Raw genomic sequence first — 57,671 nt, 5'->3', positions numbered from 1 at the left:
TTCTGTATATTATGAATTTATGTATTTCGTCTTTTTTTATCCACAATGCGTCATTTTTATCTTCCTTTAGAAACTAATTTTGCTAACACTATTATTTAGATAAAATATAAATAACAAAAGTATAATGCATAATTATACTTAAATTTGATTTTTTTTTATTTAGTACCTCTTTCCTTTTTTTTAGGAGAAATGAGTAAAATAACCTATTTAAGAAGAGCTTAGATTATAACAAAAAAATAATTACATCTATAAATGATAAAAAACACCTTTAGAAAAACAATACAAAGAATACATTTATGGTTAGGGTTAACCACTGGGGTTATTGTCTTTATCGTATGTATTACAGGTTCGATTTATACGTTTCAAAAAGAGCTAAAAACTTTGATACATTCTCATTATAGTGTAGACATACCTACGGAATCGATCAAGTTACCCTTAGAAAACATAGTAAACTCTTATAAAAAGCATTCAAATCATGTTATACGAAGGTTATACGATTTTAAGAAGCCTTCTCGATCTATTATATTATTGACTGTAAAAGATAAAGAATATTATTATTCTTATATGAATCCATACACAGGAGAGTTACTAAAAGAAACACCTCTATCAAAAGATTTTTTTACTGTTATCTTATACTTACACAGGAACTTATTATTGGGAAAAATAGGTACTCAAATTATAGGTTATTCTATTATCATATTTATTATATCCTTGATTAGTGGTTTGATTCTTTGGTTTCCTAAGAACAAGAAAATTTTTAAAAATGCAAAAGGCAGAAAATCACAGTTTAGTATCAAAACTAATGCTCCTAAAAAAAAATTAACATACGATCTACACAAGGTCTTAGGGTTTTATGGAGCTTCAATTCTTATAGTTTTGGCTATAACTGGTATCACATGGACATTTAACTGGGTAGATAATATGCTGTACATGGCGGTCACTTTTGAAAAAAAACAAGTAGAAAAAAAGATAACAATTTTAGAAACTCCTTTTAAAGAACAAGCACTAGATGTATTAAAAAAAGAAATAATTCATCAAAGAGTAAATAAAGATTTATTTATTTATTATTTCCCAAATACAAACAAAGCACCACTACGAGTATTGAATTCTTCAGATGTAGATGAGTATGGAGATTCAGATATATATTATGCAAATCCTGATAACGGTGCAATTATAGGATCAAAACTTGATGAAGAAAAAAATGCAGGTCAAAAGCTTAAAAGTCTTTATTATGATATCCATACAGGTAGTTTACTGGGATTAGGAGGTAAAACATTGGTATTTCTTGCTGGTCTTATAGGAGCTTCTTTACCAATAACAGGTTTTTTTCTTTATCTTAATCGAAGAAAAAAGAGTCGCTATATAAAATAAATAATATAGTATTAAGGTCTTTCTCTTGCTTCTTTTAAGAAAAGATCTTTCTATACCTAGCAATTTGGTAGGGTAAAAACATAAAAACGGATAGCAAATTATTAAAACCAATGATCCAAAAAAACTGTTATCACCTAAAACACTAAACCTTTGATTTTCAAATAATTTAATAATCACTCTACTAATATCATTAAGTATTATTTATTAGTAAGTACCCAAAGCTGTACTTCTTCAGAAGAACGCCAATATTGATCTCGCTTTGTTTTTTCAGAAGCTGTCTTCACTTTCTTTTTTAAACATTTTTCTAATTGAAATCGACCTCCTTCGGATAGTTCCTTTTCTATGGGATGTTCTTTTGTTATATTTATTATCTGTGCTAAATTCGAAAATAAGAGTACTAGTTTTCCTTCTGGTAAAAGTCGTTGTTTTGCTTCTGCAAAAAAAACAGAAAACAGATTTTTATCATAATAAATAGCTTTATCCATACTATCCAGATCATAAGATTCTGGCAACCAAGGTGGATTAAAAACAATTAGCTCAGTTTGTTTTCTAAACTTCCCAAAAAGATCTCCAAAATCTAATTCTATTTTTCTGGACAACTTCGTATCTTTCATAAAATCTGTTAATCCAACAACCGCATTAGGATTGGTATCTGTGCCACAAATCTTTTGAAAACCATGTTTTATCATTTGAAAAGAAAGTACACCACTCCCAAAACCAATATCTATTGCAGATTTTTTAGGTCCCTGGTATCGTTTTAACCAATTATCAAAAAGTTCTAAATGTTCAAAACGTGTAGGGAAATAAGTGCCATAATAAGGATGTACTTTATTTCGTAATACAGGAATAGAAATCCCATTTTGATACCATTGCCAAGCACTATTTAATCCTTGTATTTGAGGAAATGTTAGTAAGAAATTATTATTATATGGATAAAATTTTTCTAACCAACCAATAAAAGGAGCTTTTTTTACTATCAATTTATGATCTACGATTGCTATTAAAATAAGATTGGTCAACTTACGGTATTCTGACCGATACTCACGTTGCTCTTTAAAAGACCTACAAGTCATTTTTTTGTTAAGGTGTATCTTTAATGCCTTAAGTAATAATAATCCATTGCTATAAAACTCTGTTATTAATACTAATTTACCAGCTTCTAATGCTTTTATCGTAAGCATAACATCTGTAGTATGGTTAAACAATTCTAATTGTTTTTCAGGAACGATAGGTACTGGTTTGTTTACTTCTATATCTGTAATCATTGCTTTACTTTCTATAAAATAAATTTGTCGAGATCTATTCTATATTAGCTCATTTACTTTATGTGGATAGTTGATATCACGATTTTGAAACCTAAGAATGGAATCTTTTACAATAACACCTCTATCAATATTTATAGCATTCTTAATAGTCATATTTTCATTCCAGCTTTCACGACCAGATATCACAGATGGCAGATGCACAATTAATGCGGCAGAAATGGATCTGGAAGCACTTTCCCAAAAATAACTTGGCGTATGATCCACTGCATAATAATCAATTTTATCAATTGCTATTATTGGGTTTTTAAAAGTGGTAGGTTTAGCAAAATAAAATCCCATCCCTTCATCACAACTAACATCTATTATTAGTGTACCAGGTTTAAGCATAGATTTTTCATCTTCTTTTATATAATCAATGGGATCATCTGTATCTTGATATGTACCATTAATTATTATTTCAGATTCATGTATCAGATCTAATAATGGTCGTTCTGAGCCATCATGCTCTACAACAATCAATCTAGCTTCGTTCTCATTCCCTTTTCTAAGTCTTGTGTAATGTACATCCAACACCTCTTCTCTAACCTCATGGTCTGGTCTTTGAATACAGATCGTTATATCTCTAAAACCATGTGCTTTTAAAGCATAAATGGCACCTCTACTTACGGCACCAAAACTAAAAATAATTACTTTTCGTTGATTCCCATAATGGCCATCTATACCTTTTAATTGAAGTGCATGTATAACTGCACTATATCCAGCCATTTCATTGTTTTTATAAAAAGTATGTCTTCCCATTTGTCCATTAGGGTTCCATACATACATATCTTCAAAAGCAATCAAAGTTAATTTTTTATCTATAGCTGTTTGTGTTATTTGCATTTGTTGGGCACAATGAGGATACCCCCAAATAATACCTTGATCTTTAAGCTCTTCTAAATCAGATAAAATAGGTTTGGCTATAATAACAGAACCAATATCAGATAATATTTCACTTCTTGTTGCTACTCCGCCTGTTAAATCGCTGATTTCTTCATCCTCGATATGAAAAGGCGCTCCATAACCTTTTTCAAAAATAAGTTGTTTGCGAATATGTTCTGGAAGTCTTTTTAAATGTTCCGGATGAATAGGCACACGCCTTTCGTCTTCTTTTTTTGAAGTTCCAATAACACCCATTTTTAATAAAGCCATGTATTTTAAAATTGAAAACGAATTGCAGAGTAATCAAATTAGCAAGACGTAAGATTAAATTTACTCTTAGATAGTTAATTTCTAGCAATCAGGCATTAAGTGGCCACTAGAGTTTTATTAATCAAAATGAGGGTTTAAAAAAACCTCAGCAATTCGCTGAAGTAGTGCGAAGAGATGATTAATATCAACAGATAAATAATACTTTGTTAAAGATACTCTATTAAAAATACATTCTTGGTATAATAGTGACTTAATATCTACTATAAGATAAAGGATCAAAAAAATATAACATACGTACTAAAAAACATGTTGTATTTAGCAAAAAACATGCTCTTTGTAGAAAAAAATTGAAAAGCTTACTTTTTTTAAGTAATTCTGATGCACTCTATCAAAATTAATGTAATGAAAAAAATATTTTCGATTCTTGTATTTGTTTTTTTAATCGCTTCTTGTAAAAAAGAAGTAAAAAAAGTAATGGTTTCTTCTCCTTATAAAATCCCTCTTTATGCTTGGGCACAATTACCACAAGATGCCACTGATGAAGAACTAAAAAAGGAATATCAAGATTTAAAAAATAAAGGAGTAGATGGTTTAATGTATTCTGCGGGACATGATCCTCTTACCTATAAAAGGGTAGGAAAAATTGTAAAGCAAGTAGGAATGGAATTTCATGCATGGATTCCTACTATGGTACAAAACAATAACCCCGCATTAAAACCAGAATGGTATGCTATAAATAGAAAAGGTGAATCTGCTTTTGATAAACCTGCCTATGTATCTCATTATCAATTTTTATGTCCTAATAGAGAAGAGGTATATGATTTTTTAGAGAATTTATATAGTAGTATTGCTGATATAGAAGAAATAGACGGAATTCATTTAGATTATATTCGTTTTCCTGATGTAATATTAGCCGAAGGGCTGTGGGAAAAATATGAACTAGTAATGGATAAAGAATATCCTCAGTTTGATTATTGTTATTGCGATACCTGTACTAACGACTTCAAATCAAAATCTGGTATTGACATTAAAGAAATTGAAGATCCATCGCAAGTAGAAGAATGGAAACAATTCCGTTATGATTTAATAACAAATATAGTAAACAAATTAGCAGATGTAGTACATCGTAAAAATAAAGTAATTAATGCTGCTGTTTTTCCTGGACCAAACTCTGTAGCAAAAAAATTGGTCAGACAAGAGTGGAACAAATGGAATTTGGATGCATTTTATCCTATGAATTATAATGATTTTTACTTAGAGGACACTAAATGGATTGGAGAACTTACTAAAGAAGAGGTATCCTCTGTATCTGATAAAAAACCTGTATATAGTGGGTTATTTATTTGCCCAAAACCCGATACTAAAGCTAAAGAAGCAGATCCAGAAAATCATGGATTATTACCCGAAGAGTTAGAAAACGCTATTAAGGAATCTATGAAAAATGGTGCAACAGGAGTTTGCCTATTTACACCAAATAGAATGACAGATGCACACTGGAAAGTTTTACAAAACGTGATTCATACTGATTTTACTAAAAATTAAGTTTTATATATGAGAATAGCATCTATAGATATCTTTAGAGCCTTAACAATGGTTTTAATGATTTGGGTAAACGATTTTTGGACACTTAAAAACATCCCTAAATGGCTTACTCATGCTAAAGCTAGCGAGGATTATATGGGATTTTCAGATATTATATTTCCTCTATTTCTATTTATTGTTGGGCTTAGCATCCCTTATGCTATCAAAAACAGGGTTTTAAAAAATGAAAAAAAAGAACTAATTGCAAAACATATAATCATACGTGCTTTTTCTCTTTTACTCATAGGTTTCTTTATGGTTAATTATGAGTCTATTCATGAAGAAAGTATGCCAATAAGCAAATACACATGGTGTTTATTTATGGCTTTTGCTGTGGGATTAATTTGGATGAATTGGAAAAAAAGCCCTGTTTCTAAAAGATGGCATATCTATTTTCAAGTTTTTGGTTTTGCAATACTTCTCTTTTTGGCTGTCATATACAAAGGTGGTTCTTTAGGGGAAAGTTGGATGAAATCCCATTGGTGGGGAATTCTGGGTTTAATTGGTTGGGCATATGGTGTTAATGCACTAGTATATCTATACAGCAAAAGGAGTTTGCCTATAATGATTGTACTATGGTTTATTTTCAATATTTTATGTGTTGTTAATTCAATAAATGGAATTACTTCTGAAAATGAATTTATACGTGCCTTCTCTCCTATTTATACAGGTACCATTCCTGCTTTTACGACTGCGGGTATTATCGTTATATTACTATTTCAAAAACTATCTGGTAGTGTAATAAAATGGCGATATATATCCCTAATTACACTAGGTATAGTACAAATCATTTATGGATTAGCAACCAGACCGTATTGGGGAATTTCAAAAATACAGGGAACCCCATCATGGCTTGCTATATGTACAGGTATAGGTATCCTTTTATTTGTTTTACTATATTATATTGCAGATGTAAAAAAGCAAGTAAATTGGGCAAAAATAATTGCTCCGGCAGGCACTGCAACACTAACTTGTTATATGATCCCTTATTTTATATATCCTATACGTAATATGATCGATATTAGATTACCTGATTATTTAAACACTTCTATAATCGGGTTACTTGTATCTTTTGCATTTGCGTTACTAGTAGTTATTTTTACTGGTTGGTTACAGCAAAAAAGATTTTCTTTAAAATTGTAGATAGTGTAGCTGTTATTCCAATACCAAATAACCAAAATGCTCTGGAGCATGAAATTTTGGTTTTGCCGTATTAGGACTGTTCCAACAGGCAAAAGTTGCATTTTCTGCATTAGCACTCCAATCTTCATTTGTATGATCTATATTAGAAATAATCCTAAACATATTTAACCTAAAAACAGTTTCTGATTTTTTATTTGGATATTGTAACAAGGCAATTGGTAGTTTTAAATATCCTTTCCAAGTCTCATTTTTAATATCTTTTTCTACACTATGTTGTACACCTGATGTCGATATATCTATAAGCTCTAATGCATAAGAGTTATCACTTTTATATTTATTGGTTACCTTACCTAAAAACAAGGCGTTATTAGGGTTTAACTGAATTTCTAAATAGTTTTCCTTTGCTTCCTTTCCATTACTTATAAAAAGCTCAAATACTTCCTGATGAAATAAGTATGAGTTATCTTGGGTATAATAGTTTTGATCTATCCTTGGATTATTTCTACATTCAAATTTTATTTCTAAAAAATCCTTATCGTATTTCATCTCTACCAAAGTTTCTTCTTTTATCGGCTTTCCTCCTACCGAGTGATAAAAATGCAAACTTTGTAGTGCTGCAAAATTCTCTTTATTGATTTTAAAAACAGGAACCTCAATACTTTTATATTTGGATTCTATTTGCTTTTTATCGCTATTATCTTTTTCTATACAGGATAACGATATGAAAATTACTAGGATTAATAATATTGATTTTTTCATTATACTTTTTTATAAGAAACGTATATAGAGAATATTTTAATAAATATACATTGTAGCTTTTTCAATTTAAAAGAATTTAATAACCAAAAAACCTCACAGGCTTTTTTTAAGACCTGTGAGGTTTTTCTTCTTTTATTTAATCCCTATTGCTTCATAGCTTGATCTAGATCTTTACTTACTATCCACTCTCCTACTAATTCTTCTAAAATAGTAAGTGGGACTGCTCCATTAGTTAATACTACATCATGAAACTCTCTAATATCAAATTTATCACCAAGTTTTTTCTTTGCATTTTCCCGTAGTTCCAAAATTTTATTCATCCCTATCTTATATGCAGTTGCCTGACCTGGCATTACAATATGGCGTTCTACCATTTTTATTGCATCACTTTCTGCATTTGGTGTATTATCTTTATAGTACTTTATACCTTCTTCTCTTGTCCATTTTTTATGATGAATCCCAGTATCTACTACTAATCGACAAGCTCTCCATAACTCCATAGCTAGTCTTCCAAAGTCAGAATATGGGTCACTATACATACCTATTTCTTTTGGTAATAGTTCTGTATACAATCCCCATCCTTCTGAATACGCGGTATATCCTCCAAATTTTCTAAATTTAGGAACATCTTCCAATTCCTGTGCAATAGATATTTGCATATGGTGCCCTGGTATACCTTCGTGATATGCCAATGCTTCCATCTGGTACTTTGGCATTGCTTTCATATCGTATAGGTTTGCATAATATGTTCCTGGTCTGGATCCATCTGGTGTTCCATTTTGATAAAAGGCTTTTCCAGCACTTTTTTCTCTAAAAGACTCTACTGCTTTTACAATGATATCTGCTTTGGGTTTTGTGATAAAAAGTTCATCTAACTTGGATTTCATAGTATCAATAAGCTCAACTGCTTGTGTAAGGTATGCTTTTTTTCCTTCCTCAGTATTTGTGAAATAAAACTTTTCATCTTCTTTCATATAGCTAAAAAAGTCTTGTAATGTACCTTTATATTTAACTTGTTTCATAATGTCACGCATCTCTTTATGGATACGTTCTACCTCTTTTAACCCAAGTTTATGTATTTGCTCTGCGGTCATATCTGTAGTAGTGATGCGCTGTAATGCTATATTATAAAAAGCATCTCCTTTAGGAAATTTCCATGCACCATCCTCTGTAGTTGCTCTTTTTTGCTGATCTTCTAACAATGTAATAAGGTTTTTAAAAGCTGGCATCACATTTTCTATCATAGCTTTTTCTGATTTGGAGATTAAATCTTTTTGCTCTTCATCTGTCAACTCTATTTTTTCTATCTTACTTTTAAAATCCGCAAATAAGGTACTTTCTTTATTAGACTTATCGAATGGATGTCCTATAATAATATTACGACTATCACTTAAAACCTTTTCAAAAACAAACTTAGGAGGAAGAATACCATTTTTTTCTCTCATTTTTATATTTTCTATAGCTTGGGCAAACAGTGCGTTCATTCCGTTTAATCTAGAAATATAAGCCTCTGCATCGCTCTTATTTTCAATTCTATGCATATTGATCATAAAAGCAGGTATTTCTGCTTGCATTCCATGCATTTGATTTACCGGGTAATTATAAAATCTATAGTCAAAATGTTTTATTTCATCTTCTAGCTTTTGTTTCATTAGTTTATAACTAAGAGATGCTGCTTTATTTAGTTTAGAGACATCAATCGAATCTATCAAATATGCTAATCTTTCTTTTGTCCGTTTTAGATCTTCAGCTTCTCTTTTAGGAGAGATATCATCCCACTTACCATAATCTTCTGTTTTTATTCCTAAATAGGTTTGCCACTTAGGAGACCTAGCTACTTCTTTTTCAAATTGAGATTCAAACCAATCATTTAATTTTTTAGAATGCTCCTCTATTTCTTGCGAAGCATGGCTTAATTGATTATCAGGTTGTTTTTTTTGTTCTTTGCAACTAATTACCGTAAAGAAAAATAACAAAGGTAGTATGCTTGTTTTTATTTTATTCATAATACTAGTTTTGGGTTATTTAGTTATTTAAAATGGAAACTTCTATTACTGAATCATAATATACTTTGTGTGTTTGCTTTTTAAAATCGGATGCATCTGCCTTAAAAATATTAGGCACATATTTCTGTGGGTTTAAATCTATAAAAGGAAACCATGTGCTTTGTACCTGAACCTGTATTTTATGTCCTTTTTTAAAAGTATGATGTATATCCTGTAATTTTATATTTACATCTGTTTTTTGGTTTGCAATAAAAGGTTCTGGTTTACTAAAATTATTTCTAAAACGCCCTCTCATTACTTCGCTACGCACCATCATATGGTAATTTGCCATTTTTAAATACGCTTGCGTTTCTTCTGTGTCTTTGGCGTCATTTGGATATACATCTATTAATTTCACTATCCAATCTGCATCTGTACCTGTAGTTGCTACTTTCAATTTTGCTAAAACCTCACCGGATAAGGTCATATCTTCAGTAAGTATTGGTGTTTCAAAAACTAACACATCTGGACGACGTGCTGCAAATCTTTGGTCATCTGTCATATATTTTCGAGGTGTAAATACCATTTTAATATCTTCAGAATATGGTACTGGTTTTTTGGGATCGCTTATAAATTCTGAAAAGCCTTCCTTATTTTTATCCGACAATACTTCATTATCTGAAAGGTAAAACGTTTTTTTCTTTACATTTTTTGGAGGCCAGATTTCATAAGAATTCCATTCTTTTTTTCCGGTATCAAAAATTTGAATTTCTGGCAAGCCTGTTTTTCCATTTGCTTCCCCTTTTAAAAAGTGATTAAAAAATGGGGTCTCTATATTTTTTTGATAATTTAAAGAAATATCATCTCCAAAATATACATTACCTATTGCCTGTCGTTTTTTCGTTCTTGCCCAATCTCCATGACTCCATGGACCGAATACCATTATATTATAATTTTCACTTTTATTTTCGATATTTTCGTAGGTTTCAAAAGGGCCATATAAATCTTCTGCATCAAACAGACCTCCTACTACCATAACAGCTGGTTTAACGTCTTTTAAGTGTTGAATGATTCCTCTTTTTTTCCAGAAATCATCATAATTTGGATGCTCTTTTAATTGTGTCCAAAATACATTATCTTCTTTATAATATGTATCCAAATTAGTTAATGGACCTGCATCCAAAAAAAACTGATATTGATCCTCTGTTGGTAATTCTGCAAATTTGTACCAAGGCTCTGAGGTTGGCTTCGTTTTTTCGAGACCAAATAAAGGTGTTACTCTCCAATAACTCAATAAATATGCTCCATTATGATGAAAATCATCAAAAAAGAAATCTCCTATACACGCTTGTGGAGACACTGCTTTTAAAGCAGGATGCGAATCTAACAGGGAATAAGTTGCATAAAAACCAGGGTAAGAAATACCCCAAATCCCAACTTTACCATTGTTATTGGCTACATTTTTAACTAACCAATCTATAGTATCATAAGTATCACTAGCTTCATCAAACTGTTTATCTGTTTTATTAGGAATATAAGCACGCATATTATCATACACCCCTTCACTCATCCAGCGCCCACGAACATCCTGATAAACAATAATGTTACCTTCTTTCATCAGAAACTCATTTGGTCCTATTTTAGAAGGAAACTGATTCTCACCGTAAGGTCTTGAACTATACGGAGTTCTTTGCATCAAAATAGGATGTTTTTTCGAAGTATCTTTTGGGGTATAAATTGTGGTGTGCAGTTTAACACCGTCTCTCATAACGATATCTACCTCTTGTTTTGTGTATTGCTCTTTTATATCAAAAGAGGCTAATTCTTGAGAGAATGTAGTAATAGTGTATAGAAGGACTATACTGTTTAAAATAATTAATCTGACCGATCGCATTGGTATAAATTTAGTTTATCGATGAAGATAAAAAAATGGCGTTGCGACCAGTACAGCTTTAAGGAGATTTTAACACCTTATCATCCATATGCGTATATTAAGGAATAACACAAACCTGCATAATCCCATTATATAAAGTCTATTATTTTTTTATGTTAGGTCTTCCTGTAACTTTTTCGAATGCTATAACTTTTGCTATGCTATAATCTCCAAAAAACATTTTTTTTAGTTTGAATTTTGCTTTTATATAGTAATTTTTCTCTACCATTTTAAAAGGGCTTTCAGGCCATAGCCTATCGAAATCCGCTTTATTTACATATAGCCATTTAATAGTACCAGAAGAATCATCGAGCCATACTCTTTTATTTTTATTTAATGATTCAAAACTATATCTTAAATAATCTTTCTGCTCTATATCTACTATTTTATATTGTATAGAAGAATCAATTATTATAACTGTATTTGAAGACAAAACTCGATACTTAAAAAATAAAACTAAAAAAAACAGAAACAACATACCACATATACTTATAAAAATATTCATTAGTGGTTTTTAATTTAAAGGTTTTATTTCTTATAGTTTTTTAGGCCTGTTTTTAACCACTTTAAATATTCGTCAGTATCTGGTGTATATGCTGTAGTATGGTTCAATAAATTAATATCTGTATCTAAAAGCACATAATAAGGTTGCGAATTGTTTTTGAAATTAAGAGTTTGAAAAGTTGCCCACTTATCCCCTATCGTTCTAATATCTTTTACTCTTCCTTCGGATTTCAAATATTTAAATTGATCTTTTTCTGATAATTCTTTTCGATCATCCACATACAAAGATATTAAGATATACTCGTTTTTAAGTATATCCATAATTTCTGGATGACTCCACACCTGCTCTTCCATTTTACGACAGTTTACACATGCCCATCCTGTAAAATCTAATATAATGGGTTTATTCTGTATTTTGGCTGCTTTAAGTCCTTCTTCAAAATCGGTATATGCATTAAGCCCTAATGGCCCATGTGCTTCTTTTTCATAAATACTATAAAATAAAGGAGGAGGAAAACCACTTAACAATTTTAAATTTGCATACGTGGTATTGGTTAGCCCAGGGATTAAGTAAATTACAAATGCTAAAATTAATACTCCTAATGTTTTTCTACCAATACTTAGTTTTTGTATAGGGCTATCATGTGGAAAACGTATTTTTCCAAAAAGATATAAAACCATTACTACACCTATTACAATCCAAATTCCTATAAATATTTCTCGTTTTAAAATACCCCAGTGTTCTACAAGGTCTGCATTGGATAAAAACTTAAACGCCAATGCTAATTCTACAAAACCTAATACTACTTTTACAGTATTTAACCAACCTCCGCTTTTTGGTAAAGAATTCAACCAATTAGGAAACAGAGCAAATAACCCAAATGGTAAAGCCAAAGCCAAACCAAATCCTCCCATACCAAAGCTTAACTGCATTGCTCCACCATCACTACTTAACGACCCTCCTAACAAAGATCCTAGGATTGGCCCTGTGCATGAAAAGGAAACTAATGCCAATGTTAATGCCATAAAAAAGATACCTATAACACCTCCTATACTATTTGCTTTACTATCCAGTTTATTACTCCAAGATGCTGGCAATGTTATTTCGAAATATCCAAAAAAGGATATAGCAAACACTATAAAAATAACAAAGAACACAATATTAAGAGTGACATTTGTAGAAATGTTGTTTAATATTTCTGGATCTAAAGAGTCTAACAAATGAAATGGTAAGCTTAATAAAATATAGATTATAAATATAAAAAACGCATATAAAATGGCGTTAAACAATCCTTTTTTACGATCCTTATTTCCTTTGGTAAAAAAGGAAACCGTAAGTGGTATCATAGGAAAAACACATGGGGTTAATAATGCTATTAATCCTCCTAAAAAGCCTAAAATAAATATGGTGAAATAACTTTTCTCTTCCGTATCTTCTGAAGGGTAAACATCCCATCCTTTTACGTTTATATCTAATCCTTTTGATTTTTCTTGATCCTTTGCTGTAATACTTGAAAGATCTCCTTTATTTTCAACTGCTGCACCATCAAGATTTATATTAAATTGTACTATTTCTGGTGCAAGACATCTTTCGTCATCACATACCGAAAAGAACACCTCTGCGTTTATTTGTTTTATATTTTTATCTACAAGCTTTATTTTTTGAAAAAAGACAGCTTTATCTTCAAAATACTTAACATCCATTTCGAAGATGTTATCATATTTTTCAATTCCATTTGGCTCATTAGTTTCTCCTACAAGGGTATATGTTTGCGGTGTATTATCAAAAGTGAATTCTGTAGGTGTAGGTGCTATTTCATCGCCTTCTGCCTCATTTTGTGAATATAAATGCCAGCCTTTATCTAATGTAGCCTTAAAATGTAATACATAAGTATCTTCTGTTTCTTTTTCTACACTTGCTTTCCATTTAATAGGATCTAATGTTTGCGAAAAAAGTATTGTAGAAAATAGTAAAGTGATTAGTAATATTAGATTTCGCATTAGATCAAGGTTATTTTAAGTATTTGTTTTGTTTGAGGGCTTATTTTATATCTATTATCTGCTCTGTAATTTATAATCCATATAATTTCTTTTCCAGAGCATAATAACCATACTCTCTCTTTAGCTAAAAGAGATAATTTTTCGTCTTTAAAATATTTACTAAGTTTTTTCTTTCCTTTCATCCCTAAAGGGTAAAAATAATCTCCTTCTTTCCATTTTCTTACAATTAAAGGGTACTTTAACTTTTCTTTATCAACATAAACCGTATTCAGGTTTGTATCTGAAATTCCTACTACTACTTTAAATTTAAGTGCTCCAGAAGGAATCATTATCATACTTTCTTCTTCAGGTATACTATATTCCCGATATGATATCTCTTCAGGTATATCAGTTAATAATAAATAACCTCTGTCTTTAACTAATCTATGGGATTCTGAAAACACTTGCTTGCCAGATTGAGCTGTTATTATCTGCTCAATATCCCCCCAAGCTTTAAATCCATAATCTTTTAATAAAAAATATAAATTGGTTCGTGGATTTCCAAACTCACCCAATTTACATATTGATATCTTAATGTACCCTTTATCGGAAGTTTCAAATAATTCTTTTTTAAGATAAGATATTTGCCCTTGAATAAACTCGTTACTTTGTTTAAGATACTCTATAGTGGTATTAAAATTGGATAAAAACCTCGGGTTTACCAATTTTAAATTGGGAACTACTTCGTGCCTAAGATTATTCCGAAGATATTTTATACTACTATTACTACTGTCTTCTCTCCAATCCAATACATTATCCTTGGCAAATTTTAGAATTTCAGTTCTGGAAAAAGGAAGAAGAGGACGAATAAAAATTTCATTAATTTCTGGTATTCCTGTTAAACCTTCTATTCCTGTACCTCTAGATAAATTAATCAAAAAAGTCTCTAAGTTATCATCTGCATGATGTGCTGTTAAAATATAATCAAAACCATGTTCTGTTGCTAGTTTTTTAAACCAATCATATCGCAAATCTCTAGCTGCCATCTGTATAGACAACTTATGTTCTTTTGCATATTTTTTGGTATCAAAATCTATTCTAAAAAAAGGGATATGGAGTTTTTCTGCTAGCTTTATTATAAATTTCTCGTCTCCATCACTTTCTTTTCCTCGTAATTTAAAATTACAGTGTGCTACACTAAAATCAATTTCTAACGTATCTAAAAGTTTTACTAAGACAATACTATCTAATCCTCCACTACAAGCAATTAATAATTTGCTTCCTGAAAGAAAAGGAAAATTGGTTATAATATGATTTCTAAATTCTTGTAACAACAAATTTAATATTATCTATTTTTTAGCTTTTTCAAATATACGATTTTGAATGGCTATCACAATCCTAAATAAAACCACAGTTAAAAACTGATTATCAGGTTTTTAACATTAAATTTAATTTGTTTTCCTTATTTTTAGAAAACAACTCTTAAATCAAGTACCTATGAATACCACTAATGAATTACAAAAATATAAAAGGACTGATGATAAAAAGGAATTTAGTAAAAAGTTATTATCCATCGTACCCCACTTACATCCATATGTAAAACACAGACTTTATATAGCAGAAAGCACAGGTATTTTACCTCAAAACATGTATTGTTCTAATGGTATTATTGATGATGCAATCGTTAAATTACACCAAGATAATCTAGATACAGAAATAGATACTTTATCTCTAGAGCTTCAACTTTTTAAAATAGCAGATGAGCTTATGGATGAACTACATCAACGCGAAGGGTGGCATCAAAAAAATATTAGTACTAGTTATTTTTTAAAAAAAGAACTAAAGGAACTTGAAGAAAATTATACCGTAGAAGGTGATAATGAACTTATAATGAAAGAAGAGTTAGATGATATTTGTTATCGTCAAAATTCCGAAGACAAGCTAAATTTTATTTATGATGACCAAGATTCTGCTATCCTTAGAGTTATAGATTCTAAATCTTCTTCTGCCTATAAAAAACAGAAATTATTAGGTAAATTTTATAGTTGGTTACCTATGGAAACCTCTAAAGTTATTGACCTTTTCGTTTTTGGCAAATTAAATTTTGAAGAAATAGCAATTATCAAAGACATGACTGCCAAAGAGGTTAAAGAAATTATTATTGATGTAAGAAAGAGTTTTAGAAGAAATCTTATTTAATTAAATAAGTCATTTAGTTTTTGAGTTTGAAGGTTTGAGACAAGACAAGTCATATACTCAAAAACTAGTCCCCTCTAATGCCTCGCGCATAGCCTTTGCCTTCAGTAAACATTCTTCATATTCTTTATCTGGATCTGATTTAGCAGTTATTGCTCCTCCAACAGTATAAGAAACATATTGTTTTTCTTTATTATATAATATACTTCTAATAACCACATTAAAATCAAAATTTCCTTCTGGCGAAAAATATCCTACTGCGCCACTATACAATCCTCTTTTAGATTCTTCCAGATTTTCTATAATTTGCATAGCAGATATTTTAGGAGCTCCTGTCATACTTCCCATTGGGAAAGTGGTTTTAATAACATCTACAGGAGAGGTATTACTACCGATTTCAGAAACCACTGTCGAGATCATTTGATGCACTTGATCAAAAGAGTATACTTTACACAGCTCTTCAACTTTAACCGATCCTTTTGTTGCTGTTTTGGATAAATCATTTCGTACCAGATCTACAATCATAATATTTTCTGATCGTTCTTTAAGGTCTTTTTCTAAATCGGATATCATTTTTTTATCCTCCTTAATATCCAAAGATCTCTTTGCTGTACCTTTTATAGGCTGAGAGATTATTTTTTTGCCTTCCTTTCTTAAATATCGTTCTGGCGATGCAGATAATAAATAACAATGATTCATCTTAAAAAAGGTAGCAAAAGGAGGTTTCGAAATAGAATTTAAATGATAATAGGTCTGTAAAGGATGTATACAACTATTTTTTGCATAAAACTCTTGGCAAAAATTAGCTTCGTATATATCTCCCCGATGAATATGAGCAAGCATTTGATTTACTTTTTCTTTATATACATCTTTTGTTATCCTAAGGCTTATTTTTATTTTTTCGCATGGTTGTCCCATGTCTTTATCAAAAACACCTGTTTCTATACTGATAGCAGTTATATATTCAAAATCTTCTTCTATTTCATCATCCACCATTCTTAAATACTGAATCTCTAGAGTATTACCTTTAAGCAGAAAAAGTTTTTTAGGCTGAAAAAAACACAAATCAGGAAAACCAAGATCATCTTGGTTTTTGGAAACCAGATTTTCTACATCATTTTTAAGATCATAAGAAAGGTAACCAAAAATCCAATCCTGAGTTTGTTCCTGATACTCCTTTAATTTATCAAAACCATTATAATAATCTGTTTTAATACCAGTAAAAGCATCTACCGCAAGTACTGCATCATAACTAGAATATTGTTGTTTATAATCGTTAGAATCCAACCATATAACCTCTTCAAACTGTTGCGCCCATTGCAATAATTTAGCTTTAAATTCTAAAGGGTTTTCTAAAACGTATTCTTTACTACTTCGCACTTGCTCATTCAATTTGATGTGCAAAAGTACTTAGAACTTCGTTTAATCCCAATAAAAGAGTCTCATCTATTACCGTATTAGATTCTACCGAAAAATTTTCGTAAAAAGAAGGGAAACTAAAACTATCTGTAATCTCTGCTCCAAATCTTGGTAATACTTCCTTGGCAAACTCTAAAGCACTTACTGCCCCTCTTTTTCCAGGAGAAGTACTCATTAATAAAATTTTCTTGTTTTCTAAAAAATTACGATCTATTCTGGACAACCAATCTATTACGTTTTTAAAAAAGGCACTCCAACCACCATTATGCTCATTTACAGAAATAATCAAAGCATCTACTTCAGAAATCTCTTGTCTTAGTCCCATAATCATTCCTGGAAAACCATTATTCTTTTCTTCATCTTCACTATACATCGGCATTGGGTAATTAATAAGGCTTATAACCCTGGTTTCATGTCCTTTTATTTGTGAAACTACAAAACCCACCAATTTATGATTGATAGAAGTACTGCTATTAGAACCTGCAAAGGCAAGAATTTTCTTCATTAGTATTGTATTTAGAAATCAAAAGTAACCAAAATGCATACAGTCCCAAAATAAGGCTACCTTTGTAACATCAAAAAAAATATATTCAAATTGACTTTTCGAGATTTAAATTTAAGCACCCAACTTATTAATGCCCTTGATGATTTAGGGTTTGATACCCCAACACCAATACAAGAGCAGGCATTTGCACCAGTAATGTCTGGTAAAGATGTAGTTGGTATTGCACAAACTGGTACTGGTAAAACGTATGCCTATATGCTTCCTATTTTAAGGATGTTAAAATATTCTGTACAAGACAATCCAAGAGTATTAGTACTGGTTCCTACTCGTGAACTTGTTGTACAGGTAGTAGATGAAATCGAAAAATTATCTACCTATCTTAACATGCGTATTACAGGAGTTTATGGTGGTACCAATATAAACACCCAAAAACAAGCAGTTGCAAAAGGATTAGATATTATTGTTGCTACCCCAGGTCGTTTATACGATCTTGCAGTAAGTAGAGTTTTACAACTTAAATCTATACAAAAATTGGTAATAGATGAAGTAGATGTAATGCTAGATCTAGGATTTAGACATCAATTAATGAATATTTTTGATATCCTTCCGCAGCAGCGACAAAATATTATGTTTTCTGCGACTATGACAGAAGAGGTAGACAAAATGATTTCTGAAATATTTGTTACCCCACAAAGAATATCTGTTGCCAAAAGTGGAACACCTTTAGAGAACATTAAACAATATGGTTATAAAGTACCTAACTTTTATACAAAAGTAAATCTGTTAGAGCATTTACTTGCCGATACCGAGACTTTTCATAAAACCTTAATTTTTGTTGGATATAAAAAGATTGCAGATCGTTTGTTTGAGCAATTAGAAAAAAATTACAAAGAAGAAATTTGTATTATACACTCTAATAAAACTCAAAACTACAGATTGCGAAGTATCGAGCAATTTAGAAAAGGAGAAAATAGAATTTTGATAGCTACCGATGTAATGGCTAGAGGATTGGATATAGAAAATGTAAGTCAGGTAATTAATCTGGATACCCCAGAATATCCTGAAAATTATATGCACCGTATCGGTAGAACCGGGCGTGCAGAAAAAGAAGGTGTTTCGTTTGTGCTTACCACAGAAAAAGAACAAGAACATCTAGATGCTATCGAAAGTTTAATGGAAATGGAAATCGAGCAATTGGATATTCCTAGTAGTGTCGAAATCTCGGAGCAACTTACTCCAGAAGAACAGCCAAAAATTCTGGAAATCAACAATCCTCATAAACGCCCTAATGATGAGGTTGGAGCTTCGTTTCATGAAAAAAAAGAAAAAAACAAAAAAGTAAATTTGGGTGGCTCCTACCAACGAGAAATTAAAAAGAAATACAAAAAACCAAAAACCAAAGGAGACAAAACCTATAACTTAAAAAATAAAAATAAGAAGCGATAATAGAATTGCCTTTTTGCTTTTATCAAAATAGTATAAATACCTTTTATCATTAAATTACTAAAAAACATATAATTCTTTCTTATGGATTTAAATCTTGCTGTATTAATCGATGGAGATAATATCCCATCTACTTATATAAAAGAAATGATGGAAGAAATTGCAAAATATGGCAATCCAACTATTAAAAGAATTTATGGAGACTGGACAAAACCAGATCTCGCAAAGTGGAAAAAGATCCTTTTAGAAAACGCTATTACCCCTATCCAACAATATGGATATACAAGAGGTAAAAACGCTACCGATTCTGCAATGATTATAGATGCCATGGATATTTTATATTCTGAAAAAGTAAATGGTTTTTGTTTGGTATCCAGCGATAGTGATTTTACCCGTTTAGCGACAAGGCTTAGAGAGGCTGGAATGAAAGTTTTTGGAATTGGAGAAAAAAAGACTCCAAACCCTTTTATTGTAGCTTGCGATAAATTTATTTATCTCGAAATCCTTAAATACGAAGCAGAAGAAAATGAATCCGAATCTACAGACAGTAAACCCCTTCCTAAAAATAATGTAGATAAAATTACCCCAAAAGACATTAAATTAATTTCGCATACCATATCTGATGTAGCAGATGACGATGGCTGGGCTTTTTTGGGAGATGTTGGTAGTTTGTTACAAAAAAAACAACCTAATTTTGATTCCAGAAACTATGGTTTCCAAAAGCTAACCCCTTTAATACAATCTATTAAACATTTTGAAATAGAGCAACGAGAAGCTGCAAAAGGACGGTCTAAACTAATCTATGTTAGAAATAAAAAACAAAGTAGAACCTCTTCAAAAAAATAAATTACAAAACCACCTCCTGAAACCTTGATTTTATAACTGTTTTCTGAATTTTGCGTTGTCAGCAATATTTGTGTTTGGTCTTTTTTGTGATCAAATCGTAAAACAATAACTTTAAAAAACACTACTGCACTCGAAAAATATTTGGATAACTCAAACATTCATCGTAATATTGCTATAAACAAATAAAACAACAAATGGGATTAGCCAAAACCGAAATGTTTACCGACCAACAAAATGAAATTGCTCTTTTTGCAAAAGTTTTTGGTCATCCTGCCAGAGTTTCTATTTTACAATACTTATTTAAAATAAACTCTTGTATTTGTGGAGATTTAGTAAATCAAATTGGACTTGCCCAACCAACAATATCACAGCATTTAAAAGAACTAAAACATTTAGGACTAATCAAAGGAAACGTAGAAGGAACAAGTGTTTGCTATTGTATTCACACAGAAAATTGGATAAAAATGAAAGAGACAATGTTACAGTTTCTAAATCAAGATATTTCTAAAATAGAAGATTGTTGCTAAAAAATTTTAAATCAATTAATCGTATAATCGCAATAAACAAATAAATAAAATGAAGCTAACAGAAGTTAAAAACAAGCTAAACGAATTGGAAAAAATCTCCTTTCAGCTACCAAACGGAGAATTAGTCCCAAATCACTTTCATGTTACAGAAATTGGAAAAATCACAAAAAAATTTATTGATTGTGGTGGAACTATACGAAATGAAGAAGTTGTAAACTTTCAGCTTTGGAACGCAAATGACTATGATCACAGATTACATCCAGAAAAATTATTAAACATAATTGAACTTTCAGAAAAAGTTTTGGAAATAGGTGATTTAGAAATTGAAGTAGAATACCAAGCAGAAACTATTGGTAAATTTGGACTTGATTTTGACGGGACAAACTTTCTTTTAACTACAAAACAAACCGATTGTTTAGCAAAAGATCAATGCGGTATTCCTGCAGAAAAAAGTAAAATAAAATTATCTGAATTGAATAATGAACCTTGTTGCTCTCCAGATGGTAATTGTTGCTAAACACTCTAAAGTTAAAGAAAATGATAACAACACAATCAATGCTTTTTCAAAAAATAGAAAATTCAATCCAGAATCTAAAACCTAAAACTATTTCAGATGAACGTAAAGCAGTTTTACAACCACTAATTAAATATATTCAATCAAAAGTTTCCAATCACCAAGAAATTCGTATTAACTTTATATGTACTCATAATTCAAGAAGAAGTCATTTATCACAAGTTTGGGCACAAACTTTAGCCTATTATTTCAATGTCAAAAATATATTCTGTTATTCAGGTGGCACAGAAAATACTGCACTTTTTCCAATGGTTGTTGAAACCTTACAAAATTCAGGCTTTGAAATAAAAGCACTTTCAGAAGGTAATAATCCTATTTACAGTATTAAATATTCAGAGAACGAGCATCCAATCATTGGTTTTTCTAAAAAAATAGAGGATAAATTTAATCCAAAATCTGAATTTGCAGCGATTATGACTTGCTCACAAGCTGATGGGGGTTGTCCTTTTATTGCAGGTGCAGAAGAACGTATACCTATAACTTTTGAAGACCCTAAAGTATTTGATAACACAACACAACAGGTTAAAAAATACAATGAAAGAAGTTTACAAATTGCAACTGAACTATTTTACGTTTTCTCTCAAATCAATTCATAAAAATGGCTACAAAAAAATTAAGTTTTCTCGACAGAAATTTGACTTTATGGATTTTTATTGCAATGGCTATCGGGGTTGGACTTGGATATTTTATCCCTACATTTCCTAACATCATAAATTCATTTAGTAGTGGAACAACTAATATTCCGATTGCAATTGGTTTGATTTTAATGATGTATCCACCTTTAGCAAAAGTCAATTATTCTCTCTTACCAAAAGTGTTCCGGAATACAAAAATACTTTCTATTTCACTAATCCTTAATTGGATAATTGGTCCTGTTTTAATGTTTGTTTTGGCAATCACTTTCTTACGTGATTATCCCGAATATATGGTCGGGTTAATCTTGATTGGTTTGGCTCGTTGTATTGCTATGGTACTAGTTTGGAACGACCTTGCTGAAGGAAGTAACGAATATGGTGCTGGTTTGGTTGCATTAAATAGTATTTTTCAAGTTTTTGCATACAGCTTTTATGCTTGGATTTTTATAACTGTTCTTCCACCCTATTTCGGCTTTGAAGGTGCAATCGTTGATATATCAATCAGAACGATTGCTGAAAGTGTAGTTATTTATTTAGGTATTCCCTTTATAATGGGAATTTTAAGCCGACTGATTTTAGTTAAATTAAAAGGCGAAGAATGGTACACAAAAAAATTCATTCCAACTATTTCACCAATAACATTAATTGCACTCTTATTTACCATTGTAATTATGTTTTCGTTAAAAGGCGAGTTGATTGTAGAAATTCCAATGGACGTTTTAATCATCGCTGTTCCATTACTTATCTATTTTAGTTTAATGTTTATCATTGGTTTTTTCTTTACCAAAGCAATGGGAGCAGAATACGATAAGACCGCAGCAGTTGCATTTACAGCAGCAGGAAATAATTTTGAATTAGCAATTGCAGTTGCTATTGCTGTTTTCGGACTGAATTCAGGTCAAGCATTTACAGGTGTCATTGGACCTTTGGTAGAGGTTCCCGCCTTAATTTTATTGGTTCGAGTTTCTTTTTGGCTTCGGAAAAAGTATTACAAAAAAGTCAATTAAAGTTATGCCCATTCATAATTTACACCAACCAACCATGCAAATAATTAGAATGTAAAAAACACTATCCACTCACAGTCAAGTAGCAGCAAAGGGTCTTACTCCCTAAACCTATCCTAGTATTATATAATCTAAAAGAATCGTATGTAAACTCATACGATTCTTCAAATTCGTATAACCAATTAATAATCGTGGAGAATTAAACTCCACAATGTAGATTAAAGGGTTTAAAAAATATAATCCTTTAAAACAAGTTACTTAACAGCTACTTCAAAATGACAGTAATTATATGCTAAACTTCTTGAAAAAATTAACATAGATTAACACTAAATATATGATCATAGTCACTAAATGATAAATAAAGGTTCTTGTATATTTGCAGGGGTGTAAATATTTTATGTTAAGAAAATGACTCAGGCTAACTTAAAATTATTTATAAAAAGATATAATATTCCCCAAGACAAATACTCATAACTTTATCTTATATAAAATTAAATTCAGAACAATGAAAATTTTATTTAAATTTATATTATTAATTTTTACAACTAGTGCATTAGCTCAAGAATTAGATACTTTACATACTACTATAGGAGAAACCTTTGATTTTGGAATTGAAGTACAAAATAATTGGAAAAAACGAGACCAATTATTGGCTGATTTAGAAAGTGGAAAAAAGAACTGGGATAATTTAACAAAAGAAGAGGGTAAACTCTTTGAAAAATATGATGAAACATATGGAAGTATGTGGGATATTGAAGGTGGTGGTTGTAGTTGGTATTGTGGTGCTGGAGGCTACACCGTAAAGACTTCATCTCAACTTTCACCAAATGGAGTATTAAACTATAAATCTGAAAATTTAACCGATTTTAGTTATCAAACTGCTTGGGTAGAGGGAAAAAGTGGAGATGGAATTGGTGAATCTATAGAGTTTAGTTTTCCCCCAGTTCATCCAAGAGTTTCTACAATAATAATTGCAAACGGGTATATTAAAAGTAAAAAACATTGGAAAGACAACTCGCGGGTTCATAAATTAAAAATGTATATCAACAACAAACCTTATGCTATTATTGAGTTAAAGGACGTCTATGCCAAACAGTTAATAACACTCAAAAAAAACCTAGGATACTCTGAAAGAGATGACCTTGACATTCTTAAAGAAAAAGAAAATTGGAACGTAAAATTAGAAATAATATCAGTTTATAAAGGAAATAAGTATGATGATACAGCAATCACAGAAATATACTTTGATGGTTTAGATGTTCATTGTTTAGCAAAAGGCACCCTTGTTACAATGGGAGACAATAGTCTAAAAGAAATAGAATTATTAAATATTGGAGATGAAATTTTATCCTTTAATACAGAAACTAAAAAAAATGAAATTTCCGTAATTACAGAATTAGCAAACCCAATCCATAAAGACCTGATAAAAATTGATTTTTCTAATAACACAAGTATCACTTGTACCAAAGACCACCCTTTTTTATCTATAAAATCTCAATGGACTTCCAATGACCCAAAAAAAACAGAAAGAGACTACGAAATCTCTAATGTAACTCTACTAAAACTAGGGAGTAAAATCAAAACTCTACATGAGATAATTGAAGTTGTAAAAATTACCGAAATTAAATCTGAGCAAAAAACATATACTATAGTAAATTTGAATAAGAACAAAACATTTATTGCTAACGGAATAATAACAGGAATCGAAAAATTACGTATCCAAAAAAGATGTACAAAGCACAGTTTGTGATATCTTTTTTAACTTTGAAATAGTTCGAATAGAAATTCAATTTATAATACTATTTCCAAAAATCAATAACCTGGGGGCAAACTCCGAGGTATGCTTCCGAAAAATATATTTTGTTTTCGAGGCAAGCCTAAGATAATTAAACTCCACAATGTGGATTAAAATGGTATAATTTCTAAATCTTAAATATTAAGGTTTGTTATTATTTTTAAACAAAAAAGATCATCTTGAAAAATCTTTATCAAAACAATCATTATTTCTTTGTCTTCCTTTTATTAGTAACCAGTTTTTTTTCTTGCAAAAAAGAGAAAGACAATCCTGATATTATGGTTTCTAAAGAGCTTACCATTAAAAAACTTAGTGATCATAGTTATATACATATTTCTAAACTTGTATTAGAAAACGGAGCTCAATATGACTGCAACGGTTTTATATACGTAAATAATAAAGAAGCATATATATTTGATACTCCTGCAAATGATAATGCCACTACAGATTTAATACAATGGCTTCAAAAAAATAAGAAAACAACTATAAAAGGAGTAATTTTTAATCACTTTCATGCAGATTGTAACGAGGGAATGGATGTTTTTAAAAAAGAAGGAATACCAACAATTGCCAGCAAAAAAACTGCTGAATTAATGGCACTACATAAATACCCTGAACCCAATTTATTATTTAAAGAACAACTTACACTCACTTTAGGAAATAAAACCATTATAAATACTTTTATGGGTGAAGCCCATACCGTAGATAATATCGTTTCTTATTTCCCTGATGAAGAACTTATTTTTGGTGGATGTATGATTAAAAGTATCGATGCAAAAAAAGGAAATCTGGCAGACGCCAATATAAAAGAGTGGTCTGCCACAGTATCCAAAATAAAAAACGCATATCCTAAAATAAAAACAGTTATTCCCGGGCATGGAGAACATGGAAATACCAAACTATTAGATTACACTATTTCTTTATTTAAAGCAGAAAAGTAAACATGAGAGAATTTCAAAATAACTCTACCCAAAAAGATAAAAAAAAATCCAAAGTTAGCATTGGTCAGGCGTTCAAAACCATTATTTGGCCAAGAAAAAACCTTGTTTTGATTGGGTTATTATTAATTGTACTTAGCAGATTAGCTAGTCTAGTACTACCTATGGCTACTAAATACTTAATGGATGATGTTATTGCTAAAAAAGATTTTAAAATGTTACAGTTATTATTAATTAGTGTAGCTGCTGCTATTTTAATACAATCTATAACCTCCTATCTTTTAACGCGAATACTTAGTGTACAAGCACAATTTTTAATTTCAGAATTACGGGCACAGGTACAAAAAAAAGTACTCTCTTTACCTATTAGTTTTTTTGACAACACAAAATCAGGAGCTTTGGTATCTCGTATCATGAATGATGTAGAAGGGGTACGAAATTTAATCGGTACAGGATTAGTACAATTAGTAGGTGGCACTATTACCGCTATTATCTCATTAATTTTATTAATTCGTATTAGCCCGTCAATGACCTTATTTGTATTGGTACCTGTTTCTATATTTGGTGTGATAGCATTAAAAGCTTTTAAATTTATTCGACCTATTTTTAGAAAAAGAGGAGTTATTAATTCCGAGGTAACAGGTAGACTAACCGAAACACTTGCTGGAGTTAGAGTAATAAAAGGCTTTAATGCAGAAGAACAAGAAAACAAAATATTTGAAGAAGGAGTAGATCGTTTATTTCAAAATGTAAAAAAGAGCTTAACCACAACCGCATTAATGACTAGTTCTGCTACTTTTTTATTAGGTATTGCTTCTACAGGCATTATGGGGATTGGTGGTTACAAAATTATTATAGGCGAACTAACTATTGGTGATTTTCTTTCTTTTACGTTATTACTTGGATTTATGATCGCCCCTATCGTGCAAATGAGTAATATCGGAAGCCAATTAACCGAAGCATTGGCAGGTCTAGATCGTACAGAAGAGTTAATGAATATGACTCCTGAAGAAGAAATACAGGATCGAACTATAGAGCTTAAGGATATAAAAGGAAATATTATTTTTGACAATGTTTCGTTTGCCTATCAAGAAGAAAAAAACGTTATACATAACATCAGTTTTAATGCTCCATCAGGTACTGTAACTGCGTTGGTGGGTAGTTCTGGATCTGGAAAATCTACAATTGCAGGCTTGTCTGCTACTTTTTTGAATCCAAAATCAGGACTTATTACTGTAGATGGCAACGATATCTCTAAAGTAAAACTGCATAGCTATCGTCGTAACCTTGGAGTTGTTTTACAAGACGAATTTTTATTTGAAGGTACTATACTACAAAATATAATGTTCCCAAAACCAAATGCAACAGAAGAACAAGTACAAAAAGCGGTTAATGCAGCTTATGTAAACGAGTTTACAGATCGTTTTGAAGATGGATTAAATACTTTAATAGGAGAACGAGGAGTAAAACTATCTGGAGGGCAAAGACAACGAATTGCTATTGCAAGAGCTATTTTGGCAGATCCAAAAATTATCATATTAGATGAAGCAACCTCTAATCTGGATACAGAAAGTGAAGCTTTAATACAAAAAAGTTTAAATCAATTAATGAAAGGCAGAACTACTTTTGTTATTGCACATAGATTAAGTACGATCAAAAAAGCCGATCAAATTTTAGTTATAGAATCGGGCAAAATAGCCGAAAGAGGCACTCATGAAGAATTAATCTCTTCAGAAGGCAGGTACTTTGATTTGTATACCTATCAAGCAAGGATTTAGAATGAATCTTGTAAACAAACTAGTAATCCCCATATTGCGATGGGTCGCATAAAAACTAGATAAAAGAAAAATTCCCGATTAAAATATTTTAATCGGGAATTTTTCTTTTATCTAAATTTTCTTTTAGACATGTAATGCTCTATTATCTGTAGCAGCTAAAGCAGCCTCTTTTACAGCTTCTGTAAAGGTTGGATGTGCATGTGACATTCGAGAAATATCCTCGGCAGATGCTCTAAACTCCATTGCAGTAACTGCTTCGGCAATAAGATCGGCACAACGTGCTCCAATCATATGTACCCCTAATACCTCATCTGTAGTTTCGTCTGCTAGGATTTTTACAAACCCATCTAAATCTCCACTAGCCCTAGATCTACCCAATGCTCTAAATGGAAATTGCCCTGATTTATACTTTACCCCTGCTTCTATTAACTCTTCTTCTGTTTTACCTACAGCAGCAACTTCTGGCCAAGTATATACTACTCCTGGGATTAAGTTATAATCAATATGTGGTTTTTGTCCCGCTAAAGTTTCTGCAACAAAAGTTCCTTCTTCTTCGGCTTTATGTGCTAACATAGCACCTTTTATTACATCTCCAATAGCATAAATGTTGGATGCACTTGTTTGTAAGTGATCATTAACCTCAACTTGTCCTCTATCGTTAAGTTTTACTCCTGCTGCTTCTGCATTTAATCCATCGGTATATGGTCTACGACCAACAGATACTAAACAATAGTCTCCTTTAAACTCTACCGGATTTCCTTTTTTATCATCCGCAGTAATAGTAACCTCTTTTGCAGTCGCTTTTACTCCTGTAACTTTATGAGAAGTATAAAACTTTACTCCTTGCTTTTTCATTACTTTCTGTAACTCTTTAGATAGCGCTTTATCCATTCCTGGGATAATTCTATCCATATATTCTACTACAGAAACTTGTGCTCCTAAACGGCGGTATACTTGTCCAAGTTCCAAACCTATAACTCCTCCTCCAATAATCACAAGATGTTTAGGCACTTCTTTAAGAGTTAGCATCTCTGTAGAAGTAATTACTCGTTTTTTATCTATTTTAATAAACGGCAGAGTTGATGGTTTAGAACCTGTAGCAATAATAGTGTTTTTTGCTTCGATAGTTTCTACAGCTCCATCAGTCTTTGTTATATTAATATGCGTAGCATCTTTAAAAGCTCCAATGCCTTCAAAAACATCTATCTTATTTTTTTTCATCAAAAAACTAACGCCATCACAAGTCTGGTCTACTACAGCTTGTTTACGAGCAATCATTTTTTCAAGGTTAATCTTTACCTCTCCTGGTATTTCGATTCCATGATCTGCAAAGTGTTTTACAGCATGCTCATAATGATGAGAAGAGTCTAACAATGCTTTACTTGGGATACACCCAACATTAAGACAAGTCCCACCTAGAGTGGTATATTTTTCGATTATTGCGGTTTTCATTCCTAGTTGTGCGCATCGAATAGCGGCCACATATCCACCAGGTCCAGAGCCAATAATGGCTACATCATATGTACTCATAATAGATTATTATGTTGTGCGTATTAATTATGTAAAGCAAATGTACAAATGTTTTACTTCTTACAGAAGCGCGAATCTTGCCAAATTTATAATAAAAAACAATATTCAGAAAAACCAAAAGTTATACTTAGATAAATAGAGAGAATAAAATAGACGAAAGATTGAAACCATAAAGTTGTAAAAACAAAAATCTTTACTAATTTGCAATTTAAATACTTTATCTATTTTATTACTAAACTATTAAGACCTTTACCAACAAATATGCGTTATTTATCTTCTTTTTTATTACTTGCACTATTAATCTTATGGAGCTCTTGTCGTAATGATTTCGAATCTGCTCCCAGCATAGGAAACCTACATTTTTCTAAAGACACTCTATTTTTGGATACTGTTTTTACTAATATAGGCTCTAGTACATATCGATTTAAAGTTTATAACCGAACTGGTGAAGATTTAACTATACCTACAATTACTTTAGAACGTGGAGAAACTTCTAATTATAGACTTAACGTAGATGGAATTTCTGGAAAATCTTTTAATAACATACAAATATTAGCTAAGGATAGCATATTTGTTTTTGTAGAAACCACTACTAATATAACTGATCAAACTACAGATACCGAGTTTTTATACACAGATCGAATACTATTTGATACTGCAGGAAATCAACAAGATGTAGATTTGGTTACCTTAGTTAAAGACGCTACATTTTTGTTCCCTTCCAGAAATACAATGACAGGAGAGATTGAAACCTTACCTCTGGGAACGGACAATGAAGTTAAGATTGAGGGGTTTTCTCTACAAGACAATCAACTTAAGTTTACTAACGAAAAACCTTATGTTATTTATGGATATGCAGCAGTACCAAGCGGCAAAACATTAACAATAGACGCTGGTGCAAGAATATATTTTCATGCAAATTCAGGTATCATAGTTGCTAATGGAGGCACATTACATAGTAATGGAAAACCTAGTACAGATACTGAATTGTTAGAAAATGAAGTTATTTTTAAAGGAGATCGTTTAGAATCTGGTTTTAGTGATATCCCAGGACAATGGGGCACTATTTGGCTTACTGCAGGAAGCACTAACCACTCTATAAATCATACAACTATAAAAAATGCTACTGTAGGAATACTTATGGACTCTAATGATGGTGGTACTGATCCAACATTAATTATTAAAAACACGCAAATATATAATAGCTCTAATGTAGGACTTCTTGCGCGTACAGGAAATATATTAGGAGATAATTTGGTAATTAATAATGCTGGGCAAGTATCTCTTAACTGTTCTTTGGGCGGAACCTATAATTTTAATCATTGTACCTTTACCAATTATTCTAGCATAGGAACTGGATTTAGAGAGCTCCCTACAGTACTTATAGATAATAATTTAAAAGTTAATGAAACAGATATTGTTATAGCTGATTTGCTTGCTGCCAATTTTACAAATTGTATTATTTATGGTAATCAGGATCTGGAAATACTTTTTAGCAAAGTAGATGGCACTGCTTTTAATTACAATTTCAAAAATTGTCTACTTAAGTTTAAGGATACTGGAGATCAATTTAGCAGTAACCCTTTATATGATTTTACAAATACTGCTTTATTTGAAAATAATATATTTAATGAAGATCCTGCTTTTAAAAAACCTTTTAAAAACATGCTTAATATTAACAGAAATTCTGCTGCAAACGGAAAAGCTTCTACTCCAACAATGGGATCTGATATCTTAGGTGTTCCCAGAAATGCTACATCTCCTGATATTGGAGCCTATGAAAGTACTGATTTTGATGTATCTCTAGAATCTAATTAAAGTAAATCCATAGTAAAAACATAAATAACCTTTATTCCATAAAAGGGGTAAATACCTATAGAAAACAAATAGTATAAATAGTATATTTGAGTAACTAACCAATATTAATTTACGCAAATGAATACTAAATTTACCTATCCCGTAAGCTATCTATTAGCAATTTTCTCTCTTTTTCTTATTGTTATTTCATGTAATACCAATAAAAAAGAAAAGACGGATCCTCAACCTCCTGTTGCTTATGAAAACACAAAAGAAAATAAGGACGATTGTAATTGTAGTTCTAGCTGGTTTCCACACGCACAAACACCTCCTCCAGAAGAAGGTAAAGGAAGCCCTTTTGATACTACCAGTACTACCAATTGTATTTTTCAACAATGGGCATGGCAAAAGTTTTTATGGCTAACCAAACCTGAAGGTAAAAAAACAGTTTTTGAGAATAAGCTTATACAAGTTAGCAGCTTAATGATCCCTGTACAACCACAATTAGGGCAATCTTTGGTTCTTGGAGATATACATCAAGCTGGTTCTAGTGGGATTTTAAAAACCAACTCTCAGTTTAATTCCAGTATCCAAAAATCAGATACGGTGTACTACTCTATCCATATAGATGATACCTTAAAAATAGCAGCAGATTATTTTAAAAATGCAATTCTCGAAGAAATTATACCTCGCAATAATTCTGAAACATTTCCTGTAGGATCCTTAGAATTAAAAGTATCTTGGGTAAAGACAAGCGCAATCCCAGCAGATAAGCTTTCTGAATACTACCAAACTAAAGCGGCTATTTATGAAAATAACAAATACACTGTTCAGGATGTTGCTCTGTTAGGAATGCATGTGGTAGGAGTAGTTATAAATCATCCAGAATTTATATGGGCAACTTTTGAGCATAATGATATGGCTCCAAACTATGATTGGAAAACCAATACCGTATCCTCTACTGATGAAAAATTAATATTTGGTAAAGGGAATACGTCTTCTATAAATGGAATAATATGGAGTGGTAATCAACCTAAAGAGCTAAATAAAGCTTTTACTCTTTTTGAACTAGGAGTACCCAGAACACAAGGTAATGACTTTATGGAAACCAGTCAGAAAGAACCTGAAAATTATGATAATATAACAAAAATTAATTCCTGTGTGCACTCAAAGCTTGAGGACGTTTGGAAAAACTATTTTTATAACGGAGGGCTTTGGATTAACACCGATGGATTATCGCCTAAAAAACAAGCAGACACTATACGAAATCTAGCCGACACAATCTCTCATGCTACAAAAGGATCTATTGCCAGAGGGTCTTTAAATCTTGCTAATCTTACTATGGAAACGTATACGCAAACTTTTCAAAGTGATGTACACAAGATCAACGCAGGTAACTTAGTAAATTGTTTTGTATGTCACAATTCTGAAAATTTTAATGAGGATAATGCTAAGTCTCCTTTATATCTTAGTCATATATTTAATGGATACTTAGAACATAGTACAGGAAAAACTTTAGAAGAAGTAAATACATTAAAAACAAAAGAATTTAATGAATTATTTATACAAAAAGAGTAGAATATACTAAACCACAACCACAGAAGAAGAAGCTCACGCGAGGTATGTTTCAATATATTTTGTTTTCGAAGCTAGTTTCGGAGAATTAAACTCCACAATGTGGATTAAATTCTACAATATAAATTAAAAAATAAAGAGAAACCTGTTCCTGTTTTTATGTAGTAAAACAAGAACAGGCTTTTCTTTTAAAGAGGTTATACTATATTTACTTTTTTATGTTTTGAATTGTATAATACTATCTAAATAATGACTCCTTATCTTTTTAAATCTAAACGTTTGGGTTTTCGTAATTGGAAATCCAATGATCTAGAAATATTAACCCAAATTAATAGCGATGAGGATGTAATGGAATTTTTTTCTTTTAAGCCAACTAAAGAAGACTCTAAGGCATTTATTATTAGAATGCAAAACATGTATATAGAAAAAGGATTCTGTTACTTTGCAGTGGATTTATTAGGTACAGGCGAACTTATCGGGTTTATAGGTTTAGCAGAACAAACTTATTTAGATGATATGGGAGTTTTTATCGATATTGGTTGGCGGCTTAAAAAAAGTATTTGGAATAAAGGATACGCAACTGAAGGCGCTATAGCGTGTTTAAATTTTGGCTTTAACAATATTGGGCTAAAAAAGATATACTCTACTGCTCCTCAAATAAATAAAAAATCAGAATTGATTATGAAAAAAATAGGAATGCAACAAACAAAAACTTTTGAACACCCTAGGTTACTCGATAATGAACGGCTGAAAAAATGCGTTCTTTATAAGATTTTAACACCTAGAGATTAATATACTTTAATCGACCTCATCGCCAGTATTTAACCAATCATCTATTTACCCTATTAACTTGTATAATTTACCGTTCAAAAAACTATCTTCTTCTAAAATATAAAAACAACAGACTACTTATCATCTGGCTAGTTTATATTACATTTGAAAAGAAACAACATTAATTTTTTAGTGAAAATGAAAATAACCAAAAAAATAAGAGTGATACTGATTCTTTCCTTAATTTTCTTAAATATAGGTTGTGATCAGATTTCAAAAAATGTAGTAAGAAAAACCATTGAGCCGTATGAACGTATTGAAGTCTTTAAGGACAGTTTTGTATTAACTAAAGTAGAAAACACAGGTGCAGCTTACAGCTTAGGATCTGATTTAGGGCCGATTTTAAAGATACTCCTATTGCAAATACTTCCTATAATTGTACTTTTATTTTTGTTAAGACAAATACTAATAAAAACCGATTACTCAAAAGAAACTAATATTGGTTTTGCATTTATTATTGGTGGTGGCATAGGGAATCTCTTTGATAGAATTATGTATGGCTCTGTAACCGATTTTATGATTTTAGATTTAGTAGTCATAAAAACAGAAATATTTAATTTAGCAGATGTTTCCATAATGATAGGAGCTATTTTGGTATTGTATAGTAGTTTTTTTGGTAAAAAAGAAGCTTTGGAAACAATAAAATAACTAAGCTACATTATCATAATCAACAAATAATGTTTTCAAGTTGCATTAATCGATTTTTTAAGTATTTTTCTTTATTTTCAATAATGCATTTAGGGTTAAATTCTACTTTTTAGTAGCCATTTTATAATAAATAGCAACTAATTTTCTAGCGGTTGCAACTACTGCCTTTTTTATTTAAGGGATCAAAAATTATCTGATAGAAACACAATTAATAACCTCAGAGCAAGCTCACGCGAGGTATGCTTCTGTAAATATATTTTGTTTTCGAGGCGAGCCTCGGAGAATTAAACTCCACAATGTGGATTAAAAATTAGCGAAATAATTAATTCTTTTTATTGTGTTAATAAAACTTGTTGTTTGTTCAGGAGCTACTACCTATAAACATAATATTATTGGGTATTCATCAAACAATAGCGATGATTCTAAAAACCGGAATCTTTCTTAAAAAATAAAACCGTATGATTTTAAAATCATACGGTTTTATTTTTGTTTTTATAGAATGAATACTATTATTGTATCCCCAACATACCTAGTTTTATTTCTTCACTAGCTGGTTGGTCTCCTAGCCAAATCTTAAATAATGCATATTTAAAATCACGTCCTTCTATATCTCCTAGTTCTTTCTTGTTTTTAAAAGCTTTTATTCCTTTATCTTTTATATAAACTAAATCAAAAATATCATTTTTAACAATAGGCTCTGAAAAAAAACCCACAAACTTGTTTATTCTTTCATCTAAAGCTTTTGTATTACCAAATGTTGCATTAACAAAACCATCTTGTACCGCTTTAATCATTTTTTTTTGCGTTACAAAACCAGACACAACGTTTAGTTTTATTGCCATGGTTTCATTAGCATCCAAAATTTCTTTTGGATCATTGCTTTTATTTGCCATATACAGACCTCCTGCATACATATCAATCCAAAGTACTTTTCTCATTCCGGCACCATTCAATTTTAAATCAGTACCAGCAAAATTTTCTTCATAAGGTAAAATAGCTTTACCAACTCTAATTTGTGCAGTAGCATTAGATAGAGAAATAATAGCTACTAACATTAAAGTAATTTTTTTCATTATATCATAAAGTTGTTTGGGGTGGTTAATACTTAATTTTCTTATTTACATCTTTTTAAGACGGGGCAAATATATAAAAAAATACTATGCACGCACAACAAATATTGGTTTTTACATATTTGTTTTAACAAAAATACGATTTTATTTCATTGACTTCTAGTTTCCTAGCATTTCATTTTTTAGTCCTTTATCTACAGGGTCATTGCCTAGCCATATATTAAATAAAGCTTTTTTGAAATCTAAACCTTCAACAAATCCTTTTTCTACTCCATTTTTATATAACACATTTCCTTTTCCTTTTTCATATACCATATCGAATATCTGTCCTGATTCTATTTCTTCAGAAACAAATCCTATAAATTTTTCTATACGGTCTTGCAATGGTGCTGTTTTATTATTTGTAGATTTCACAAATCCGTTTCTAAGAGCAGCTTCCATTTTTTTTCTAGACATCATTCCTGATAAGACATGTACTCTTACTGCCATTGTTTCGTCTAAGCCTGCTACCGAAGCTTTATTACTTTTTTGTTTAAGGTACAACGCCCCTGCATAAATATCAAAAAATAATTTTTCTCTAAGCCCTGCTCCATTAATAGTTAGGTTTTCTCCATTAAATTTTATGGTATTAGGCAAAATTGCATCCCCTACTTTTGTTTGAGCTTGTGCAGATAACATTGTAATTAGGACAATAAGTAATATACTGATTTTCTTCATGTTTTTAAATTGTTTTAGGGTTCATAAATTAAGTTCTAAAATTTTTCCTCAATTGATTTAAGGATGCGTTAAGTTCAAAACCAAGCAATACTAAATTAGCATTAAGCCATATATATATCATTAATATCAACATTGCCCCTATAGATCCATATAATTGATTATAGTTTGAAAAATTATCTATATAAATCCCAAATAGGTATGTTGTTATTATAATTAATAAGGTCGTCATAAACGCACCTGGCGAAAAAAATGTATTTTGTTTTCCTTCTGAAGTTCCAAAATAAAATAAAGTGGCAATAATTACAAATATCATAAAAACAAATAATGCATATTTACCAAACGTTAACCAAAAAACAGTATCGTCTACAACACCAATTTTATTTAAATCATCAACCAGATATGAAAAATATAGAGTACCTATAACTGTAATTAACAATAAAGATGCCACTATTATAGATACCCCTAATGCTACTAGATACTGTCTTACAAAATGTCTATTAAGTGTAACATGGTAAGAGTATTCAAAGCCAGAAAAAACAGCATTAACCCCATTAGTCATAAAAAGAATAGATAGCACAAAAACAGTAGACAGCAGACCTCCTCTTGGGTTAGATGCTATATCCTTAAATATTTCTGAAAAAAAATTGGAAGATTGTGCTGGTAATGCTCCATTTATAAACTCGAAAAAATTCTCTTCAAACCCATCTATTGGTACGTAGGGAATTAAATTTAAAAGAAATAACAAAAAGGGAAATAAAGAAAGGAAAAAGCTCCAAGATATGGCACTTGCTCTGGCAGAAAAAGTTCCTTTTATTATACCTATTACATAAATTTCAACGAGGTCATATATCGATAGTCCTTCAAATCCTGGAAGAATAAGTTTCTTACCTATTAGTAACAAAACATTGATTCCTGGGATTTTATTTAACTTATCTTCTATTGGTTTCGACATACATTATACTGCTTTCAAGCTCAAATCTAAATTATAAACAGAATGTGTTAAGGCTCCACTACTAATATAATCTACGCCACACTCTGCATATTTGCGTACCGTTTCTTCATTAATACCTCCGCTAGACTCGGTAAGGCATGTGTTTCCTATTAATTTTACAGCCTTTTTGGTATCTTCATAATTAAAATTATCAATTAATATACGATAAACCCCAGAGGTTTTAAGTATTTCTTTAATTTCATTAAGATCACGAGCTTCCACAATAATTTTTAGATCTAAATTATGATCGGATAAATATTGTTTTGTTTTCTCAATAGCTTTTGTAATTCCGCCAGCAAAATCAATGTGGTTATCTTTTAGCATTACCATATCATACAATGCAAATCTATGGTTTTCTCCTCCTCCTATTTTTACTGCCCATTTTTCTAGTGCGCGTATTCCTGGGGTAGTTTTACGAGTGTCTAGTATTTTGGTTTTTGTTCCTTCTAAAAGCGTAACAAAATGTTTTGTTTTGGTAGCAATCGCACTCATACGCTGCATGGCATTAAGTACCAATCGCTCTGCTTTAAGAATAGATTGAGAACTTCCTGAAACATAAAAAGCAATATCACCATGTGTAACAGAGGTTCCATCTTTTAATAGTATTTCAACTTCTAAATTGGGATCTACATATGTAAATACTTGTATTGCAAAATCTACTCCTGCAAGAATTCCTGTATCCTTAACCAAAAGTTTTGCTTTTCCGGTTGCTGATTCTGGAATACAAGCTAATGAGCTATGATCGCCATCTCCAACATCTTCGCGTATTGCATTGGCTATTATCAAATCAATTTCTTTATCGAATTGGGTTTTACTAATCATATCGAATGGTTATTTTTGCTAATGTAAAAAAAGAAGTCGGAAGTACGAAGTACAATCCATAAGGTATTTTATTTACTTTATATTCTTTTTAAAAATCATATAATTGGTCTTTAACTATACTGAATAATGAATATTAAACTGATTGCTATAGGAAAAACAGATGATAAGCAACTTAATAGTCTTATTGATAATTACATAAATAGATTAAAGTTTTATATTAAATTTAATTTTGAAATAATTCCTGATCTTAAGAATGTTAAAAACCTTAGTGAATCGCAACAAAAAGAAAAAGAAGGTAAGTTAATTTTAAATCAGGTCGATACCTCTGATATTTTGTTGCTATTGGATGAAAAAGGAAAACAATATGATTCTGTTGCTTTTTCTGAAGTATTACAAAAACATATGAATAGCGGAGCTAAACAATTGATTTTTGTTATAGGTGGCCCTTATGGTTTTAGTCCAGAAGTTTATGATCGGGCAAATGGCAAATTATCGTTATCTAAAATGACATTTTCGCACCAGATGATTCGTTTATTTTTTGTAGAACAACTATATCGTGGATTTACCATTTTAAAAAACGAACCCTATCATCATCGATAAAAAATCAAGATACCGAATCTTTGTCTTTTTTATCTGTAGTAGCAATACTGTCTTGATCTATAAGTTCTTTTATATTTTTTATTACAGTACCCATTCTAATTCTTTCTTCTGCTGTTTTTCTGTCGGTCCACGACCAAACTAAAGAGCCTGCCCATTGGTGTTGTACCAGACTTACCCCAAGGTTTTCTGCAATTATTGGTAGTAAAGTATGATCCATATCTTTACTTTTTTCATCAAAAATTAAGTCCTCTGGATAATATTCTCCTATAATTGCTTTTTTATCTATTTTAGATGAATCATAGCTATTATGAAATGGAGAGCCTTTATGGCGAGCCCAATCATAATAGTGTATATTATAAAAATCTAGATATCCATCTTTATCTCCTCCTTGTTCTATAAGGTTTGCATCGGTATAAAAATTCTTAAACCCATTTGATGGGTCCTCTACATTTGTTAAAAACCCCAAAGCTCCATTCGTTATTTTAACATAAGGTTGCACTCTTCGAATCGCTCCTGCAATTTTATTAATAAATCGCTGTATATCGGTCATCTCTACCCTTTCTTTAAATCCGCCCCAATGTTTTGCATAGGTATTTGTCATTCCTTCTGGTTCATTAAAAATCTCCCATGCAAAAAGAGCTGAGTGTTCTCCTATAAAAGAAACCAAAGGTACTAGTGCATTATAAATATAAGCCTCGGTAAACTCCTGCTGCGTAAGTAGTTTTTTATTTGTTTCGGTATCCACTCCCCATTGATCTTTTAGCATATCAAAAGACCATAAGCAAATTTGTACTTTAAGATTTTTACTTTGTGCCAGATCTAATATAGCCTTAACGTCTTCATGAAAAAATAATGGATTTGGTTTTGTTTTTTGGTCACTATCAAAAATCGGATTGGTAGAACCATTGGTATGATACCACCACCGTATAACATTTGCTCCTTGGCTATTTGCAAAATCCATTGCTTCGCTAAATTTATCCAGATCTGGGCGATATTCTTTATTTGCAGAAAAAGGATCTACGCCAATGTCTTTTCCGTAATATATCCAAGCTATATTTAACCCGTTAACAAATAAATAATCTTGTATGAATTGCGATTTGCACATATAAATCAATAACCTCGAAGAATTAAACTCCACAATGTGGATTAAATATTTAAAATTCTAAATATAGCTCTTATAATCCTACATAAAGAGATAAGAATGGATTATATAAATACATTAAGCTTATTGTTCTATTTTTGATTTATATTTTTTCTTCTTTTGAGGTAATCATTTTTAACTCTTCACCTACTTTTTTTATTTTTTTTATAAGTTTTTGTGATGCAAGTTCTTTATCTACATTAATTCGTAATCTATTTTCTTTAAGTTGTACTGTATAGACTTCATCATTATCGACCTCTTGTTTCCATAAATATGTATCACTACTTATTATTATATTTTCTTTTCCAAACTGATCGATTAAGTATAATTTCACTTTTTCTTTCATCGATTCCATAAACCTAACCTTTACTCTATAATTTCTTTCGGTATCTATCACTACAAAAGATCGGGAGTAGCTTTTATCTTCATCATCGTCTGTAATAGTTACAGTTACCGATGATGAATTGGTGGTTATTGTTTGGGCTTTTGTAGTTAATAAACCTAGAATAAGGTATACTAAAATGCTAATTAAGGTTTTCATAATTGTTCGTTTTTTGATTAATGATTGATTGATGATTGATATGCGTTTATTGTATAGTAAAAGTGAGCCCTACTCCTCTCACACTTTCTATAGTTATATTGGTGTCTTGTTTAAAATATTTACGTAATCGACTTATAAATACATCCATACTCCTACCTGAGAAAAAATCATCACTACCCCACACTTCTGTAAGTAGATCTTCTCTTTTAATCATTCTATTTTTATGTGTCCACAAGTATTGTATTAATATGGTTTCCTTTTCTGTTAATCGTTGCGACTCTCCTTCTATTTTTAGTTTATGGTTTATCATATCAAATTCATAGTTTCCTATGCTAATAACTTCTTCTTTAGGAAGAATTACTTTTCTACTTCGTTTTAAAATGTTCTCTAATTTTAATACCAATATATCTGCTTCAAAAGGTTTGGATATATAATCATCTGCTCCTAATTTTAGTCCTCTTATCTTGTCTTCTTTCATCTTTTTGGCAGTAAGAAATATAAAAGGAACTTCGGGATCCAGGTCTATTATTTTTTCGGCTAATGTAAAACCATCCATTTTTGGCATCATAACATCTAACACACAGATATCGAACTGCTCGTTAGTAAATATTTCTAAAGCTTCTTTACCATCTTTTGCCCAGGTTACGGTGTAGTTATGAATTTCCAGATATTGTTTTAATATGCTTCCAAAATCAAAATCATCTTCTGCTAGTAGTATATGTTTCATCCGTATTAAATTACAGGTATGGTTATTATAAATTTTGTTCCTTCTTCGAGTTTACTTTCGATTCTAATTTTTCCGTGATGTGCTTTAATGATCTGATTGGTATAAAACAATCCTAATCCCAATCCTTTTACATCATGAATATTACCAGTGGCTACTCTATAAAATTTTTCGAAAATTTTAGCGTATTCTTTTTCTGAAATCCCAATGCCATTATCCTGAATAGAAATTTCGTATCCATCTTTTTTAAGTTCTGTTCTAAATGTTATCGCAACCTTTTCTTTTCCATACTTAACTGCATTTTCTAAAATATTGAATATTGCTGTAGTAAATAAAAACCTATCTATTTGCAGATACACCTTTCTAACCTCTATTTTAGTATTTACTTCGACTTCTTTATGGTGAACTGACACCTGAAAATCCTCTAGGATTTCTCTAAAATATTGGGTATCCAAAAACTTTTCTTTCTTTAAAACAATTTCTTCTGATCCTAGAGTATTATTCATTACCTGATCAATTAGTTTTTGTAATCGATTATTTTGTCGATCCAAAATATCCAACGCATTTGAGAATATCTTAGGGGAGTTTTGTGTTTCTTTATTTCTCAAACTTTTAGAAGCAATCCCCAAAGTTGCTAAGGGAGTTTTAAGCTCATGAGTGATGTTATTAATAAAATCATCCCGCACATCGGCTATTTTTTTTTGCTGTATCACTGTTTTTATAGAGTAAAAAAGTAATCCTACTACAAATACTAACAGTAAGAGGGAGAACATAAACAAACTTGCCATTTGCCCAAAAACAATTCTCTTCCATCCAATAATACTAATTGCATCCTCGGTCTTAATTTCTATAGTAAGTTCTGTTTTTATAATACTGCCACTACTATCATCTTCTACATCATGTTCTGTAAACCATCTTCCTTTACTAATCACATTTCCTTCCTTATCCGGAAAACTTTCTCCGAACAAAAAATAACTTTCTCCGTTTTTATTCAAAAAAATAGTATCCAAAGTATCATTATCGTATAGGATTATACTTTTAATCGTTTTCTTATATTTTAATGCATATCCTAAATTGGCTTTATCTATCTCTTTATTATAATACTCTCTAAAAATAGTATTTAAGGAATCTGTAAAAGGTTTGAACAACTCTATCGTTTCTTTTTTAAGGAGTTTATTCTTTTTATATTCTCCTAGATTTTTTGTTAACTGATTATACCAAAGTTCTGATATAGAATCCATTTCTTTGGTATTATCTATACTAGAAACCGATTTTTTGGTTTCTTTTATAAATACATCTTTTTTTAATTGGTATGTATTGTAAATCAAATACCCTTGAATCCCAGAAAGCGCTAGTAATGTGATGATAGAAATAATAATGAGTATGTTTATTTTTTGTTTCATCATAAGTATAGATTTCTATCTTTAAAATTTATAAAACCTTTAGTATATAATTTTTGGTGTTCTTTCCAAAATTAAAACAAACACTAGTAGTATCGGCAAAAACTAAAGCTATTAACCCCTCATTAACGTTAATAGAAACAGTAATCATGCATAAAATAGGGATTTGAAGTATCTATGTTAATAGATTAAAAATTAGTATTAATTATTACATTTGCGAACCAACTAACTAATCAATTCTATGCAATCCTATTTAAAGCTTATAAAATTTGATAACCTATTACTAATTGCCTTTGCTCAGTTATGTATAAAGTACGGTCTTTTTGAACCTTTTAATATTGCAATTACTTTAAATGGTTTAGGTATTGCTCTTTTAATACTTGCTACTGTTTGTATTGCTGCGGCAGGAAATATAATTATATATATTTATAATCAGGAAGGTTCTACTGCAAAAGGTTTGTTGCAAGGAAAAATAACCGAAAAAACCGCTAATCGATTATTCATAATTTTTAATGTTATTGGAGTTCTAATAGGGTTCTACCTTTCTAATCTTATCGGTAAATCTGGTTTTGCAGCCTTGTTTATTATAACATCGGGTATCTTTTATATCTATGCTTCTTATTTAAAAGAAATTATTATTCTTAAAAATGTAATCCCTGCTTTACTGATAGCATTAAGTTTGATCGTAGTAGGTATTTTTGATCTTCTTCCTGCTATAACCGAAAAAAACAGAGAATCCCAAACTGTTATCTTTTCTATCATACTAGATTATTCGGTATTTGCATTTATGATTGTTTTACTTAGAGAAATAGTAAAAGATGGTTTGCATATAGACAGAGACCACCGTTTAGGAATTAAAACCATCCCAATGGCTTTAGGAAAAGAACGAACAACAAAACTTGTTGGTATACTAACTATTGTTCCTATTGCTATGGTTATTTATTATATCTATACCTATCTTTTTTCTAACAGTACTGCCGTCATTATGGTTTTACTTTTACTCATTGCCCCTCTACTTTATTTTATGATTAAAAGTTTTAGTGCAGAATCGGATAAACAACTCACTCGGTTATCTTTACTTCTAAAGATAATTTTAATAATAGCATCTATCTCCTTATTATTTTATCAATTTATTCTATTATAAAAATATGCTAAAAGATATTTTAAAAAATCACCGTATAATTCTGGCATCTGGCTCTCCCAGACGGCAACAGTTTTTTAAAGATTTAGGATTAGATTTTACGATACAACTAAAAGAGATCGAAGAAATATATCCGGATCATCTTAAAGCACAAGAAATTTCGGATTATTTGGCACAGCTTAAAGCAAATGCTTTTACTGATCTAAAACTGAATGATATTTTAATTACCAGTGATACCATCGTTTGGCATAACAACAAAGCTTTGGGCAAACCTAAAGATCTAAAAGATGCAATCCAGATGATACACTCCTTATCAGGCGACACGCACGAGGTCATTACTTCTGTTTGTTTTAAAACCTCTACAGGAACAAAAGTTGTACACGATAGTACCAAAGTAACTTTTAAGGATCTTACTACAGAAGAAATAGAATATTATGTAACTACCTACAAACCTTTGGATAAAGCCGGAGCATACGGAATACAAGAATGGATAGGTTTTATAGGAATATCGAATATTGAAGGTAGCTATTTTAATGTCATGGGGCTCCCTACCCATCTGGTGTATGATATGCTAACCAAGCTTGCATGAAAAAGATGGTTTTGCTTTAAAGAAGTATTTATTTACGGATCTCTATATTTCAATTTTTTCAAGCTATTCTCTTCTGGATATCTCTAAAAACAAAAGTTACCAAAACGTTAACAACATATATTAAACCCAAGCTTTATTGTAATTTGCTATATAAAAGCATTATCATGAAAAAGCCTATATTATTATTTGCAATACTAAGTATATTAGCGATTATTGCTTGTAGTAACGTGCAAACAGATGCATCTGCTAAAACAGTAGAAAAAGACATTGTAGAAAACACAAAACCTGCAAAATCCCTTTCTGAAGAATTTAAAAAGTACTGGTATGCTGGTCAAGCCGAAATATCATCTTACCAATTAGAACAAGCCAGATATGGCGAAATACGAAAAGGAACTGCGGTACTTATTTATGTTACCGAAGATTTTCTACCTAAAGAACAAGTTAAAGCAGATACTAACAGCCCTAACAATATACCGGTATTAAAATTAAATGCTACCAAAAATTTTAATACAGGAATATACCCCTATTCTATTATGCAAAGTACATTTTATCCTGTAGCCGATAACCAACATGCTATTAAAGTATCTAATTCTATACAAGAATGGTGTGGGCATGTATATGCACAATTAAACAACAGAACACTATTTGAAGTAACATCACACTCCTATTTTGAAAAGGAAGCAGATCAAAACCTACTACTAGACAAAGCAATTTTAGAAAATGAATTGTGGGCAAAAATCAGGATAGATCCAGAAGATCTGCCACTGGGCAATATACAAGTTATTCCTTCTTTTGAGTTTTGCAGGTTACGACACCAACAAATAAAAGCATATACTGCCAAGGCAAGCCTACAAAAAGAAGATGCTACCAGTACATATACTATAGAGTATCCAGAGCTGGATCGAAGTATTAGCATTACCTTTACCAATTCTTTTCCGTATACCATAGAACACTGGGAAGAAACATATATAAGCGGATTTGGTGCTAATGCAAAAAAGATGACCACAAAGGCAACCAAAATTAAAAGTATTAAATCTGCCTATTGGGGTAAAAACAGCAATACAGACGAGTCCTTGCGAGAGGAATTAGGACTTAACTAAAACAAGTATAACTAACAAATTATAATAATGGCAAAATTATCAGAATCAGAGATTACAGAAAGATTAAAAAATGTAGATGGTTGGGAATATCATGAAAATGCAATACATACTACTTTTGAGTTTAATGATTTTAAAGATGCATTCTCGGTAATGACCAGAATTGCTTTTGAAGCCGAAGCACAACAACACCATCCCGATTGGTCTAATGTGTATAATAAATTGCAGATAAGTCTTTCTACACACGATGCAGGTGGTATTACCGAAAAAGACTTTACTCTGGCAAAAACTATAGATGCTATTATTGAAGGAGAGTAAGAAATAATATACCTAATCAAGTCTTTGCATTAGCAGCAAGTTCTGCAGCTCTACAAGAGCTGCAGAATCATCCACAGTAACTTTTGATATTCCACTAGAACCCCAGAATCATCCACAGTAACTTTTGATGATCCACTAGAACCCCAGAATCATCCACAGTAACTTTTGATGATCCACTAGAAGCCCAGAATCATTCACAGTAACTTTTGATGATCCACTAGAGCCCCAGAATCATCCACAGCAACTTTTGATGATCCACTAGAGCCCCAAAATCATCCACAGCAACTTTTGATGATCCACTAGAGCCCCAAAATCATCCACAGTAACTTTTGATGTTCCACTAGAACCCCAGAATCATTCACAGTAACTTTTGATGTTCCACTAGAACCCCAGAATCATCCACAGTAACTTTACACATACAATTGCTTGTTATCTAAAACAGTATAGAACCATTTAAAAATCTAGGCTCTAGTTTATATGCAATGAAAACCTAAACGCAAGTAGCAACAAATAATTTGAGATCTATCAAAAAAATCTGCTAGATTTGTAAGAAATATAATGGATATATGTGTACTAGTACACATACTCTATTGTTAGGACACATTTGGACTAAAAATTGAGAAATGCTTTATTCGTATTAATTACACTTGCTTCCTTTTTTAAAATCTCTGATAAATCTATATAATCACCTTTCTGATATAATCTATTGGTTTCCACTTGCGTTATTGTAATTTCATTAAACTTATGTACAGCCCTTTTAAATTTAATTACAGGGTTTTTAGTCTTATAAAAACCTTTCTCATTCATATGACTACATATTGTTGAATATGATTGAATTGAATTCTTTTCAAACTGACTATGTAATTCTTTTAAATTTGTGAAATATCCTATAACACTATGTAAACGATTATACTCTTTTACATCAGTTTCAAAATCAATTGAAATTCCTTTTAATAAAAAGATTTTAACATTTTTGCTCATTTGGTAGTATATATGATTATATTCTAATTGCAAAATACTAATTTACAGGTAATTACTCATATAATAATATATATTTTAATAATATATCAATTATATTCTTATTTTTAGTTAACAACTCTTTATATATAGGTCTGATTAACAATAAGTTAGTCTGTATATTTGTGAAACGATTATTTGTAATGAATGGCAAAGAAAAACGAAATAACTAAAAACACTAAATTCTATAAAAAAGAAATGAGGAAATGGGAATCAAGAATTCTTATTTCACTTATTATAATTATTATTGGAATAGTCTGTTTTTATTTACTTCATTTAAGTATAAATAATTGGGAATTTTCAAATCTTTCACTTAATGCTTATGATTTTTCTAAATTTAGTTTTTTATCGCCTTTTGTTTTTTACTTGACTTTTTCAGTTAGACAATTTAATCATTACAAAAAGCAATTGGATTTATATAAACTTAAAGCCACGGATTTTGAATTTATATCTCAAAATAGAATACTTGAAAGAATTGATAGTGAGTTGAATTTAAAATATAAAAACGTGTCCTGATCGAGTAGCCCGACGCGGTAATTAATTACCGCGTTGAGGCTCTCACAGCTCTACTGAGTTTATCGAAGTACCACCTGCCATACGGGTCTCGTAACAGGCGGTTCACCAAATCGAAGTTTGCTCCTTATTTATGTAGTCAATCATAGGAACGTATCCTTTTCTTTTACCTCTGGATATTGAGCTTACTAATGGCTTAACAAGCCTGTCCTGAGCAATAGTCAAAAAGGCACTTCCGCCCATAAGAGTCTTGCGTACTATATATGAATTATTTATCTTCGATACATAAACAATGCCCATGTTGGACACACACTATGTAAGATTGCATTGCTCAAATAGTTTGTCTTCGCTATCGCTGCGCAAACGATTTAATCAAAGACGCTATCGCTCATCTTACACTTAGTGTTCTAAACCATTGGACAAAAATAATGGCTAGCTCTTAAAACCTAAAAAACTAACCAATGATCAAAGCCAAATTATTCGTTTTGGGAACTATTCGAGAATTGTTATGGACAGATTTAGAATATAATAGATTTTTAAATCATAAAACAGGTCGCTGTGGTGAAATCCCACAGGGAGGACTTGTTACTCTAGCCTTTGCTTCTGGTTATGATGATGACAGACTACTTCGTTGGATGACTCACAGTCCAAAAGATGAATTCTGTACATTAACAGAATGCAAAATCGTTTTTTATGAAGGTGATTTTGATGGTACCATCCTTTTTGAATACAAATTTAATGATACTGCTTTAATCTATTGGGAAGAAAAATTTACTGCTATAGGAGAAGAACCGATGACAGTAACAATGACAATCTCTGCGGCTATACAAGAAGTAAAAGGTGTTACCCTAGTAAAACCTTGGCAAGAGAGTTGGGTTTTTCCAAGTGAGAAAATGCCTTATCAGGCTGTAGGTAATGAAGAAAAAAAACAATACTTTGTAGAAAAAATTGAAGTTATAGAACTTGATGAAGGGTCAACTAATGGTAATACTAATAATAAAATGGGGTTTATTTATGGAAAAGAGTATACTCTGAAAGTTACCAAATTTAGAAATGACGAAATCCCTAGTAACCTTAACCAAATAAAATGGGGCTATACCTATGAACCCGATGATGGAAGTACTTTTGTAGGAGCATGTAAAGAAACAGGAGAAAAAGTAACTTTTAAAGCAAATGATTTAGAATTATGTGGTAAAACCATAACCTTTTATGCTTACATAGAGAAAAAAGAAAATGAGGCTGAATTAGGGGTATTTCATCACAACCGTTTTAGATGGTTTGATAGAAAAAAAATTAAAAATGAACTTAATAAAAGGGAAAAATATCCTGAATTAGCAAATCAAAGTCGAACTCCAACTTGTGGGATGGCTTCTATATTCTACATTTTAGCAAAAAAAGATTTCAACACTTACAAGAACTTTATACTTGACTTACACCAAACTGGAGTTGCAAAATGTAACTCATACAATGTAGACGTTAGCAATAGTGAGCATTTGTTAAAAATGAATCCTGTTACTAATTCTCAATACCCTCAATCTTATAGCAAGATGCCTTATATAGATTGGATTCCTTTTTCTTGTGTTAGAGATCAAGAAAATGACTTACTTATTAATTATAATGGAGAAATGAGTAAATCATCTTTAGATGAATTTTCAGGTGCAACATTACCTCATGAAATAAAAAAACTCATGAAGGAGATTTTAGGATTTAAAAATATAATTAATGATACAAATTTAATTTTCAACAAAGACAGTCAAGATTTTGGTGAAATATCTGCCAAAGAATTGAAAAAACTACAAGATTTATATTTAGAAGGATACGATATATGTTTATTTATTAACACAAACATGATAAATAATATAAAATCTGGGGTTTTTACAACAATTGAACATTGGGTTGTTTTCGAGGGTATTGTTGGAGGGACGCTTAGTTGGGATGAATACGAATTCAAAGTTTTTACTTGGGGAGGCTTTGAAAATATTATAAATAACCCCGAATCATTTAGATCTAATTATTATGGGTATGTTGCAGGTAAATAAAACACGAATATTTATTGGGTTTATAGCTATATTTAGCTTGTTAATTTCTTGTGATGAAGAGAAGAAAGATTGCAAAATTAGTACGACTATACTCAGTAGACTCATTTTAAAAAAATTTGAAAAAATAGAATTACAAAGCCTATACATTAATAAAATTAAAAGTGACCATTTATTACATGTAAATTCTAAAGGGAGATATATTAAAATTACTCCTTTTGTATTTAACGAATTAGAAAAAGGAACAACTATATTTACTATAAATGATTCATTACATTATTCTATATCAGATATAAAAAAGGAATCTATTCAAAGACAAACTATGACTCGTAAAATATGGGACTGTAATTTGGTTTCTTATAAGGTTAATGATTCATTACAATATCACCATCAAATTTTAACGATTTATCGAAAATAAATAAAATAAACGTTTTGTAGTCGAGTAGGAAAAGGGGGATTTCACCCCTAAACCTCCAATGTCGTTTAGTTAAGAAATCAAGTGTATTTAAAAATATTTTATTCTTCTCTTTTTTTCTAATTCATAGGTATTTTTAACTTACACTCCCTTACGGAATTCTATCATAATGACAAGTTTAACAAGTCATAAAAGTATGGCATAGCTGTTCTATTACCGATCTTTTGATAAGCTTAATAATAAGGTTAATATGGATTTATTTCAGTTTCTTTAGAAAGCGTTTTTATAAGACATTGGATATATGCGTTTACTTTTCCTGAAATTTCTATCAAAAGACCTATCGTCTCTTACCATTTCAAGATTAGACGCAAATAAACCCTCTAGTTCTTTTAAATACCCCATCACTATATCTTGTTGTATGCAAAACAATAAAACAATACTGTTTTTCATACGGTTAAGTGCCTCTGTGAAGTTTGGTTTGTACTTTCTTTTTCGTTTTTCACATATTTCCTTTACGGTTTGATAAGATTGTAGTAAGGTTGTAGTTTAGCCCCTTATAAGTCCGGACAATTCTTTTAAATTTCAAATAATACCTTTGATAAATGAAATACAAGAAATGGAGTTTAGAAGAAAAGTTAGAAATTCTGGCCTCATCAGAAGAAATAGGAATCGTAGAGGCTATTATGTATCTTAGAAAATATGATGAAGGACTAAATTTAATGTATTCTTTTCAAAGAAATTTTAAAAAAATTGTGGGTAATAATATATATGATTCAGTAGTAAAACATCACGACAATAAATATGGACATATTAAATTTGACAAAATACCAGATGCAAGTACAAAGAACACAGAATATTAAAATAACGATTTTACTAATATTACCATTTTGTTTTCTAAACTGTAAGGATGAGGGAGATAATAAAGATGATGTAAGGGCTATTATTGAAATTATGGATAACTACACATATAATAATACGAAGCCTAATGTTATTGCTGATAAAATTGGTGTTTTAATATTAGGTAATGCGTATTCCAAAGAATCAATAGAAATGCTCACAGATCTTGATTCAGAACCGGTTTTTCGAGTCGAAGATTTGGATTATATTAATAAATAATTAAAAAAAGCAAGTGAAGAAAACCCTATTGGTCTAAAGGAGATATAACTATTAAAGGAAAGTTGATAGACGTCTTTGAAGTTTCAAAAGAAAATAGAATTTATTCTAGAAATTGGTGGATTGATTTTAAATCAGAATCTGGTTTTGACGAAGTAAAAATATATTCATACCCTGTATTTAATCTAAAACATAATTCAGCTTTTATAACTTATAGAATCTTTACTTATAATATAACACAAAATTCAGGTTTTATAACTTGTTCGTTTGATAAACAACCTGATGGCAGCTGGATAAAAACTTCCTGTAGTCCCGTAATGTAAAGAATACACAAAAAGTGCAACCATTAAAAAATCATAACAATTACCATATTGGTAACTTTTTTTATTATATTTGCGTCAAACAATTATAATGTGAGAGTAATCGCAAAACGAGCTTTACGCGATTTTTGGGAAAAACACGCTGATTGTGAAGAACAATTAAAATCGTGGTATAGAGAAACCGAGAAATCCGAATGGAATAATTTAAACGAATTAAAAAGTGAATATCCTAGCGCAAGTATTTTAAAGGACAACAAAATTGTCTACAATATTAAGGGAAATAACTATCGATTAATTGTGAAGTTCAATTTCGAATTTCAAATTTGTTGGATAAGATTTATTGGTACTCACGCTGAATATGACAAAATTGACGCAAATAATATCTGATTATGAATATTGTACCTATTAGAAACGAAAAAGATTATCAAAATGCACTCGAAAGACTTGAGGAAATTTTTGATTCAAAAAAAGGAACTGAACAAGGAGACGAACTTGAAATACTTTCAATCTTGATTGACCGATTTGAAAACGAAAATTTCCCAATTGGAATGCCTGATCCAATTGAGGCTATTAAATTCCGAATGGAACAAATGGGAATGAAACAAAAAGACTTAGCTGAAGTTGTTGGCTTTAAAAGTAGAGTTAGTGAGATTTTGAATAAAAAACGTAAACTGACTTTAAATATGATTAGAAAATTGAATACTACTCTTCATATTCCAACGGAAGTATTAATTCAAGATTATTAACTAAGAGAAGAGCCAGTGGCTAGTCGAGTAAAAAAAGGGGGATTTCACCCCTAAACCTCTCACAGCTCTACTGAGTTTATCGAAGTACCGCCGTATTCTTCGTCAAGCTCAGGACAGGCTATACCAATCTCTTATACAGCTTTTATTATGTAGCCAATCGTTAAGTTAACTGATAACCTAACTTCCAATGATAAAACATATTTGGATAATCTCTTGTAATACGCCTTAGCTATTTTACGGCTAAAACCCGACTTCCTTTGAAGCGTTTATACTTGTTCAAAATCCATTTAATGATTCGATGATGGAGGTAATAAAAGACAGGTTTTAGGGAGTTACGCTTTATCTTCCCATAGTAATGTATCCAACTTGCACCCTCTAGATTAATTATTTATCTTCGATAAATAATAGATACCCATTCTGGATACACACACTATATATGTGTTCATAGCTTATTAGTGATTAATCGATTGGTTCTTGTATATTTATGATGGCGCAGTGATTTTAAAGCTAAAAAAAAGAATAAAATCTGCGCAGAGAATGTCGCAGGCTAGGTAACATTTTGCCCCGCTACAATACATATATTAAGCAATTGCTCACAATTTATGAAAACCGTCAATTACATTATAATTCTGCTTTTAATTGCGACTTCTTGCAAAGAAAAAGTCGAAGAAAAAAATCGGACTGAAAAACCGAAATCTGAAATTATAAAGAATGACGAATTTAAATTAATAAAAGCCGAAAATCAAAAAGGATTATTGATTTTATTTCCTTGTTTCCCTTGTGACGCCGAAAATACATTGTCCGAATTTAAAATTACAGAAATAAGTATAAAAAACGACTTTTCAGTTTTAGCAATGAACTTAAATCAACTTTTATATTTGAACCAAAAAGAAAAACAAGAATTAGCGGAACATTTAAAAAGAATAATTGAGGAACAAAATCTGTCTAAAAAAAATATTTTTATTGGCGGATTTTCAAGTGGTGGAAATGTCAGTTTATTAATTAGTGATTATCTTGTGAAAAGCAATAACAAAATTCAACCAAAAGGTGTTTTTATAGTAGATTCACCAATTGACCTTCTTGGGCTTTATCGAACTGCTGAGAAGAACTTAAAACTCAATTTTTCAGAATCATCTATGCAAGAATCTACTTGGATTAAAAATATGTTTGATGAAGAATTTGGAAATCCATCGAAAGGTATTAAGGCTTACGAACAAAATTCACCTTATACATTAGTTACGGAAAATATTGGTAATTTAAAAGGATTAGAAAAACTAAAAATCAGACTTTATACAGAGCCTGACCTGAAATGGTGGAAAGAATACGCTAAAAATGATTATGAAGATTTAAATGCATTTTATATTCAAAAATTATCAGACAAATTAAAAAACGAATTTGGACAAAAAAATGTTGAGTTGATAAACACAGAAAATCGAGGTTACCGAGCAAACAGAGAAAGACATCCACATTCTTGGTCAATAGTAAATGAAAAAGAATTAGTAAATTGGATGTTGGAATAAAAACTGCTGGTAGTCGAGTAGGAAAAGGGGAATTTCACCCCTAAACCTCTCACAGCTCTACTGAGTTTATCGAAGTACCTCCGTATCTGGACTACCTATCTACTCCTGCACTACCTTTGTTACTCCTTACCAATTTGTACGCTTCCCATACCATCATCTTTGTGTTTCATGTAAAAAAATCTATAATTATACAAGAATCAAATTTAATGACGTATTTTTATCTCATAATATGATATTTAATGAATAGAATTAAAGAGATACTTGAATCTAAAGGAATAAAACAAACTTGGCTTTCTGACAAACTTGACAAAAGCTATAATATGATTAATTCTTATGTTCAAAATAGAAGACAACCAAGTATTGAAGATTTATACAAAATATCCGAAATATTAGAGGTTGATGTAAAAGACCTACTCGTTTCTAACAAAAACATACCTAAGAATGAATTATAACACCCAAAATATACAAACAATAGATAAGCTAAAGTCGGAACTTGACCAACTTATTCCCTTTTCTGAAGAAAATCAGAAAAAACTTCAAAAAAAAGTCAGGCTTGAATTTAATTATAACTCAAATCATCTTGAAGGAAACACTTTGACTTACGGTCAAACTCAACTTTTACTTTTTTTTGACAAAAGTTCTGGAGATGTTCCTGTAAGTGATATTGAAGAAATGAAAGCTCACGATGTTGCTCTTTCTCAAATTGTAGAAATGGCAAAGGACAATGAACGCCCATTGTCTGAATTATTCATAAAAGAGTTAAATAAAACCATTCTTGTAAAACCATTTTGGAAAGATGCTATTTCTCCAAACGGAACTCCAACTCGAAAAAAAATTGAAATTGGGCAGTACAAAACTTCACCAAATAGTGTTCAATTAAAAAATGGAGAAATACATGAATATGCTTCTCCAGAAGAAACTCCTGCTTTAATTAGAGACTTATTAAACTGGTATCAAGAAAAAAATGACGTGCTTCATCCAGTTCAATTAGCTGCGGAATTTCATTACAAATTCGTTTGTATCCATCCTTTTGATGATGGAAATGGTCGCGTTTCAAGATTACTAATGAACTATATTTTATTAAAGCATAATTATCCTATAGTAATTATAAAATCAGAAGACAAAGAAACTTATTTAACAGCTCTGCAAAAAGCAGACACAGGAGATTTAGTTTCCCTAATTGAATACGTAGAAGAACAAGCTATTGCCTCTTTAAAACTTAACATCAAAGCAGGAAAAGGAGAAGATATTGATGAGTTAGGAGATATAGAAAAACAAATAGAAATTTTAAAAAGAGAAAAACTTACGCAAACAAAGATATTCAATACTCCTAAAGTCAGTTATGACTTAATTAATCACATTGATAATGATTTATGGTCTCCACTAAATAAGCTATTAAATAAATTCAGTGATTTTTTTGCCGAAACTTCTAATGAAATTCATATTGACCATTTCAAATACCGAAAAACAAAAACTGTAAATAACTCAATAATGGGAGCAGCGAGAATGTTTGCAGACAAAGAAGTAGAAATAAAACCATATGAAATATTCGGTAAAGATTTAGAAGAAGAAGAAATTAATAATATAACATGGGCTAAAAAAATGTTGTCATTAAAATCTGCCACAAAGAAAAAGGATTATAAGATTTCTTGTTCATTGGATTTGAAAGAATCTGGTTATGAATTAAAAATTTTAGAATCCAATGCAAATGGAGACGGTATTATGAAAAATAAAACTATTCTTTTTGAAATAGAAAATGAATACAAATCATATTTTATGAATGAAATAATTGAAGGAATCCAAAAGGGAATTTCAAAACATTTAATATCAATAATACAGACAGACAAATAGCACGAAAACACAGTCGAGTAAGAAAAGGGGTATTTCACCCCTAAACCTCTCTCAGCTCTACTGAGTTTATCGAAGTACCACCGTATCCTTCGTCAAGCTCAGGACAGGCTACACCAATCTCTTATACGGCTTTTATTATATAGTCAATCGTTACGTTAATTGATAACCTAACTCCCAATAATAAAACATATTAAGTTCTGAAACTCTACTAGAGCCATATTCCCTAAGGATGCTAATTAATCTAAAATCCCTAGATTTATGAGTATATAAATATATCTGTAAAGATACACGTACATCTATTGTTGGCTACAAGCAAAAACATAAATAATAGAAAAATGAATTATTTAGAATCTACATATTATTTTGACTATGAAAGTGATGAAATTCAACAACTCATATCTGACTTTAAAATAGAATCATTATCTACAAAAGAAAAAACTATACGTTTGTATTTAAAAGTCCGTGACTCTTGGAGATATGACCCATATAATCTTAGCTTTTCAAAAGAGAATTTTAAAGCAAGTATTATTGCTAAAAAGTCAAAAGGACATTGCGTTGAAAAATCTATAATATTGATTGCTTGTCTTCGAGCTTTAGGAATTCCAGCTAGACTTCATTTAGGGAAAGTTAAAAACCATATCGGAGTAGAAAGATTGACGGAAAAATTTGGAACGAATGTGCTAACACCACACGGAATGGTAAATGTCTTTTTAAATGATAAATGGCTTAAACTATCTCCAGCTTTTAATAAATCTATGTGTAGAATATGCCATGTTTCTCCTTTAGAATTTGATGGAGAAAATAATTCTTTTTTACAACAATTTAATGACGAAGGAAATCTTTTTATGGAATACCTTGATGATTATGGGCATTTCAAAGATGTTCCTTTAGAGTTTATGATAAAAAATGCGAAAGAACATTACCCTCATATCTTTGATACTAAAAAAAATATCACTGAATTCAAATTATAGTAAAACAAAAATCGCAACTAATCAAATAACCCAACCGCGTAATTAGTACCACATCGAAGCTCTAACAGTTCTGCTAAGTTTACCTAAATCCCCCCTTAGTAAGAATATCCAAACAACAACCTCAAAAAATTGAAACACAAATTTTACATAAAAAGTAAGAAAAAACAAATCGAATTTTAGCAATAATAGCTGTTTGTACAATTACATTAATAGTTCTATCAATTATCATATCCATAAAACTTAATTTTTATCCAATTGGATTTTTAGCCTTTACAATAACTGTATCTATAATCGCACCTTTTTTTGATATGCCATCTCTAAAAAAAAACGAAAACTATTTAGTTTTCGTCTTCAGGTTTCATAAATTCTGACTGATATTTTTCTAAAAACTTCTTTTGTTTTACTATCATTTGTTGTCGTATTTTATCTATATCCATAAAGTCTTTTCCAAAACTACTTCCAAAAAAATCGTCATTAAAAAAACGCTCGCTAAAAAGGGAGTCTTGAGAAAAAACATCTTCAAATCCTTCATCTTCAAATTTTTCAAAATTTGTAAAAAACCTTGATTTAAAAGATTGTATCAAACTATCTCTATCTATAGATGATAGATTATCAAACTTATTATCGGATGACCAAGAATAAATACTGTCATATCTTATTAAATTTCCGTTTTCGTCAAATTCTTTATCAACCTTCCAAGTACCTTTAGGCTCTTCGTCTATATTAGTTTTGTTTTCTTGTCCTTTACAACTAACACTTAATAAAGCTAACATTAATATATATATTTTCATCATTTTAAGTTTTAAGTTTAATAAATAAGATTTATTAAAAGCTATACTTTAAACAAACCACCAGTTTTAATCATTTTTATTAACCTATCTTGATGGAAAACTTCTAATTTTCTCTCCCCATTTTTATACCAAACACATTTCAAATAAGTATCATTATCAACCAAACCAAAAAGTAAATTCTTTTTTGGAATATAGTTAAGCACTTCCATTTTTGGAGTAGAAGTTTTCCCTTTTAATTTTACCCAATCACCAGGTTTAAACTTTCTTGGCATAACAATATCTATGTAAATAATTAATATAAGAGTAATGATGAGGCTGAGAAATCAACCTCATCATCAATACTTTAATAAAATTTTAGTGATACAATTATGAAACCTTAATGCTTCTGGCTGGCTTTTGTTTTGCTTCTTCTTTTTTTGGTAAAAGAATACTTAAAATTCCATCTTTATAATTTGCATTAATCTTTTCATCATTTACACTTTCTGGTAAATTAAAGGTTCTTTTGAACGAAGAGTAGCCAAACTCCCTACGAGTATAATTCTCTTCTTTGTGTTCATTTTCTTCCTTTGTTTCTGTCGAAATAGATAATACCTGATTATCAAGTTCTAGATGAAAATCTGACTTTTTAAAACCTGGAATAGCCATTTCTACCATAAAAGTATCAGCAGTTTCTTTAATATTGACTTTTGGTAAAGAAATTCCAGTATTAAAATTTGAGGTAAATACTGATGGTAAATCTCTATTAAAGATATCATCTAACCAATTAGACATAGATGGGAAATTTGCATTTGAATTAGTGTTTGACAAACTTCCGTTTTTAAGAACACTTACTAAATTGCTCATAATTACAAAATTTTAAATTAAACATTATTTCAAAATTGAAATCTTTATTGATTCCGATGTTATATTTACAAATAAAATACCAAAATAGGTATATGACATTTTTACACATAAAATTTACTGAAATAGCAACAAACATTTCCAAATAAACATAATTATTGTCATTTTTTATCTAAAAAAAATGACAAATTGACATTCAAGTTTATCCATTTATCTAAAAGAAACAAGAACTAATTAATAGAATTGAAAAGAGAAGTTTTTTTTACCAATGAAGATTGACTTAACTAAAAATAAAGAAGTTCGAAAAACTATTCAACCCAGTTTATGCGTTAGAATATACAAAAGGAGGGTTCAGATTTTTAATTTGACTAAATAATCCGTCCATCCAAGGTCTCTTTTTAGCAGGTAAAGCAATCTTCAACACCTTTTTATTAGCGTGTTTAACCTGCCAAGCTCCTAATGCAAAGCAATAGACTTTTAAGGTTTTTAATGTTGCCCGATTATGATGGTTTAGTGCAAAATGTCGGAACAAACTCATCAGATTATAAGCCATCATTATACATCTAAATGAAGCTTCAGTAGCCCAAAAATCTTGGAGACAAAAGTTATCTAGTCCAAAATCTTGTTTGAGTTC

56 protein-coding genes and 1 pseudogene are annotated in these 57,671 nt (G+C 30.6%); 32 read left to right on the top strand and 25 right to left on the bottom strand.

The features are described 5' to 3' along the window. Window positions 1–252: 252 nt before the first annotated feature. On the top strand, window positions 253–1,371 hold the full coding sequence (locus tag H527_RS0110415; RefSeq protein ID WP_051316718.1) for a PepSY-associated TM helix domain-containing protein: 1,119 nt from the start codon (window positions 253–255) through the stop codon (window positions 1,369–1,371). Window positions 1,372–1,568: 197 nt separating this feature from the next. Here the strand turns inward: H527_RS0110415 and H527_RS0110410 are convergent, their stop codons facing one another. Together H527_RS0110410 and H527_RS0110405 are read right to left on the bottom strand one after the other, a co-directional pair. Continuing rightward, on the bottom strand, window positions 1,569–2,636 hold the full coding sequence (locus tag H527_RS0110410; protein ID WP_027412665.1) for a methyltransferase: 1,068 nt from the start codon (window positions 2,634–2,636) through the stop codon (window positions 1,569–1,571). A gap of 39 nt (window positions 2,637–2,675) precedes the next feature. Further along, window positions 2,676–3,827, bottom strand: a complete 1,152-nt coding sequence (locus H527_RS0110405; protein ID WP_027412664.1) for a N(5)-(carboxyethyl)ornithine synthase — start codon at window positions 3,825–3,827, stop codon at window positions 2,676–2,678. Between the two features lie 402 nt (window positions 3,828–4,229). On the opposite strand from H527_RS0110405, the gene H527_RS0110400 reads away from it, so the two are divergent. Next, window positions 4,230–5,369, top strand: a complete 1,140-nt coding sequence (locus H527_RS0110400) for a glycoside hydrolase family protein (protein WP_027412663.1) — start codon at window positions 4,230–4,232, stop codon at window positions 5,367–5,369. Window positions 5,370–5,378: 9 nt separating this feature from the next. Beyond that, window positions 5,379–6,551: a heparan-alpha-glucosaminide N-acetyltransferase domain-containing protein gene (locus tag H527_RS0110395; RefSeq protein ID WP_035087835.1), complete on the top strand. Its 1,173-nt coding sequence runs from the start codon at window positions 5,379–5,381 to the stop codon at window positions 6,549–6,551. Window positions 6,552–6,563: 12 nt separating this feature from the next. Here H527_RS0110395 and H527_RS21830 read toward each other — a convergent pair whose 3' ends face one another. The 6 genes from H527_RS21830 to tilS all read right to left on the bottom strand — a co-directional run bounded on the left by H527_RS21830 (window position 6,564) and on the right by tilS (window position 15,049). Continuing rightward, complete coding sequence (locus H527_RS21830) at window positions 6,564–7,310, bottom strand: carbohydrate-binding family 9-like protein (protein WP_051316717.1); 747 nt, start codon at window positions 7,308–7,310, stop codon at window positions 6,564–6,566. Window positions 7,311–7,453: 143 nt separating this feature from the next. Further along, on the bottom strand, window positions 7,454–9,316 hold the full coding sequence (locus tag H527_RS0110385) for a DUF885 domain-containing protein (protein WP_027412661.1): 1,863 nt from the start codon (window positions 9,314–9,316) through the stop codon (window positions 7,454–7,456). Between the two features lie 19 nt (window positions 9,317–9,335). Continuing rightward, on the bottom strand, window positions 9,336–11,189 hold the full coding sequence (locus tag H527_RS0110380; protein ID WP_027412660.1) for a CocE/NonD family hydrolase: 1,854 nt from the start codon (window positions 11,187–11,189) through the stop codon (window positions 9,336–9,338). Window positions 11,190–11,331: 142 nt separating this feature from the next. Then, the gene (locus H527_RS0110375) at window positions 11,332–11,733 is read right to left on the bottom strand and encodes a hypothetical protein (RefSeq protein ID WP_027412659.1); all 402 of its coding nucleotides are present in this window, start codon (window positions 11,731–11,733) and stop codon (window positions 11,332–11,334) included. A 23-nt stretch (window positions 11,734–11,756) separates the two neighbouring features. Next, a complete protein-coding gene (locus H527_RS0110370) occupies window positions 11,757–13,733 on the bottom strand; it encodes a protein-disulfide reductase DsbD family protein (RefSeq protein WP_027412658.1) in 1,977 nt (658 codons plus the stop codon). Then, on the bottom strand, window positions 13,733–15,049 hold the full coding sequence (gene tilS, locus H527_RS0110365; protein ID WP_308427906.1) for a tRNA lysidine(34) synthetase TilS: 1,317 nt from the start codon (window positions 15,047–15,049) through the stop codon (window positions 13,733–13,735). Before tilS ends, H527_RS0110370 begins: the two co-directional genes overlap by 1 nt. Window positions 15,050–15,209: 160 nt before the next feature. Here tilS and H527_RS0110360 point away from each other — a divergent pair, with 160 nt between their 5' ends. Continuing rightward, on the top strand, window positions 15,210–15,911 hold the full coding sequence (locus tag H527_RS0110360) for a hypothetical protein (RefSeq protein WP_027412656.1): 702 nt from the start codon (window positions 15,210–15,212) through the stop codon (window positions 15,909–15,911). Between the two features lie 57 nt (window positions 15,912–15,968). Here the strand turns inward: H527_RS0110360 and H527_RS0110355 are convergent, their stop codons facing one another. Both H527_RS0110355 and H527_RS0110350 read right to left on the bottom strand, forming a co-directional pair. Then, entirely contained in the window at window positions 15,969–17,288 is a 1,320-nt protein-coding gene (locus H527_RS0110355; protein ID WP_027412655.1) for an anthranilate synthase component I family protein, read from the bottom strand. Between the two features lie 4 nt (window positions 17,289–17,292). Further along, complete coding sequence (locus H527_RS0110350) at window positions 17,293–17,832, bottom strand: NADPH-dependent FMN reductase (protein ID WP_027412654.1); 540 nt, start codon at window positions 17,830–17,832, stop codon at window positions 17,293–17,295. 90 nt (window positions 17,833–17,922) lie between these two features. Between H527_RS0110350 and H527_RS0110345 the strand changes: the two genes are divergently transcribed. The 9 genes from H527_RS0110345 (at window position 17,923) to H527_RS0110300 (ending at window position 27,372) form a co-directional block, all read left to right on the top strand. After that, a complete protein-coding gene (locus H527_RS0110345) occupies window positions 17,923–19,278 on the top strand; it encodes a DEAD/DEAH box helicase (RefSeq protein WP_027412653.1) in 1,356 nt (451 codons plus the stop codon). An 81-nt stretch (window positions 19,279–19,359) separates the two neighbouring features. Next, window positions 19,360–20,121: an NYN domain-containing protein gene (locus H527_RS0110340; RefSeq protein ID WP_027412652.1), complete on the top strand. Its 762-nt coding sequence runs from the start codon at window positions 19,360–19,362 to the stop codon at window positions 20,119–20,121. A 194-nt stretch (window positions 20,122–20,315) separates the two neighbouring features. Continuing rightward, a complete protein-coding gene (locus tag H527_RS0110330; RefSeq protein ID WP_027412650.1) occupies window positions 20,316–20,648 on the top strand; it encodes an ArsR/SmtB family transcription factor in 333 nt (110 codons plus the stop codon). Between the two features lie 49 nt (window positions 20,649–20,697). Next, window positions 20,698–21,165: a DUF6428 family protein gene (locus H527_RS0110325; protein WP_027412649.1), complete on the top strand. Its 468-nt coding sequence runs from the start codon at window positions 20,698–20,700 to the stop codon at window positions 21,163–21,165. A gap of 20 nt (window positions 21,166–21,185) precedes the next feature. Beyond that, entirely contained in the window at window positions 21,186–21,818 is a 633-nt protein-coding gene (locus H527_RS0110320; RefSeq protein WP_027412648.1) for an arsenate-mycothiol transferase ArsC, read from the top strand. A gap of 2 nt (window positions 21,819–21,820) precedes the next feature. After that, a complete protein-coding gene (gene arsB, locus H527_RS0110315) occupies window positions 21,821–22,864 on the top strand; it encodes an ACR3 family arsenite efflux transporter (protein WP_027412647.1) in 1,044 nt (347 codons plus the stop codon). 502 nt (window positions 22,865–23,366) lie between these two features. Then, window positions 23,367–24,611, top strand: a complete 1,245-nt coding sequence (locus H527_RS0110310) for an NADase-type glycan-binding domain-containing protein (protein WP_027412646.1) — start codon at window positions 23,367–23,369, stop codon at window positions 24,609–24,611. A 224-nt stretch (window positions 24,612–24,835) separates the two neighbouring features. After that, window positions 24,836–25,597: a subclass B1 metallo-beta-lactamase gene (gene bla, locus H527_RS0110305; protein WP_051316716.1), complete on the top strand. Its 762-nt coding sequence runs from the start codon at window positions 24,836–24,838 to the stop codon at window positions 25,595–25,597. Between the two features lie 2 nt (window positions 25,598–25,599). Further along, window positions 25,600–27,372, top strand: a complete 1,773-nt coding sequence (locus H527_RS0110300; protein WP_027412644.1) for an ABC transporter ATP-binding protein — start codon at window positions 25,600–25,602, stop codon at window positions 27,370–27,372. Window positions 27,373–27,495: 123 nt separating this feature from the next. Here H527_RS0110300 and lpdA read toward each other — a convergent pair whose 3' ends face one another. Then, the gene (lpdA, locus tag H527_RS0110295) at window positions 27,496–28,902 is read right to left on the bottom strand and encodes a dihydrolipoyl dehydrogenase (RefSeq protein WP_027412643.1); all 1,407 of its coding nucleotides are present in this window, start codon (window positions 28,900–28,902) and stop codon (window positions 27,496–27,498) included. A 261-nt stretch (window positions 28,903–29,163) separates the two neighbouring features. On the opposite strand from lpdA, the gene H527_RS0110290 reads away from it, so the two are divergent. The 4 genes from H527_RS0110290 (at window position 29,164) to lspA (ending at window position 33,753) form a co-directional block, all read left to right on the top strand. Next, window positions 29,164–30,720, top strand: coding sequence for a hypothetical protein (locus H527_RS0110290; protein ID WP_027412642.1), 1,557 nt, complete (start codon window positions 29,164–29,166; stop codon window positions 30,718–30,720). Window positions 30,721–30,837: 117 nt separating this feature from the next. After that, a complete protein-coding gene (locus H527_RS21825; protein ID WP_051316715.1) occupies window positions 30,838–32,277 on the top strand; it encodes a hypothetical protein in 1,440 nt (479 codons plus the stop codon). Window positions 32,278–32,523: 246 nt separating this feature from the next. Continuing rightward, a complete protein-coding gene (locus H527_RS0110280; RefSeq protein ID WP_027412641.1) occupies window positions 32,524–33,066 on the top strand; it encodes a GNAT family N-acetyltransferase in 543 nt (180 codons plus the stop codon). Window positions 33,067–33,243: 177 nt separating this feature from the next. Continuing rightward, on the top strand, window positions 33,244–33,753 hold the full coding sequence (gene lspA, locus H527_RS21820; protein WP_035087832.1) for a signal peptidase II: 510 nt from the start codon (window positions 33,244–33,246) through the stop codon (window positions 33,751–33,753). A 509-nt stretch (window positions 33,754–34,262) separates the two neighbouring features. On the opposite strand, the gene H527_RS0110270 is transcribed toward lspA, so the two are convergent. The 4 genes from H527_RS0110270 to nadC form a co-directional block, all read right to left on the bottom strand. Continuing rightward, complete coding sequence (locus H527_RS0110270) at window positions 34,263–34,826, bottom strand: chalcone isomerase family protein (RefSeq protein ID WP_027412640.1); 564 nt, start codon at window positions 34,824–34,826, stop codon at window positions 34,263–34,265. Window positions 34,827–34,982: 156 nt separating this feature from the next. Then, on the bottom strand, window positions 34,983–35,540 hold the full coding sequence (locus H527_RS0110265; RefSeq protein ID WP_027412639.1) for a chalcone isomerase family protein: 558 nt from the start codon (window positions 35,538–35,540) through the stop codon (window positions 34,983–34,985). Window positions 35,541–35,568: 28 nt separating this feature from the next. Then, window positions 35,569–36,492 (bottom strand): YihY/virulence factor BrkB family protein, encoded by a 924-nt coding sequence (locus H527_RS0110260; RefSeq protein WP_027412638.1) that lies wholly within the window; start codon window positions 36,490–36,492, stop codon window positions 35,569–35,571. Between the two features lie 3 nt (window positions 36,493–36,495). Beyond that, window positions 36,496–37,353 (bottom strand): carboxylating nicotinate-nucleotide diphosphorylase, encoded by an 858-nt coding sequence (gene nadC / locus H527_RS0110255; protein WP_027412637.1) that lies wholly within the window; start codon window positions 37,351–37,353, stop codon window positions 36,496–36,498. A gap of 126 nt (window positions 37,354–37,479) precedes the next feature. Here nadC and rlmH point away from each other — a divergent pair, with 126 nt between their 5' ends. Next, window positions 37,480–37,953, top strand: coding sequence for a 23S rRNA (pseudouridine(1915)-N(3))-methyltransferase RlmH (rlmH, locus tag H527_RS0110250; RefSeq protein ID WP_027412636.1), 474 nt, complete (start codon window positions 37,480–37,482; stop codon window positions 37,951–37,953). A 4-nt stretch (window positions 37,954–37,957) separates the two neighbouring features. Here the strand turns inward: rlmH and H527_RS0110245 are convergent, their stop codons facing one another. The 4 genes from H527_RS0110245 to H527_RS0110230 form a co-directional block, all read right to left on the bottom strand. Next, complete coding sequence (locus tag H527_RS0110245; protein ID WP_155837860.1) at window positions 37,958–39,091, bottom strand: glycoside hydrolase 5 family protein; 1,134 nt, start codon at window positions 39,089–39,091, stop codon at window positions 37,958–37,960. 106 nt (window positions 39,092–39,197) lie between these two features. Next, complete coding sequence (locus H527_RS0110240; protein ID WP_027412634.1) at window positions 39,198–39,635, bottom strand: hypothetical protein; 438 nt, start codon at window positions 39,633–39,635, stop codon at window positions 39,198–39,200. Window positions 39,636–39,681: 46 nt separating this feature from the next. Continuing rightward, window positions 39,682–40,362 (bottom strand): response regulator transcription factor, encoded by a 681-nt coding sequence (locus H527_RS0110235; RefSeq protein ID WP_027412633.1) that lies wholly within the window; start codon window positions 40,360–40,362, stop codon window positions 39,682–39,684. 5 nt (window positions 40,363–40,367) lie between these two features. Further along, on the bottom strand, window positions 40,368–41,765 hold the full coding sequence (locus tag H527_RS0110230) for a sensor histidine kinase (protein ID WP_229809278.1): 1,398 nt from the start codon (window positions 41,763–41,765) through the stop codon (window positions 40,368–40,370). A gap of 235 nt (window positions 41,766–42,000) precedes the next feature. Between H527_RS0110230 and H527_RS0110225 the strand changes: the two genes are divergently transcribed. The 4 genes from H527_RS0110225 (at window position 42,001) to H527_RS0110210 (ending at window position 44,904) form a co-directional block, all read left to right on the top strand. Continuing rightward, the gene (locus H527_RS0110225) at window positions 42,001–42,903 is read left to right on the top strand and encodes a geranylgeranylglycerol-phosphate geranylgeranyltransferase (RefSeq protein ID WP_035087829.1); all 903 of its coding nucleotides are present in this window, start codon (window positions 42,001–42,003) and stop codon (window positions 42,901–42,903) included. Between the two features lie 4 nt (window positions 42,904–42,907). After that, window positions 42,908–43,489, top strand: coding sequence for a Maf-like protein (locus tag H527_RS0110220; protein ID WP_027412630.1), 582 nt, complete (start codon window positions 42,908–42,910; stop codon window positions 43,487–43,489). 164 nt (window positions 43,490–43,653) lie between these two features. Then, a complete protein-coding gene (locus H527_RS0110215) occupies window positions 43,654–44,589 on the top strand; it encodes a hypothetical protein (protein WP_027412629.1) in 936 nt (311 codons plus the stop codon). Window positions 44,590–44,616: 27 nt separating this feature from the next. Continuing rightward, window positions 44,617–44,904: a 4a-hydroxytetrahydrobiopterin dehydratase gene (locus H527_RS0110210; RefSeq protein WP_027412628.1), complete on the top strand. Its 288-nt coding sequence runs from the start codon at window positions 44,617–44,619 to the stop codon at window positions 44,902–44,904. A gap of 609 nt (window positions 44,905–45,513) precedes the next feature. Here H527_RS0110210 and H527_RS0110205 read toward each other — a convergent pair. After that, window positions 45,514–45,885: a hypothetical protein gene (locus H527_RS0110205; RefSeq protein WP_027412627.1), complete on the bottom strand. Its 372-nt coding sequence runs from the start codon at window positions 45,883–45,885 to the stop codon at window positions 45,514–45,516. 1,010 nt (window positions 45,886–46,895) lie between these two features. On the opposite strand from H527_RS0110205, the gene tssD reads away from it, so the two are divergent. Continuing rightward, a complete protein-coding gene (gene tssD, locus H527_RS0110190; RefSeq protein ID WP_027412624.1) occupies window positions 46,896–48,473 on the top strand; it encodes a type VI secretion system tube protein TssD in 1,578 nt (525 codons plus the stop codon). Further along, window positions 48,451–48,888: a hypothetical protein gene (locus tag H527_RS0110185; RefSeq protein WP_155837859.1), complete on the top strand. Its 438-nt coding sequence runs from the start codon at window positions 48,451–48,453 to the stop codon at window positions 48,886–48,888. The genes tssD and H527_RS0110185 overlap by 23 nt, the downstream gene beginning before the upstream one ends. Before the next feature lie 267 nt (window positions 48,889–49,155). Here the strand turns inward: H527_RS0110185 and H527_RS23950 are convergent, their stop codons facing one another. Then, window positions 49,156–49,335, bottom strand: a complete 180-nt coding sequence (locus H527_RS23950) for a hypothetical protein (RefSeq protein WP_155837858.1) — start codon at window positions 49,333–49,335, stop codon at window positions 49,156–49,158. A gap of 152 nt (window positions 49,336–49,487) precedes the next feature. On the opposite strand from H527_RS23950, the gene H527_RS24560 reads away from it, so the two are divergent. The 8 genes from H527_RS24560 to H527_RS0110140 all read left to right on the top strand — a co-directional run bounded on the left by H527_RS24560 (window position 49,488) and on the right by H527_RS0110140 (window position 55,406). Continuing rightward, window positions 49,488–49,745, top strand: a complete 258-nt coding sequence (locus H527_RS24560) for a hypothetical protein (protein WP_027412622.1) — start codon at window positions 49,488–49,490, stop codon at window positions 49,743–49,745. Then, window positions 49,702–50,001, top strand: a complete 300-nt coding sequence (locus H527_RS24195; RefSeq protein ID WP_162143815.1) for a hypothetical protein — start codon at window positions 49,702–49,704, stop codon at window positions 49,999–50,001. The genes H527_RS24560 and H527_RS24195 overlap by 44 nt, the downstream gene beginning before the upstream one ends. Before the next feature lie 410 nt (window positions 50,002–50,411). Further along, a complete protein-coding gene (locus tag H527_RS0110165) occupies window positions 50,412–50,705 on the top strand; it encodes a type II toxin-antitoxin system HigB family toxin (protein WP_027412619.1) in 294 nt (97 codons plus the stop codon). A 2-nt stretch (window positions 50,706–50,707) separates the two neighbouring features. Beyond that, window positions 50,708–51,064: a helix-turn-helix domain-containing protein gene (locus H527_RS0110160; protein WP_027412618.1), complete on the top strand. Its 357-nt coding sequence runs from the start codon at window positions 50,708–50,710 to the stop codon at window positions 51,062–51,064. 602 nt (window positions 51,065–51,666) lie between these two features. Further along, on the top strand, window positions 51,667–52,584 hold the full coding sequence (locus H527_RS0110155) for a steryl acetyl hydrolase (protein WP_035087826.1): 918 nt from the start codon (window positions 51,667–51,669) through the stop codon (window positions 52,582–52,584). A gap of 239 nt (window positions 52,585–52,823) precedes the next feature. After that, the gene (locus H527_RS0110150) at window positions 52,824–53,036 is read left to right on the top strand and encodes a helix-turn-helix domain-containing protein (RefSeq protein WP_027412616.1); all 213 of its coding nucleotides are present in this window, start codon (window positions 52,824–52,826) and stop codon (window positions 53,034–53,036) included. Beyond that, window positions 53,026–54,435, top strand: coding sequence for a Fic family protein (locus tag H527_RS0110145; protein ID WP_035087823.1), 1,410 nt, complete (start codon window positions 53,026–53,028; stop codon window positions 54,433–54,435). Before H527_RS0110150 ends, H527_RS0110145 begins: the two co-directional genes overlap by 11 nt. A 335-nt stretch (window positions 54,436–54,770) precedes the next feature. Next, window positions 54,771–55,406, top strand: coding sequence for a transglutaminase-like domain-containing protein (locus tag H527_RS0110140; protein ID WP_027412614.1), 636 nt, complete (start codon window positions 54,771–54,773; stop codon window positions 55,404–55,406). A gap of 338 nt (window positions 55,407–55,744) precedes the next feature. On the opposite strand, the gene H527_RS0110135 is transcribed toward H527_RS0110140, so the two are convergent. The 4 genes and pseudogenes from H527_RS0110135 to H527_RS21810 all read right to left on the bottom strand — a co-directional run. Next, complete coding sequence (locus H527_RS0110135) at window positions 55,745–56,197, bottom strand: hypothetical protein (RefSeq protein WP_027412613.1); 453 nt, start codon at window positions 56,195–56,197, stop codon at window positions 55,745–55,747. A gap of 41 nt (window positions 56,198–56,238) precedes the next feature. Continuing rightward, window positions 56,239–56,469, bottom strand: a complete 231-nt coding sequence (locus H527_RS0110130; protein ID WP_027412612.1) for a hypothetical protein — start codon at window positions 56,467–56,469, stop codon at window positions 56,239–56,241. A gap of 94 nt (window positions 56,470–56,563) precedes the next feature. Continuing rightward, window positions 56,564–57,040, bottom strand: a complete 477-nt coding sequence (locus H527_RS0110125; RefSeq protein ID WP_027412611.1) for an Hsp20/alpha crystallin family protein — start codon at window positions 57,038–57,040, stop codon at window positions 56,564–56,566. Between the two features lie 319 nt (window positions 57,041–57,359). Further along, window positions 57,360–57,671 (bottom strand): annotated as a pseudogene (locus H527_RS21810) (hypothetical protein); the annotation flags it as partial.

This window comes from Aquimarina muelleri DSM 19832 (assembly GCF_000430665.1).
Taxonomy (GTDB): Bacteria; Bacteroidota; Bacteroidia; order Flavobacteriales; family Flavobacteriaceae; genus Aquimarina; species Aquimarina muelleri.
Note: the sequence above shows the minus strand (reverse complement) of the source record. Positions and strands in the feature narration are given on the sequence as shown.

Excerpts from the sequence above, each read along its gene's own strand:
- H527_RS0110330 (WP_027412650.1), top strand. The coding sequence starts at position 20,316 with ATGGGATTAGCCAAAACCGAAATGTTTACCGACCAACAAAATGAAATT.
- H527_RS0110310 (WP_027412646.1), top strand. The coding sequence starts at position 23,367 with ATGAAAATTTTATTTAAATTTATATTATTAATTTTTACAACTAGTGCA.
- H527_RS0110235 (WP_027412633.1), bottom strand. The coding sequence starts at position 40,362 with ATGAAACATATACTACTAGCAGAAGATGATTTTGATTTTGGAAGCATA.
- H527_RS0110385 (WP_027412661.1), bottom strand. The coding sequence starts at position 9,316 with ATGAATAAAATAAAAACAAGCATACTACCTTTGTTATTTTTCTTTACG.
- H527_RS0110380 (WP_027412660.1), bottom strand. The coding sequence starts at position 11,189 with ATGCGATCGGTCAGATTAATTATTTTAAACAGTATAGTCCTTCTATAC.
- H527_RS0110360 (WP_027412656.1), top strand. The coding sequence starts at position 15,210 with ATGAATACCACTAATGAATTACAAAAATATAAAAGGACTGATGATAAA.
- H527_RS0110370 (WP_027412658.1), bottom strand. The coding sequence starts at position 13,733 with ATGCGAAATCTAATATTACTAATCACTTTACTATTTTCTACAATACTT.
- H527_RS0110210 (WP_027412628.1), top strand. The coding sequence starts at position 44,617 with ATGGCAAAATTATCAGAATCAGAGATTACAGAAAGATTAAAAAATGTA.
- H527_RS0110415 (WP_051316718.1), top strand. The coding sequence starts at position 253 with ATGATAAAAAACACCTTTAGAAAAACAATACAAAGAATACATTTATGG.
- H527_RS0110155 (WP_035087826.1), top strand. The coding sequence starts at position 51,667 with ATGAAAACCGTCAATTACATTATAATTCTGCTTTTAATTGCGACTTCT.
- H527_RS21830 (WP_051316717.1), bottom strand. The coding sequence starts at position 7,310 with ATGAAAAAATCAATATTATTAATCCTAGTAATTTTCATATCGTTATCC.
- H527_RS0110375 (WP_027412659.1), bottom strand. The coding sequence starts at position 11,733 with ATGAATATTTTTATAAGTATATGTGGTATGTTGTTTCTGTTTTTTTTA.
- tssD (WP_027412624.1), top strand. The coding sequence starts at position 46,896 with ATGATCAAAGCCAAATTATTCGTTTTGGGAACTATTCGAGAATTGTTA.
- H527_RS0110320 (WP_027412648.1), top strand. The coding sequence starts at position 21,186 with ATGATAACAACACAATCAATGCTTTTTCAAAAAATAGAAAATTCAATC.
- H527_RS0110185 (WP_155837859.1), top strand. The coding sequence starts at position 48,451 with ATGGGTATGTTGCAGGTAAATAAAACACGAATATTTATTGGGTTTATA.
- H527_RS0110230 (WP_229809278.1), bottom strand. The coding sequence starts at position 41,765 with ATGATGAAACAAAAAATAAACATACTCATTATTATTTCTATCATCACA.
- H527_RS0110410 (WP_027412665.1), bottom strand. The coding sequence starts at position 2,636 with ATGATTACAGATATAGAAGTAAACAAACCAGTACCTATCGTTCCTGAA.
- H527_RS0110350 (WP_027412654.1), bottom strand. The coding sequence starts at position 17,832 with ATGAAGAAAATTCTTGCCTTTGCAGGTTCTAATAGCAGTACTTCTATC.
- H527_RS0110145 (WP_035087823.1), top strand. The coding sequence starts at position 53,026 with ATGAATTATAACACCCAAAATATACAAACAATAGATAAGCTAAAGTCG.
- H527_RS0110160 (WP_027412618.1), top strand. The coding sequence starts at position 50,708 with ATGAATATTGTACCTATTAGAAACGAAAAAGATTATCAAAATGCACTC.
- H527_RS21825 (WP_051316715.1), top strand. The coding sequence starts at position 30,838 with ATGAATACTAAATTTACCTATCCCGTAAGCTATCTATTAGCAATTTTC.
- H527_RS0110400 (WP_027412663.1), top strand. The coding sequence starts at position 4,230 with ATGAAAAAAATATTTTCGATTCTTGTATTTGTTTTTTTAATCGCTTCT.
- H527_RS0110130 (WP_027412612.1), bottom strand. The coding sequence starts at position 56,469 with ATGCCAAGAAAGTTTAAACCTGGTGATTGGGTAAAATTAAAAGGGAAA.
- H527_RS0110290 (WP_027412642.1), top strand. The coding sequence starts at position 29,164 with ATGCGTTATTTATCTTCTTTTTTATTACTTGCACTATTAATCTTATGG.
- H527_RS0110240 (WP_027412634.1), bottom strand. The coding sequence starts at position 39,635 with ATGAAAACCTTAATTAGCATTTTAGTATACCTTATTCTAGGTTTATTA.
- H527_RS0110260 (WP_027412638.1), bottom strand. The coding sequence starts at position 36,492 with ATGTCGAAACCAATAGAAGATAAGTTAAATAAAATCCCAGGAATCAAT.
- rlmH (WP_027412636.1), top strand. The coding sequence starts at position 37,480 with ATGAATATTAAACTGATTGCTATAGGAAAAACAGATGATAAGCAACTT.
- H527_RS0110205 (WP_027412627.1), bottom strand. The coding sequence starts at position 45,885 with ATGAGCAAAAATGTTAAAATCTTTTTATTAAAAGGAATTTCAATTGAT.
- H527_RS0110270 (WP_027412640.1), bottom strand. The coding sequence starts at position 34,826 with ATGAAAAAAATTACTTTAATGTTAGTAGCTATTATTTCTCTATCTAAT.
- nadC (WP_027412637.1), bottom strand. The coding sequence starts at position 37,353 with ATGATTAGTAAAACCCAATTCGATAAAGAAATTGATTTGATAATAGCC.
- H527_RS0110325 (WP_027412649.1), top strand. The coding sequence starts at position 20,698 with ATGAAGCTAACAGAAGTTAAAAACAAGCTAAACGAATTGGAAAAAATC.
- H527_RS0110225 (WP_035087829.1), top strand. The coding sequence starts at position 42,001 with ATGCAATCCTATTTAAAGCTTATAAAATTTGATAACCTATTACTAATT.
- H527_RS0110340 (WP_027412652.1), top strand. The coding sequence starts at position 19,360 with ATGGATTTAAATCTTGCTGTATTAATCGATGGAGATAATATCCCATCT.
- H527_RS0110125 (WP_027412611.1), bottom strand. The coding sequence starts at position 57,040 with ATGAGCAATTTAGTAAGTGTTCTTAAAAACGGAAGTTTGTCAAACACT.
- H527_RS0110220 (WP_027412630.1), top strand. The coding sequence starts at position 42,908 with ATGCTAAAAGATATTTTAAAAAATCACCGTATAATTCTGGCATCTGGC.
- H527_RS0110265 (WP_027412639.1), bottom strand. The coding sequence starts at position 35,540 with ATGAAGAAAATCAGTATATTACTTATTGTCCTAATTACAATGTTATCT.
- H527_RS0110215 (WP_027412629.1), top strand. The coding sequence starts at position 43,654 with ATGAAAAAGCCTATATTATTATTTGCAATACTAAGTATATTAGCGATT.
- lpdA (WP_027412643.1), bottom strand. The coding sequence starts at position 28,902 with ATGAGTACATATGATGTAGCCATTATTGGCTCTGGACCTGGTGGATAT.
- H527_RS24560 (WP_027412622.1), top strand. The coding sequence starts at position 49,488 with ATGAAATACAAGAAATGGAGTTTAGAAGAAAAGTTAGAAATTCTGGCC.
- H527_RS0110135 (WP_027412613.1), bottom strand. The coding sequence starts at position 56,197 with ATGAAAATATATATATTAATGTTAGCTTTATTAAGTGTTAGTTGTAAA.
- H527_RS0110395 (WP_035087835.1), top strand. The coding sequence starts at position 5,379 with ATGAGAATAGCATCTATAGATATCTTTAGAGCCTTAACAATGGTTTTA.
- arsB (WP_027412647.1), top strand. The coding sequence starts at position 21,821 with ATGGCTACAAAAAAATTAAGTTTTCTCGACAGAAATTTGACTTTATGG.
- H527_RS0110140 (WP_027412614.1), top strand. The coding sequence starts at position 54,771 with ATGAATTATTTAGAATCTACATATTATTTTGACTATGAAAGTGATGAA.
- H527_RS0110150 (WP_027412616.1), top strand. The coding sequence starts at position 52,824 with ATGAATAGAATTAAAGAGATACTTGAATCTAAAGGAATAAAACAAACT.
- H527_RS0110280 (WP_027412641.1), top strand. The coding sequence starts at position 32,524 with ATGACTCCTTATCTTTTTAAATCTAAACGTTTGGGTTTTCGTAATTGG.
- H527_RS23950 (WP_155837858.1), bottom strand. The coding sequence starts at position 49,335 with ATGAAAAACAGTATTGTTTTATTGTTTTGCATACAACAAGATATAGTG.
- lspA (WP_035087832.1), top strand. The coding sequence starts at position 33,244 with ATGAAAATAACCAAAAAAATAAGAGTGATACTGATTCTTTCCTTAATT.
- H527_RS0110300 (WP_027412644.1), top strand. The coding sequence starts at position 25,600 with ATGAGAGAATTTCAAAATAACTCTACCCAAAAAGATAAAAAAAAATCC.
- H527_RS0110405 (WP_027412664.1), bottom strand. The coding sequence starts at position 3,827 with ATGGCTTTATTAAAAATGGGTGTTATTGGAACTTCAAAAAAAGAAGAC.